At 47.3% G+C, this 57,671-nt stretch carries 58 protein-coding genes (2 of these 58 running past the window's edge); 28 read left to right on the top strand and 30 right to left on the bottom strand.

From position 1 onward, the window contains the following. The 5 genes from L0Y31_RS19875 to tamL all read right to left on the bottom strand — a co-directional run. On the bottom strand, positions 1-612 hold the 5' portion of the coding sequence (locus L0Y31_RS19875) for a hypothetical protein (protein WP_234734832.1). It extends 258 nt beyond the left edge of the window; only the first 612 of its 870 coding nucleotides appear in the window; its start codon is at positions 610-612; its stop codon lies off the left edge, out of view. 41 nt (positions 613-653) lie between these two features. Then, positions 654-1,046 carry an LPS assembly lipoprotein LptE gene (lptE, locus tag L0Y31_RS19870; RefSeq protein ID WP_234734831.1) on the bottom strand — a complete coding sequence of 131 codons (393 nt, stop codon included), beginning with the start codon at positions 1,044-1,046 and terminating at the stop codon, positions 654-656. 154 nt (positions 1,047-1,200) lie between these two features. Further along, positions 1,201-2,502, bottom strand: a complete 1,302-nt coding sequence (locus tag L0Y31_RS19865; RefSeq protein WP_234734830.1) for a sigma-54 interaction domain-containing protein — start codon at positions 2,500-2,502, stop codon at positions 1,201-1,203. Positions 2,503-2,519: 17 nt separating this feature from the next. Beyond that, the gene (miaB, locus tag L0Y31_RS19860; protein ID WP_234734829.1) at positions 2,520-3,944 is read right to left on the bottom strand and encodes a tRNA (N6-isopentenyl adenosine(37)-C2)-methylthiotransferase MiaB; all 1,425 of its coding nucleotides are present in this window, start codon (positions 3,942-3,944) and stop codon (positions 2,520-2,522) included. Positions 3,945-4,065: 121 nt separating this feature from the next. Next, on the bottom strand, positions 4,066-6,672 hold the full coding sequence (tamL, locus tag L0Y31_RS19855) for a translocation and assembly module lipoprotein TamL (protein ID WP_234734828.1): 2,607 nt from the start codon (positions 6,670-6,672) through the stop codon (positions 4,066-4,068). Here tamL and L0Y31_RS19850 point away from each other — a divergent pair. Next, positions 6,671-7,420, top strand: coding sequence for a TrmH family RNA methyltransferase (locus L0Y31_RS19850; protein WP_234734827.1), 750 nt, complete (start codon positions 6,671-6,673; stop codon positions 7,418-7,420). The two genes, tamL and L0Y31_RS19850, sit on opposite strands and share 2 nt — an antisense overlap. Here L0Y31_RS19850 and L0Y31_RS19845 read toward each other — a convergent pair. The 13 genes from L0Y31_RS19845 to L0Y31_RS19785 all read right to left on the bottom strand — a co-directional run bounded on the left by L0Y31_RS19845 (position 7,413) and on the right by L0Y31_RS19785 (position 18,700). Next, complete coding sequence (locus tag L0Y31_RS19845; protein ID WP_234734826.1) at positions 7,413-8,207, bottom strand: queuosine precursor transporter; 795 nt, start codon at positions 8,205-8,207, stop codon at positions 7,413-7,415. The two genes, L0Y31_RS19850 and L0Y31_RS19845, sit on opposite strands and share 8 nt — an antisense overlap. Positions 8,208-8,264: 57 nt before the next feature. Continuing rightward, positions 8,265-9,176 carry a ribonuclease Z gene (locus tag L0Y31_RS19840; protein WP_234734825.1) on the bottom strand — a complete coding sequence of 304 codons (912 nt, stop codon included), beginning with the start codon at positions 9,174-9,176 and terminating at the stop codon, positions 8,265-8,267. A 51-nt stretch (positions 9,177-9,227) separates the two neighbouring features. Further along, entirely contained in the window at positions 9,228-9,644 is a 417-nt protein-coding gene (locus L0Y31_RS19835) for an STAS domain-containing protein (protein ID WP_234734824.1), read from the bottom strand. Between the two features lie 86 nt (positions 9,645-9,730). Beyond that, positions 9,731-10,678 (bottom strand): phosphoribosylaminoimidazolesuccinocarboxamide synthase, encoded by a 948-nt coding sequence (locus L0Y31_RS19830; protein WP_234734823.1) that lies wholly within the window; start codon positions 10,676-10,678, stop codon positions 9,731-9,733. Between the two features lie 10 nt (positions 10,679-10,688). Continuing rightward, positions 10,689-11,864: an acetyl-CoA C-acyltransferase gene (locus L0Y31_RS19825; protein ID WP_234734822.1), complete on the bottom strand. Its 1,176-nt coding sequence runs from the start codon at positions 11,862-11,864 to the stop codon at positions 10,689-10,691. Positions 11,865-11,890: 26 nt separating this feature from the next. Then, complete coding sequence (locus L0Y31_RS19820; protein WP_234734821.1) at positions 11,891-12,604, bottom strand: tetratricopeptide repeat protein; 714 nt, start codon at positions 12,602-12,604, stop codon at positions 11,891-11,893. 17 nt (positions 12,605-12,621) lie between these two features. Further along, on the bottom strand, positions 12,622-13,584 hold the full coding sequence (locus L0Y31_RS19815) for a vWA domain-containing protein (protein WP_234734820.1): 963 nt from the start codon (positions 13,582-13,584) through the stop codon (positions 12,622-12,624). Positions 13,585-13,836: 252 nt separating this feature from the next. Beyond that, complete coding sequence (locus L0Y31_RS19810) at positions 13,837-14,427, bottom strand: hypothetical protein (RefSeq protein WP_234734819.1); 591 nt, start codon at positions 14,425-14,427, stop codon at positions 13,837-13,839. 49 nt (positions 14,428-14,476) lie between these two features. After that, complete coding sequence (locus L0Y31_RS19805) at positions 14,477-14,758, bottom strand: hypothetical protein (RefSeq protein WP_234734818.1); 282 nt, start codon at positions 14,756-14,758, stop codon at positions 14,477-14,479. 312 nt (positions 14,759-15,070) lie between these two features. After that, positions 15,071-15,820, bottom strand: coding sequence for an N-6 DNA methylase (locus L0Y31_RS19800; protein WP_234734817.1), 750 nt, complete (start codon positions 15,818-15,820; stop codon positions 15,071-15,073). Positions 15,821-15,919: 99 nt separating this feature from the next. Beyond that, entirely contained in the window at positions 15,920-16,189 is a 270-nt protein-coding gene (locus tag L0Y31_RS19795; protein WP_234734816.1) for a hypothetical protein, read from the bottom strand. Positions 16,190-16,250: 61 nt separating this feature from the next. Further along, positions 16,251-17,096 carry a DUF7192 family protein gene (locus L0Y31_RS19790; protein ID WP_234734815.1) on the bottom strand — a complete coding sequence of 282 codons (846 nt, stop codon included), beginning with the start codon at positions 17,094-17,096 and terminating at the stop codon, positions 16,251-16,253. 116 nt (positions 17,097-17,212) lie between these two features. Further along, positions 17,213-18,700 (bottom strand): AAA family ATPase, encoded by a 1,488-nt coding sequence (locus L0Y31_RS19785; RefSeq protein WP_234734814.1) that lies wholly within the window; start codon positions 18,698-18,700, stop codon positions 17,213-17,215. A 237-nt stretch (positions 18,701-18,937) separates the two neighbouring features. Between L0Y31_RS19785 and L0Y31_RS19780 the strand changes: the two genes are divergently transcribed. From L0Y31_RS19780 to L0Y31_RS19725, 12 genes are all read left to right on the top strand, one after another. Further along, entirely contained in the window at positions 18,938-19,528 is a 591-nt protein-coding gene (locus L0Y31_RS19780; protein ID WP_234734813.1) for a ParB N-terminal domain-containing protein, read from the top strand. Beyond that, on the top strand, positions 19,507-20,211 hold the full coding sequence (locus L0Y31_RS19775; protein ID WP_234734812.1) for an ATP-binding cassette domain-containing protein: 705 nt from the start codon (positions 19,507-19,509) through the stop codon (positions 20,209-20,211). The genes L0Y31_RS19780 and L0Y31_RS19775 overlap by 22 nt, the downstream gene beginning before the upstream one ends. Next, a complete protein-coding gene (locus tag L0Y31_RS19770) occupies positions 20,154-20,591 on the top strand; it encodes a GNAT family N-acetyltransferase (RefSeq protein WP_234734811.1) in 438 nt (145 codons plus the stop codon). Before L0Y31_RS19775 ends, L0Y31_RS19770 begins: the two co-directional genes overlap by 58 nt. Before the next feature lie 10 nt (positions 20,592-20,601). Then, entirely contained in the window at positions 20,602-21,042 is a 441-nt protein-coding gene (locus L0Y31_RS19765) for a hypothetical protein (RefSeq protein WP_234734810.1), read from the top strand. A 137-nt stretch (positions 21,043-21,179) separates the two neighbouring features. Beyond that, positions 21,180-22,502: a PBSX family phage terminase large subunit gene (locus L0Y31_RS19760; RefSeq protein WP_234734809.1), complete on the top strand. Its 1,323-nt coding sequence runs from the start codon at positions 21,180-21,182 to the stop codon at positions 22,500-22,502. A gap of 93 nt (positions 22,503-22,595) precedes the next feature. Further along, a complete protein-coding gene (locus tag L0Y31_RS19755) occupies positions 22,596-22,868 on the top strand; it encodes a hypothetical protein (RefSeq protein WP_234734808.1) in 273 nt (90 codons plus the stop codon). Continuing rightward, the gene (locus L0Y31_RS19750; protein ID WP_234734807.1) at positions 22,865-23,848 is read left to right on the top strand and encodes a hypothetical protein; all 984 of its coding nucleotides are present in this window, start codon (positions 22,865-22,867) and stop codon (positions 23,846-23,848) included. Before L0Y31_RS19755 ends, L0Y31_RS19750 begins: the two co-directional genes overlap by 4 nt. Positions 23,849-23,854: 6 nt before the next feature. Then, complete coding sequence (locus L0Y31_RS19745) at positions 23,855-24,328, top strand: hypothetical protein (RefSeq protein WP_234734806.1); 474 nt, start codon at positions 23,855-23,857, stop codon at positions 24,326-24,328. Beyond that, complete coding sequence (locus L0Y31_RS19740) at positions 24,328-24,846, top strand: hypothetical protein (RefSeq protein WP_234734805.1); 519 nt, start codon at positions 24,328-24,330, stop codon at positions 24,844-24,846. The genes L0Y31_RS19745 and L0Y31_RS19740 overlap by 1 nt, the downstream gene beginning before the upstream one ends. 1 nt (position 24,847) lies before the next feature. Then, positions 24,848-25,609 (top strand): hypothetical protein, encoded by a 762-nt coding sequence (locus L0Y31_RS19735; protein WP_234734804.1) that lies wholly within the window; start codon positions 24,848-24,850, stop codon positions 25,607-25,609. Between the two features lie 28 nt (positions 25,610-25,637). Then, positions 25,638-25,976: a hypothetical protein gene (locus tag L0Y31_RS19730; RefSeq protein WP_234734803.1), complete on the top strand. Its 339-nt coding sequence runs from the start codon at positions 25,638-25,640 to the stop codon at positions 25,974-25,976. An 80-nt stretch (positions 25,977-26,056) separates the two neighbouring features. Then, positions 26,057-31,150, top strand: coding sequence for a tape measure protein (locus tag L0Y31_RS19725; RefSeq protein ID WP_234734802.1), 5,094 nt, complete (start codon positions 26,057-26,059; stop codon positions 31,148-31,150). A 14-nt stretch (positions 31,151-31,164) separates the two neighbouring features. Here the strand turns inward: L0Y31_RS19725 and L0Y31_RS19720 are convergent, their stop codons facing one another. Next, positions 31,165-32,394, bottom strand: coding sequence for a restriction endonuclease (locus tag L0Y31_RS19720; protein WP_234734801.1), 1,230 nt, complete (start codon positions 32,392-32,394; stop codon positions 31,165-31,167). A 222-nt stretch (positions 32,395-32,616) separates the two neighbouring features. Here L0Y31_RS19720 and L0Y31_RS19715 point away from each other — a divergent pair, with 222 nt between their 5' ends. The 14 genes from L0Y31_RS19715 (at position 32,617) to L0Y31_RS19650 (ending at position 49,491) form a co-directional block, all read left to right on the top strand. Then, positions 32,617-34,506 carry a hypothetical protein gene (locus L0Y31_RS19715; protein ID WP_234734800.1) on the top strand — a complete coding sequence of 630 codons (1,890 nt, stop codon included), beginning with the start codon at positions 32,617-32,619 and terminating at the stop codon, positions 34,504-34,506. Continuing rightward, positions 34,503-37,253 (top strand): discoidin domain-containing protein, encoded by a 2,751-nt coding sequence (locus tag L0Y31_RS19710; RefSeq protein WP_234734799.1) that lies wholly within the window; start codon positions 34,503-34,505, stop codon positions 37,251-37,253. The genes L0Y31_RS19715 and L0Y31_RS19710 overlap by 4 nt, the downstream gene beginning before the upstream one ends. Positions 37,254-37,356: 103 nt before the next feature. Then, on the top strand, positions 37,357-40,398 hold the full coding sequence (locus tag L0Y31_RS19705) for an SGNH/GDSL hydrolase family protein (protein WP_234734798.1): 3,042 nt from the start codon (positions 37,357-37,359) through the stop codon (positions 40,396-40,398). A gap of 11 nt (positions 40,399-40,409) precedes the next feature. After that, a complete protein-coding gene (locus tag L0Y31_RS19700) occupies positions 40,410-40,607 on the top strand; it encodes a hypothetical protein (RefSeq protein WP_234734797.1) in 198 nt (65 codons plus the stop codon). 2 nt (positions 40,608-40,609) lie between these two features. Further along, the gene (locus L0Y31_RS19695; protein ID WP_234734796.1) at positions 40,610-41,539 is read left to right on the top strand and encodes a hypothetical protein; all 930 of its coding nucleotides are present in this window, start codon (positions 40,610-40,612) and stop codon (positions 41,537-41,539) included. A gap of 33 nt (positions 41,540-41,572) precedes the next feature. Then, positions 41,573-42,520, top strand: coding sequence for an Ig domain-containing protein (locus L0Y31_RS19690; RefSeq protein WP_234734795.1), 948 nt, complete (start codon positions 41,573-41,575; stop codon positions 42,518-42,520). Between the two features lie 55 nt (positions 42,521-42,575). After that, the gene (locus L0Y31_RS19685; protein ID WP_234734794.1) at positions 42,576-44,564 is read left to right on the top strand and encodes a hypothetical protein; all 1,989 of its coding nucleotides are present in this window, start codon (positions 42,576-42,578) and stop codon (positions 44,562-44,564) included. 57 nt (positions 44,565-44,621) lie between these two features. Next, positions 44,622-45,086, top strand: a complete 465-nt coding sequence (locus tag L0Y31_RS19680; RefSeq protein WP_234734793.1) for a hypothetical protein — start codon at positions 44,622-44,624, stop codon at positions 45,084-45,086. Positions 45,087-45,163: 77 nt separating this feature from the next. Then, a complete protein-coding gene (locus L0Y31_RS19675; protein WP_234734792.1) occupies positions 45,164-46,030 on the top strand; it encodes a hypothetical protein in 867 nt (288 codons plus the stop codon). A gap of 62 nt (positions 46,031-46,092) precedes the next feature. Continuing rightward, positions 46,093-47,274, top strand: a complete 1,182-nt coding sequence (locus L0Y31_RS19670; protein WP_234734791.1) for a hypothetical protein — start codon at positions 46,093-46,095, stop codon at positions 47,272-47,274. 103 nt (positions 47,275-47,377) lie between these two features. Then, positions 47,378-48,127 (top strand): hypothetical protein, encoded by a 750-nt coding sequence (locus L0Y31_RS19665; RefSeq protein WP_234734790.1) that lies wholly within the window; start codon positions 47,378-47,380, stop codon positions 48,125-48,127. A gap of 263 nt (positions 48,128-48,390) precedes the next feature. Beyond that, positions 48,391-48,600 (top strand): hypothetical protein, encoded by a 210-nt coding sequence (locus L0Y31_RS19660; RefSeq protein ID WP_234734789.1) that lies wholly within the window; start codon positions 48,391-48,393, stop codon positions 48,598-48,600. A 19-nt stretch (positions 48,601-48,619) separates the two neighbouring features. Further along, entirely contained in the window at positions 48,620-48,958 is a 339-nt protein-coding gene (locus L0Y31_RS19655) for a hypothetical protein (protein WP_234734788.1), read from the top strand. Continuing rightward, the gene (locus L0Y31_RS19650) at positions 48,958-49,491 is read left to right on the top strand and encodes a hypothetical protein (RefSeq protein ID WP_234734787.1); all 534 of its coding nucleotides are present in this window, start codon (positions 48,958-48,960) and stop codon (positions 49,489-49,491) included. The genes L0Y31_RS19655 and L0Y31_RS19650 overlap by 1 nt, the downstream gene beginning before the upstream one ends. A 262-nt stretch (positions 49,492-49,753) precedes the next feature. On the opposite strand, the gene L0Y31_RS19645 is transcribed toward L0Y31_RS19650, so the two are convergent. The 9 genes from L0Y31_RS19645 to L0Y31_RS19605 all read right to left on the bottom strand — a co-directional run bounded on the left by L0Y31_RS19645 (position 49,754) and on the right by L0Y31_RS19605 (position 56,024). Beyond that, positions 49,754-50,539, bottom strand: a complete 786-nt coding sequence (locus tag L0Y31_RS19645; RefSeq protein WP_234734786.1) for a hypothetical protein — start codon at positions 50,537-50,539, stop codon at positions 49,754-49,756. A 106-nt stretch (positions 50,540-50,645) separates the two neighbouring features. Beyond that, on the bottom strand, positions 50,646-50,975 hold the full coding sequence (locus L0Y31_RS19640) for a hypothetical protein (protein ID WP_234734785.1): 330 nt from the start codon (positions 50,973-50,975) through the stop codon (positions 50,646-50,648). 220 nt (positions 50,976-51,195) lie between these two features. Next, positions 51,196-51,444 (bottom strand): hypothetical protein, encoded by a 249-nt coding sequence (locus tag L0Y31_RS19635; protein WP_234734784.1) that lies wholly within the window; start codon positions 51,442-51,444, stop codon positions 51,196-51,198. A gap of 11 nt (positions 51,445-51,455) precedes the next feature. Beyond that, a complete protein-coding gene (locus L0Y31_RS19630) occupies positions 51,456-51,779 on the bottom strand; it encodes a hypothetical protein (protein ID WP_234734783.1) in 324 nt (107 codons plus the stop codon). A gap of 70 nt (positions 51,780-51,849) precedes the next feature. Then, on the bottom strand, positions 51,850-52,587 hold the full coding sequence (locus L0Y31_RS19625) for a DNA methyltransferase family protein (protein WP_234734782.1): 738 nt from the start codon (positions 52,585-52,587) through the stop codon (positions 51,850-51,852). A 441-nt stretch (positions 52,588-53,028) separates the two neighbouring features. Continuing rightward, positions 53,029-53,436, bottom strand: a complete 408-nt coding sequence (locus tag L0Y31_RS19620) for a hypothetical protein (RefSeq protein WP_234734781.1) — start codon at positions 53,434-53,436, stop codon at positions 53,029-53,031. Position 53,437: 1 nt separating this feature from the next. Next, positions 53,438-54,175, bottom strand: coding sequence for a hypothetical protein (locus L0Y31_RS19615; RefSeq protein WP_234734780.1), 738 nt, complete (start codon positions 54,173-54,175; stop codon positions 53,438-53,440). Continuing rightward, positions 54,132-55,340 carry a helix-turn-helix domain-containing protein gene (locus L0Y31_RS19610; protein WP_234734779.1) on the bottom strand — a complete coding sequence of 403 codons (1,209 nt, stop codon included), beginning with the start codon at positions 55,338-55,340 and terminating at the stop codon, positions 54,132-54,134. Before L0Y31_RS19610 ends, L0Y31_RS19615 begins: the two co-directional genes overlap by 44 nt. Before the next feature lie 351 nt (positions 55,341-55,691). Beyond that, positions 55,692-56,024: a hypothetical protein gene (locus L0Y31_RS19605; protein ID WP_234734778.1), complete on the bottom strand. Its 333-nt coding sequence runs from the start codon at positions 56,022-56,024 to the stop codon at positions 55,692-55,694. Between the two features lie 89 nt (positions 56,025-56,113). Here L0Y31_RS19605 and L0Y31_RS19600 point away from each other — a divergent pair, with 89 nt between their 5' ends. Next, a complete protein-coding gene (locus L0Y31_RS19600) occupies positions 56,114-56,821 on the top strand; it encodes a hypothetical protein (protein WP_234734777.1) in 708 nt (235 codons plus the stop codon). A gap of 27 nt (positions 56,822-56,848) precedes the next feature. Here L0Y31_RS19600 and L0Y31_RS19595 read toward each other — a convergent pair whose 3' ends face one another. Beyond that, positions 56,849-57,649 (bottom strand): PRTRC system ThiF family protein, encoded by an 801-nt coding sequence (locus tag L0Y31_RS19595; protein WP_234734776.1) that lies wholly within the window; start codon positions 57,647-57,649, stop codon positions 56,849-56,851. Further along, a protein-coding gene (locus tag L0Y31_RS19590; protein WP_234734775.1) for a PRTRC system protein B crosses the window boundary here: on the bottom strand, positions 57,646-57,671 show its final stretch. It continues 691 nt past the right edge of the window; 26 of the gene's 717 nt are visible here — the last part of the coding sequence; its start codon lies off the right edge, out of view; its stop codon occupies positions 57,646-57,648. Before L0Y31_RS19590 ends, L0Y31_RS19595 begins: the two co-directional genes overlap by 4 nt.

Below are 57,671 nucleotides of genomic sequence, written 5' to 3'. Positions count from 1 at the left end.
ATTTTCAATAATTTCCAGCTCTTTTTTGCGGATCGGATCGGCCTCCTGTTCCACTAATTTGGCCGGGGAGGTATCCGGAACCTGTTTTTCCAGGCCTGTTTGCAGCTTAGTTTCGGCTAGGGCACTTTCGTCAACGATCTGGATAGCTGGCTGAGCCGCTTCGGGTTCCAGCTTGTCGGGAAGGCGGTCGCTTATCGGTTTTTCGAAATCAGGTTTCGTAAAATCTAAGAACGAAAAGGCCGCAAACGTGCGGTTCTGGTCTGCTTTCTCCTTGAAGAGCGCGTAGCTTTCCTTCTGATAGTCGTCGGGAATTGGTACGTGTTTAGATGATAAATCCGTTAGGCGACCAAGCAGATTATCCGACCATTGGAACTCATTATCAATGAGTTTGCGCAGGGAATTACGGCTAATAGCGTGGGCGGCCGCTTTTCGGATCCATTCAATCGCGTGGCTCTTTTGGTGAATGGACGCTCCTTTGGCCCCCAACGTGTGCAGCGCCTGGCAATAAGGATACTGCTTTAGGGCCTGTTGCAGAACGGGAAAATCAGTTTGTAGTAACTCATCTGGATGGGTGACCCAAAACGAAAAAGTTTCTTTATCTAACTGGTCCATGGGGTACAAAATAGATCGCCGCCAAAAGGTACTCATTTATTTTACCAGTCTGCCGCCGTTTTATTAAAAATATCCAGGACTAACTGATCAAGAATGCGGGGTACGAGCCTGGCTTCATTTTGAGTCAGCGTCTGATTCTGGGGGAAATCCTGATAAAAAGAAAAAGTCTGATCGAAGTTTTTAGTTTCGTCTTTGTTATTGGCAAAGCGTACCTGCACCGCAATCGTGAGGCGGTTCTGTCCTGCCTGATCACTGGCCGTTGGCGCGATGGGGGTCACATCATAGCCGGTGATGCTACCGTCCAGCACCAGATCGCCATTTGACGGAACCACTTTCAGGTTGGTATACCGCTGGTAATATTCTTTCATTCGCTCCGTCAATTGCAGAGGCAGGTTGGCCTGCCCACCGGCCGACGAAAGTGTAAATGTATTCACAGTCACCGACTTGATATCTGGATTAAGCGTTGTGCCGGTAAAGGAATAAATTTTACAGGAGGAAATGAAAAATGAGCAGAAGGACAGCAACAGGGTACTCAGAATAGCTTGTTTGCTCCGCTGAGGCAGTTTCCCGAGCTGTATTGATAGTGAATTACTCTTTTTCATCAATCTGGTATTGCTTGATTTTCCGGTATAACGTTCGCTCAGAGATGCCCAGTGCCTGTGCGGCATATTTCCGTTTATTATGATTTCGTTGAAGGGCTTTCTCAATCATCTCCTTCTCTTTTTTTTCAAGGGACAGCGAATCGTCTTCTTCGGTTTCGTGCGTAATATCTTCGACGGTTATGGCGTTGGCATTGTCTTCATTTTCGTACTGATCGTACTCAATAATGGCCGGTGGAGGCAGCAAACGCGGTGGCTCAGCTTCGGGTCGGAGGTCCGTAGGCTGAATCGTCTCGAACAGGTTTTTATGGTTATTGAGAATATCGGGGCCGTACTGGTCATTTTTGAGTACATCCAGCACCAGTTTTTTCAACTCATTCATGTCACGGCGCATGTCAAAAAGCACCTTATACAGCAGTTCCCGTTCAGAAAGCGCGTTGCTATCAGCCGCCGTTAGCCCCGGAACCAGCATGGATGACTGGGGTTGCTTAGCCGAAACCTGCGGTAGGTATTTGGAGAGCGCATCGGCTTCAATAACCTTGTTGCCTTCCGATTCCAGAATCGAAATTTGCTCAGCCATGTTTTTCAACTGCCGAATATTACCCGGAAAAGGGTAACGCAGCAACAACTGCTTGGCCGCCTCCGACAACTGAATGGGTTTGATGCGGTAACGTTCGGCAAAATCGCTCGTGAACTTCCGAAAAAGCAGTTCGATGTCGTCGCCCCGTTCGCGCAGGGGCGGTACGTAAATCGGCACCGTATTCAGTCGGTAGTACAAATCCTCCCGAAATTTCCCATTTTCGACAGCGGCCAGCAAATTGACATTGGTAGCCGTAACTACCCGCACATCGGTTTTCAACACCTTGGATGAACCCACCCGGATGTATTCCCCGTTCTCGAGGACGCGTAGCAAACGGGCCTGGGTTCCCATCGGCATTTCCCCGATCTCATCCAGGAAGATGGTTCCGCCGCTTGTCGTTTCGAAATACCCTTTGCGTTGGTCAACGGCGCCCGTAAAGGCGCCTTTCTCGTGGCCAAACAGCTCAGAATCAATGGTTCCTTCAGGAATTGCCCCGCAGTTAATGGCAATAAACTGGCCATGTTTGCGGGAGCTTAGACTATGAATAATCTTGGAAAACGATTCTTTTCCACTACCACTTTCGCCCGTTATGAGTACAGTCAGGTCCGTTGCAGCCACCTGAAGGGCTACATTAATGGCATAATTCAGCGCCGGGGCATTGCCGATGATGCCAAAACGTAGTTTGACCGATTGGATTTCTGGTAAATTCATAAATCAGGGCAAGTTGGTCAATCAATGGCTTCACCAATCAGCGTTGCTGGTGTACAATCCGTCACCAGTACATTGGCATACTGCCCTTTTTTCAGGTTTCCTTTCGGGAAAACAACGACTTTGTTCTGATCATTACGACCACTCAGGAAGTCTTCCGAACGCTTGGATGTGTTTTCGATCAAAACACGCTGTACTTGACCGATGTGGCGTTTGTTCCGCTCGAGCGACAGCTTTTGCTGAAGCGAAATAATCTCGTTCAGGCGGCGCATTTTGACCTCGTGCGGAATATCGTCAGCGTATTTTTTGGCGGCCAAAGTACCGGGGCGCTCCGAATAGGCAAACATGTATCCATAGTCGTACTTGGCGTATTCCATCAGCGACAGCGTATCCTGGTGTTCTTCTTCCGTTTCAGAGCAGAAACCGGCAATCATGTCGTGCGAAAGCCCGCAATCTTCCCCTAAAATGGCGCGAATGCGATCAACTTTGTGGATGTACCACTCGCGGTCATACGTCCGGTTCATCAGTTTCAGAACCCGGCTGTTGCCGCTTTGGGCGGGGAGGTGAATGTAGTTGCAGATGTTGTCGTACTGCGCCATTGTGTGCAGCACTTCATCGGTAATGTCTTTAGGGTGTGAGGTCGAGAAGCGAATCCGTAAATCGGGATGAATCAGCGCAACTCGCTCCAGCAACTGCGCAAAGTTGACCGTTTCCGTGCCACTTTCGTTCGCCCATTTGTAGCTATCGACGTTCTGACCCAGCAGGGTTACTTCTTTATACCCGTTGTCGAACAAGTCCTGCGCTTCCCGAACGATGGAATGGGCGTCCCGGCTCCGTTCGCGGCCCCGCGTGAAGGGTACGACGCAAAAGCTACACATATTATCGCAGCCCCGCATGATGGAAATAAAGGCCGTGATGCCGTTTGAATTCAGACGGATCGGCGAAATATCGGCGTAGGTTTCTTCCCGCGACAAAAATACGTTCACCGCTTTTTGCCCCGATTCAGCTTCTTCTACCAGCTTGGGAATATCGCGGTAGGCATCAGGTCCGGCCACGATGTCCACAATTTTTTCTTCTTCCAGCAAATTGGTTTTGAGCCGCTCAGCCATACAGCCTAGCATACCAACCAGCAATTCCGGCTTGCGCTTTTTCAGGACGGTCAGCTGCTTGAGCCGGTTGCGCACCTTCTGCTCAGCATTTTCGCGGATAGCGCAGGTATTCAGGAAGATAACATCGGCTTCTTCGGCAGTAGACGTGGTGGCAAAGCCAGCATTACGCATGACCGCCGCTACAATCTCACTATCCGAGAAGTTCATCTGACAGCCGTAGCTTTCGATGTATAATCGTTTTTTATTGACTGCTAATTCATCCACCGACACACGTGGCAACTCACAGGCTTCTTTGTCGGTATCCGTTAGTATGGTTAATTCTGCAATCCGCTCCATAAATGCAATATTGTCTGTTTTTGGCAATCCGCTAAGCACCTAATAGCGCACAAGAAAGCCAGCCACTAATTGTTCCGCAAAGTTACAAAGATTTTTGGGATGGAGTGACACTTTGTCAGGTTTAGAATGGATAACCGATACCAAAATTAATAACCAGCGGATTGGCTCCCTTAAACATACGGTCGAAGCGGAATTTAGGCAGGAAAAAACGCTCGTCAACCAGCTCGTTAGTTATGGGGCTGATGTAACGCCGCGCCGGGTCATACGCCTTGACGGCCCCGTCGAAGCGGATAATGAAGAACGAAAAATCGAACCGCAGACCAACGCCAGTTCCAACGGCAATCTGGCTGAGGAAGTTGTTGGGCCTGAACTCCTCACCAATCCGGTTGGAGTTTTCGTCGCGTCGGGTCCAGACGTTTCCGGCATCAATAAATACGGCCCCATCGATATCGGCTCCTAAGTGCAGGAGGTGACCACGCAGCTCCGCCGAGCCTTCCAGCAAAATATCGCCCGGTTGTTCAAAGTTGTAGGCAAACTGCTCCGGCCGGCGTGGATTCATCTCAGGTTCCAGAGTATTGATCCCTTTCGTTCGGGGAAGCGCCGAACCTGGACCCAGCCGTCGGGGTAGCCAGGCCCGGATGCTGTTGCTCCCGCCTGCAAAAAAGCGTTTTTCGTAAGGGGCGGTTTGGTTAGGCCCGTAGCCATACAGAAAACCAGTATTAAGGCGGAACGCCAGCGTAGACCGGCGACGTACCGGGACGTAATGCCGAAAATCGACATTGGCTCTCAGGTATTTATATAATTGTAAGCCTGTTTTGTCCGTCCACTCAGTAATCTGCCGGTTGGACGTAAGGTTCAACGTTGTTCCCCCTGATTCGAGGGCGATGCGCAGGAAGTTGGCGCGTCGGTTCTGTCCAATGATGTTGGTGTTGTAGGTGTAAGCAAAGCCTACACTCGACGCAAACGAGTTAAGAAAGCTTTGCTTGATGGTACTCCCCAGCGAATCTTGTTCATCCAGGAAATCCTGAAAGGCGGCTCCAACTTCATTTCTTTTAATGTCGGCTCTCAGGTAGTTGATGTCCGCTATGGAAAGCGTAAATTGTTTGGTTGGTTCTTTCAACCAGCTGTAAGACATCGTTCCCCGAAACAGACGTCGTGTATAGTCAGGACGACCGGTAAAATTGTAGCCCAGTGAAAATTGCGTACGTGGATTGTACCGGTTCAGCGTAAAGCGCGTTCGACCGGGAAAGAGGATGTGCGGAAACGTCAGCGATGTGTTCAGCCCAAATTCCTGTGCAGAATAAAAAGAGGGTGAGTTAGGAGTTGGCCGGATAAAACCAGTTTGTGCTTCAATGCCGAAGCGTACGGAGGTCTCGAACGTTTCCAATCCGCCCGACATATTCCGGACGCGGAAAGTCAGGTTGCCAAAAGGGCCGGGAACCGTGCCAGACCCCTGATAAAGAACGAATAAACCGCTCTCGGCGCTGATTTCGTATTTGTCGATGGGAGCCGCCGTGATGATGGTGCGGAGGCGGTAGTTAAGCGTATCCGTGAAGTTGACATTCGTGAATTTGAACTGATTCAGCAGAAATAACTGGCGTTGGGTCTCCCGAAAATCGCTGATGCGGTAAAGGCTGTTGGGTCGCAGGAATATCCGGCTGTCGAGCAGGCGCGTCGAATAGCGGCCTTGACCTAAGTAAAAGCGAATTCCATTTAAATCAACGGTATCGACCTCAAGTGTAGTGCGGCGGCTGGTTGTCCGACCTATGCGCACCTCTACATCGCCAATCTGGTAAACTGGGTGACGTTTCTGTCCCGGTGGATTGACGATGTTGACCCACAAATCGATGGGGCGGGGGAGCGAGTCTTTCTGAACCGTGCGGCTCGTATCGGCGTCGGCATCCAGCGGAACGGGAATAAACTGCCGGGAAAAAGCGTAATAGCCCTGGTTACGGAGCAATTCTTCAATTCGGATGCGTTCGTTGGTAATGTTGTCCGCTGAATAGCGATCCCCCGATTTAAGCAGCGACTTGGAAAGCGATTGGCGAACTAGTGAATCGACAGTCGGATCAGCAATGCGGTACGTAATGTTGCGTAAGTGAAAAGGAATGTTTTCTTCAACCAGGTAATTCACCCGCACGCGCCGACCGAGCAGCGTATCTACCCGGTAAGACGTTTTTGCCAGAAAAAAACCGTGCTGAACCAGGTAACTACGCATTTTCTGGGTGTTATTCTGCACATCGGTAACCTGAAAGTAGGCCGGGGGTTCGCCCAGAACCCGCATCACCCAGTTGCCTTCTTCTACCTTTCGGCGAAGTCGCTGAATCTGGCGGGTATTTTTCTTGGTGAGTTTATTCAGCGCTTTTTCGTTATTGGCTAGCTGCTCGCTTTGTTGTTCATATTCCTTAATTTTAGCATCCAATTCGCGCTGGACGGCATCCCGGTTGTAGTTATTCGAGCCGATTTGGTAAAACCAAAGCCCAAATGTAATGGGTAATCGGAGGATGCGGCGATTTGGTTTTTGGGGAATCAGCGTTTCCAGATCGGTACTTGGAATGGCTTTGTTGCCCCGAATAGACTGATTATACAGCAGATATTCGTTGTTCTTCAGGCTGATTCGATTCAGGCAACCCGATAAGATCGACGTTAATCCAACCATTAGTAACAACCGCGCGGCGGACCGTCCTGTTGACGTATGGCGAAGTTGTAAATCATATCGTTTATTCATGCTTTCTAAATCGCTCAGTAAGTATATTCAGTCCTTGCATCAGAAAAAATTCCGGCAGGAACACGGTGCTTTTTTGGTGGAAGGAGCCAAAAGTGTACTCGAATTAATCGCCTCCAATTACGACACCGATCTGGTGCTAACAACCGAGTCATTCTACAAAGAAAACGTTCGGTTACTGGATAAACAACGCATTCGATTGGAAATGGTCAGCCAGGCGGATCTGGAACGAGTAGGCACGCTGGCCACCAATGACACTTGTCTGGCCGTAGCTAAAACGAAAGAAAATCGCTTTCTGACCGCTGAGGCCGACGAATTTGCTTTAATTCTGGACGATATTCGCGATCCGGGCAACCTGGGGACGATCATTCGTATTGCTGATTGGTACGGCATCCGAAAGCTTATTTGCTCACAAACAACGGCGGATGTGTACAATCCTAAGGTAATTTCGTCCAGCAAGGGGTCATTCACGCGGGTAGAATGGTATTTCTGCCAATTGCCTGATTATCTGGCTGGTTTAGATAAAAGTCCGGTGTACGGCGCTTTTCTGGACGGCGAAAATGTGCACACGATGAATTTTAGTCGTTCGGGCTATGTGGTTATGGGTAATGAGTCCAACGGAATCAGTCCCGCCGTCGAGCAGTTTGTCTCGCATAAAATAACGATTCCGCGCTACGGGGACGCGGAATCGCTGAATGTCGGCATTGCCACGGCGGTTATCTGCGACAACTTACGGCGAAGTATTACATAGTCACGGGCATACTCGCTTCGTTGGCCAGCTCACGGGCGCGCTCCGGCCCGAGGTAACGATCAATCAGGTAATGCGCTACATACAGCAAGGGCGTCAGCAGAATAGCCGTGGTAAATTTGTAGATGTAATTAACAATGGCCACGGCAATTACCTGCGCAAACGACCAGTTTCCGAAGATGTAAAAGGCGATGGTGAGCACCACAAAGCTGTCGATGAGCTGCGAAACCAGCGTTGATCCCGTGGCACGAAGCCAGATTTTACGATTGCCCGTTAGCTTTTTTAACGAAGCGAATATGGTAGCATCCAGTAACTGCGCCACCAGAAACGCCGTGATCGAGCCGATAATGATGCCCAAACCCTGCCGGAAAATCATTCCGAAAGCATTGTTGATGTTAATGGCCTGGCCCGAAGCATCTTTGGCGTTGACATCCAGCCAGAACTGGGCGGGTGGCAGGGCTGTTCCGATGTAAATAATCACAAAAGAATAAGCGATAAACCCGGCAGTGACGTACGAAATGCGCTTCACGCCCTGAACACCGTAATATTCGTTGATGATATCGGAGGTGATAAAGACAAAGGGCCAGATGACCGCCCCGGCGGTCAGGTTGAAATCCAGCACAAAATCACCGAATAAATGCAGTTGGGCGGGGCGAATACCTAGCAGCGTTTCGGTCGAAAAAATCTTGACGCCAATGATTTCAGCAATGAGGGCATTGGTCAGGAAAACCGCGCTCAGGAAGATATAAAGGGACGATCGCCTGTTCGTAAAGATGGTAGAAGTAGTCATGGTTAGAGGCAGCAGTAAAAGAACTAAGTTCGGTACTCTGCCTCATATTTCCAATGGCTAAAGCTCAATTGTCTGCCCTTCAATGGCCAGGTAAGTTTCGGGGAAAACGCTACGTGCTTCGGCCAGAAAACCATCCGTTTGTTTGTAGCGGGACGAGAAGTGGCCAATCAGGAGCCGACCCGCCGCCGCTTTGGCCGCAATGGTAGCCGCCTGCCGGGCGGTCGAGTGAAACACTTCGATGGCACGTTCCGTGAGGTCGTCCAGAAAAGTGGCTTCGTGGTACAAAACTTCGACCCCCGCGATTTGGTCCAGAAAACTCTCTGTATAGCGCGTATCAGAGCAGAAGGCATACGACCGGGACGGCGGCGCCGGAAGCGTGTAATCAGCCTGACTATACAGAACATTTCCTGCCTCATCGGAGATATCCTCTCCATCTTTTAAGCGCCGCAGGTAATCAATAGGCATGTCGGTCGGTAGCTTTTCTTTGATCAGTTTCCGTTTTCGGGGCTTTTCGCGGAAAATATAGCCGGTGCAGTCGATGCGGTGCTCCAGCGGAATGCTTTCGACAGCCAGATGCGGCAAATCGAGCAACAGCGTTGGCTGGGTCGGATCGGTTTCCTGAAAATGCAGCGCAAAACCCAGGCGCGTGTCGGAGTAACGAAATTGGAGCGTCAGAATGTCCACCAGTCCGCGCGGCCCAAACAGGTAAAGGTCTTCCTGCCGTCCCGCCAGATTAAGGCTGGAAAGCAGTGCAACCAGACCGAAGTAATGATCGCCGTGCAGGTGACTGATAAAAACATAGCGAAGCCGACCAGGACGTAATTTATGTTCCATGAGTCGATACTGGGTTCCTTCCCCGCAGTCCACAAGGAAATAATCACTATCAATTTCCAGTAAGTGTGCGGTAGGGTGCCGGCCCAGCATGGGGGTTGCCGAGCCACTACCCAGTATCGTCAGGTTAAAATTCATTAGCTAAACAGCTACAGGTTAGAATCAGAAACAAAGCGTAGGTGCCAGAAATCAAGGTTCGGAAGTCGTGCTGCCTTCAAACCCATCATAGCTGTCATCTTCTTCGTTGCGGAAATCGTTTTCAAGATCGTTCATAAAAACGGCGTCAATGGCCTCTTCAATGGTAGGCAGAATGGTTAAATCCTGAATCTTGAAGGAATCCAGCAAATCAACCGTGCTATCCTTATCGGTTACCAACACAAGTAAACCTAACTCGTTGGTGCATTGACGATTAATTTTCCGAATAACGCCAACACCACCCGAATCTACATCGTCAAGTGGGCTGAAGTCGACAATAAGGTTGCTGTATCCCTCGCGGAACAGGCTACGAGCCAAGGTCTCAAAATCAGCGGGCACTTCGCCCCCAAACGATGTTTCTTGTAGCTTGATGAGTGCGTACTGCTCGTTTTTCTCAACTGTGTAATTCATATAGTTAATTCGATACCAGACAGAAATAGTATTAAGGCTCGTCGCTACAAAACTAACTTTCCTGTCAAAACAGGCAAGTGTTTACGTTAAGAATAGCTAACGGCAAGAGAACGTCGAATGTTTTCTTCAACACGCGTAAGGCTGTTTTCAGTCTCACTACGCACAAATGACTGTCCTGTCACCTTTTCGTATAACTCAATATATCGGGCCGAAATCTGGCTGATCCATTCGTCGCTCATGGCGGGAACGGTCTGCCCTTCTTTCCCTTGAAAATTATTGGCGATGAGCCATTCGCGGACAAACTCTTTGGAGAGTTGCTTCTGGGCAGTTCCGGCTTGCTGGGAGGCTTCGTAGCCATCGGCGTAAAAATACCGGGAAGAGTCAGGCGTATGAACTTCATCGATCAGGTAGATCTGGCCATCCAGATTGCCAAACTCGTATTTCGTATCTACCAGAATTAAGCCCTGTTCGGCTGCCATTTCGGTGCCCCGCTGAAACAACGCCAGCGCAAACTGCTCCAACTGAACGTATTCCGCTTCGGCAACAATGCCTTGCTTTAGGATTTCCTCGCGGGAAATATCCTCGTCGTGGCCTTCGTGCGCCTTGGTGGTCGGTGTAATGATCGGCTGGGGTAGCTTGTCGGCTTCCTTCAGGCCTTCGGGTAGCGTAACGCCGCAGAGTGTGCGGTGGCCCGCCTTGTACTGCCGCCACGCATGACCCGCCAGATAGCCCCGAACGACCATTTCAACGGCGTAGGGCTGGCATTTCAGACCAACGCTCACGTTTGGATCAGGAACGGCAAGCAGCCAGTTGGGAACCAAGTCGGCGGTGGCTTTCAGGAAATGGGCTGCCGTTTGGTTCAGCACCTGGCCTTTGAACGGAATTGGACGTGGCAAAACGACATCGAAGGCCGAAATCCGGTCGGTGGCAACCATCACCAGACGGTCTTCAAACGAATACACATCCCGTACTTTACCCCGGTAAAAGCTGGTCTGGCCGTCGAACTTAAAATTAGTTTCTTGAATTGCTGTCATTTATGTAGCGTTACATTTTCTCAATCACCAGTGCTGAAGCACCGCCGCCGCCATTGCAGATGCCAACGGCACCAATACGGCCCTTATTTTGGTGTAACACGTTGGTTAGCGTAGTTACAATGCGTGCGCCCGAAGCGCCCAGGGGATGCCCCATCGAAACGGCTCCGCCAAAAACATTCAGTTTTTCTTGCGGTACATCCAGCAATTGGCTGAACACCAGTGGAACAACCGAAAACGCTTCGTTTACCTCGTAAAAATCAACCGCGTCGGGCTTGATACCTGCCCGTTTCAACGCCGCGGGAACCGCCAGAGCCGGCGTGGTTGTAAACCAGGCTGGTTCCTGTTCCGCGTCGGCATAGCCCAAAATACGGGCCAGTGGTTTCAAACCCAGCTCCTCGGCTTTTTTCAAACTCATAATCACCAGAGCCGAAGCTCCATCATTGATGGTCGAAGCGTTGGCCGCAGTAACGGTTCCGTCTTGGGTAAAAGCCGCTTTCAAAGTCGGAATTTTGTCGAAAAAGACGTTTTTGTATTCTTCATCTTCCGAGATAGTCACGCTGCCTTTGCGACCCGGCACTTCCACTGAGACGATTTCGGCTGCAAACTTACCGTTTTGTGTCGATTCTGCCGAACGCTTATACGATTGGATTGCATAAGAATCCTGTTCTGCGCGGCTAATACCGTATCGTTTGGCCGTTTGATCCGCAAAAACACCCATTGCGCATTGGTCATACGGATCAACCAACCCATCTTTGGCCAGTCCATCTATCAGCTCTCCATTGCCATATTTATAGCCAAAACGAGCCTTTGGGATGTAGTAAGGAGCATTCGACATGCTTTCCATGCCACCCGCCACAATAATATCGGCCTGTCCAAGCTGAATGGTTTGGGCAGCCATCATGATGGCTTTGGTGCCCGAAGCACAAACCTTGTTGACGGTTGTACAACGGACATTTACCGGCAAACCGGCCTTGAGAGCCGCCTGCCGAGCCGGTGCCTGCCCCAGATTAGCCGACACAACATTGCCCATAATTACTTCCTCTACCTGTTCAGGCAGAATATTAGCACGCTGTAAGGCTGCTTCAATGGCTTTTGCGCCTAGTTCAGTGGCGGATAAATTGGCAAAAACGCCGCCGAAACTACCAATAGGGGTCCGGACGGCCGATATGATAACAACTTCGTTCATGCTCGCTTTTCTGTGGTTTTGTTGAGCTACCAGCTTTTAAAGTCCCGTCGGGAGTCAGCTGATGGATTGGATGATTTGCGTTGCTGGATGTATTGAACTTCATTTTCCTGCAACGAATTAAGCAATTGGATAACCTGTTCTTCCGATAAATTTAAAGAGCGTAGCCGGCGTAAAAGCTGGGCTTTGCTATCGTTTTTCTCTACTTCATTGCCTCCGTTGGGTTGCCCTGCCGCCAGTTCTTTTTCCGAGGAGCTGGCGTTGGCCTTCATGGGCTGTTTTTGTCGGCTGTTTTTTTGAGGTGGTTTTTTACCCGAAAAAGATTTTCGAATCAATTCATAATCAAACTGTGCTTTCGTATTGCGGGGTTCAACATTAAGGGCCTGCCGAAAAAAAGACAAAGCCGTTGCCGAATCAGTCTGCTGGCAAGCAATAATGCCTAACTGGACGAGAGCCGCCGCCGATAACTCCGGTTTTTTAACCTTGGCAACCTGCTGGTAATAGCGTTTGGCTTCTTCATAACGCTCTAGCTGGTAATAAGCGTGGGCCAAATCCAGGCGCGCTGAAGGCTCGACAAACATGGACGAACGGATCAACAACTCGTACTGCTCAACAGCTTCGCGAAAACGGCCTTTTTCGTAAGCACTTTGGGCTTTTTGCCGCGCTACGTTTTTCTGTGATATTTGTTCGAAAGACCGATTGTCCCAAATCCAGAGTAAAATGGATAAAATCAAGTAGGTCATACTAAAATAAACAGCGCTTATAGTTTAAACGTTCGAACGCTGACCATCAGATCAACGCTGATGAACAGCAGGGCTATTGCCAGAAAATAATAGTATTTATTAGAGGTTACCGTTATTTTCCGCTGATCAATCAGGCGATTTTCGAGGCGCTCGATGGCCGAAGCGAGGGCGGTAAGATCGCCGGAAGAAGAGTTAATTTCCAGGTAAGAGCCCCGGGCTTCCTGCGCCAGTTGGCGGAGATAATCCCGGTTCAGGCGCGTGCGAACCACCTTCCCTTCTTTATCCCGGATGACCCCGTTCCCCGCTGGAATTGTGCTGCCGCCTTCATTGCCCACGCCCACAATATACAGCGGGATCCCGTAAGAACGTAATCGACGCAACTCTGGACTCTCACAGGTACCGAAATCTTCGCCATCGGTAAGAACAACGATTACTTTGGTTTGCGTGTCGGCGTTGGGACCTTTCAAGAGTTTCTGAACGGCTAGATCAATGGCCGAGCAAAGATTTGTCCCTGATTTAGGAACAAGTCGGGTAGAAAGCGAAGCGATAAACGTGGTCAGTGCTGTTTGATCGGACGTCAGGGGGGCATGGACATACGCTTCCGTTGAAAAAACCAGTAACCCAAAGCGGCTTCCCGACAAGGTTTTTACCAATTTATTCAATTCAAATTTGACTTTTTCGAGACGGGAGGGAGCCACGTCATTAGCATCCATCGATTTTGAGACGTCGACGGCCAGGTAAATATCTTTCCCTTCGGCCACCAATTCGCGCTGGGCTTCCCCAAACGAAGGACCCAGAAGTGCCGCCAGAAGGAGTGCTAGTGCACCGGTGCGCAGAAAAAATTTAGGAATTACGGCCCATGCGGTTGTGCGTAACTGACGGGCTAACCAAAAAATTCGGAAGAAGTAAAGGGCATACAGCACAAAAAAAATGGCAATGATAAAAAAATCTGTGCTGGTCAGGCTATAATTCCAAGTCATTTAAAAAAGAGCTACCAAGCTGAAAACGAACCTTTTCGGGGCTATTCGCTTAGGGTGAAAGTGCGAAATTAGAAGAAGAATTCAGACAATCCCTCTACTCCTCTATAAATTAGCTAGTTACATGGTGTACTGCTACTGCTGCTGAAACAGTGCTGAAACATTCTGTAAAATCACTTCTAAATATAAGAAGAAACCCCGACCGCAAAGCAGCCGAGGTTGTCCAGGTTATACTCAAAAATCTAACTAAGGTTTTTATTCGGTGCTCGTTTCCTGCTCCGGTTCTTCTGCTGCTTTTAACATTGGGACCTGAACATCCAGCCAGTTCAAACGCTTTGCCGTTTCGAACATCGCAAGAAGCGAAATGGTATTGGACATATGCATTACTGTTACTTCTACTTGCTCATAGCCGCTATAGGTCATTAACTGCTGCCGAACGATTTTCCGAAGAATGCCCGCCCAGTGAACTTCAATCTGTCGCATAGCTTGGAGGGTTCCGGTTTCAGCATTGATTAAAGCAACCGTGATTGTTTTTTTGTCATGGTCACGGAGCCAGGGGCCGCGGTCGTCTCCGCTCATTCGGTATACGTTCAGACTATGGCTGAATGCTGCATCCTGATCGGGAAAGGTTAGGAGTAAAAAAGGAACCTGCTCAACATTGCTATATAAACCTACTGCCATTGAATTTGAAGGCCAGTAAGCCATATCCTGTTCAATCGATTCGGAAAAGAAAGCCAGTGTCAGGAATTCCGTATTGGTGATAAGCATTAGTTGTTCCTTGCCAGGATTTATATTGGCGATCGGGAATTGCTCACCGATAATATAGGTTACTTCGTGATAATACATAGTTAGTAGTAATATTAACAGAGTGATTATTTGTCAATCAAACGGAGGATTAATTTACTGGGTTGTTATTCATCTCTTCCTTTAGTTGCTTATTCAGCGTTTCGAGGAAAAAAACTGCATCCTTAAGCATCTCCACAGTAATAGAGTCCTCAAGACCATCTGGATCGTAGATGTATAGTTCATGTTCGGAATGCCAGTATATAAGCCCCCAATGCTCTTCAAGGGCTGCACATGACTCATCGTCCCGAAACATTAGAAGGTACTTTCCTATAGCGTCGTTGAAGTTTGCGCGAAGTATCTCGCCAATCAGAAAAAGAGGTGGATTATTCATTTTGTCAAAATTTGGAGGTTTGATTTATCAGTCTTACAATTTATTAAGGCAAAAACTATCGCCTTTTGCAAATAGGTTGGTGAACGTTGTAGAGTAAAAAAGAACTCGAATTGTGGGGTATTCCCCTGGAACGCTATCAACAGGCTCAGAGCAATCCATGATCTTTTCGTCTGTATAAATCTTGTCGCAATCCGTATTGATTTCGCAGGCATAGGTACCAGACGGAATTGTTATCGTATGCGTGTAGGGGTTATTCTCTTCCATCTTGTGACGATTATTTAATGATTATTAATACTATTATTAACAATTGATTTAATAAAAATCCATTTGTTTACTTAGGTGGAGGGCAATTCGTTGGCTCACTTCTGACAGTTGTTCCAAAGGTTGTGGATCTGCAACTGCTGGAGTTCTGTTTTCTCGTAGTCGGTAGTGCCAGCCGCCTAAAATGTGAGCTGGTGTGTACCAGGCTTCGTGAATTTCCATCGTGAGGGTATTGCCCAGATAAACAACCGCTGGAATGTTCAGTAAGGTAAATTGCAGGTAAGCCATGTGTACGCAGCGCCTGTCTATGTCGATAGCGGACACATGCAGGCATTGCTGATAATTGATACCTTTTCTCAGCATTACATTGGCAAAGGCTATCACCATTGCTCCAGCTCCGACGGCGGGCTCCTGTAAAGTGATAAAGCCTTGGCCGTCAATTTTGCGGATAACTTCGTCCGGATTAAAAGCCATTTCCGAAATCATCCGGCATAAATCGTAGGGAGTAAAGAACTGGCCAGCATGTTCGTTGTGGATTTCCAGTTCGTGAAAGAGTTCCCCCATTACATCGCGCGGCGCCCGTTCTAATTCCTCTGTAAGCATACCCAAAAGCGTCGGAAACTGCTTTCGTTCTTCGAGGCTATCATACTTCTTAATTGTGTTGAGGTAGCGCTCCTCCCGTTGCTGGTAGTTGTGCCGGTCAACAGCGTTGGAGTAAGCGCAGGCACCTAGTTCGCAGAAGTCAGAAAATATATTGTATACCCCGTATTTGGGTGCTAATCCGCGAATGATTTTAGCCATTTCAAGCATGTCGGAAACGATTTGTAGATTTACAAATGAGATTTAGAAAATGCCGATTCTGAGCCAGAAAGGGCGTTTTTATATTTGTAATTTTACAAATCACTTTCCTCCATAAATCTCTTTTAGCTTTTCAATCGAGCTAAGGATATATTTTCTAGTATAGCCCTCTTTGGGGTCCAGCATATGTTTTATGTGTTCCTCTGTATTACAGAAGGGGCAGGGGTCTTCGCCGCCTTGCGTCAGGCCGCCGTCTTCGTAGCTATCCAAATCCCAGAGGAATCCGTTTATGCAGGTTGCATCGGGATAGCTTGCGTTGAAAAAGGGAAATTCAGGGCATGTGTTCACTTTTGGAGTTTGAGATTGTTCCATGGGTAGTTAAATTGTTTTGAGTTGAGGAAGCCCCGGCACCGATACCGGGGCAGTACTGGAATTAATTCTGGAGAAGCTCAGGTAAGCCGATTTCGGGGAGGAACGTTTCGGTTTTGAAGAGGCGTATGTCAAACCTCCGACTTTCATAGTGGCGTACCGAAGGAAATAAAAGCTTATTATCCCAGGTGTTTTGTTCGTTCGCTATCTCTGTATAGCCATCAACACCAAAGAAGTTACTACCTGAAAGCTTCGTATAAGAAGGTAAGAAGCCCTGAAAGGCTATCATAACGTAGAAATATTGATTTAGGAACACAGCGGCAAAAACTCCTAGGTTAAGTGGCTCCTGATAGTCTTTAAAGAGAATGTCAACGCCAAACCGTTTGCCTTTTTTGTGAGGAGTAATTAAGTCTACCCGTGCAAGAATACGGCATCTAATATTTTGACTTTCGAGCTGATCCAGAATATCTAGGATCATTGAGTAATAAGCAAAAATATGTACCATGCTAACAACCTTAGGGCGGCTAAGGCGTATGCGAACATCACAAAAACGTACTTGGCTATTATGTGAATATTCAATCATATTCTCTGGGTCTCCCATAAGGAATCGGCCTACATCAACGTGATCGCCAGCATAATCATACTGATAGTTTAATTCAACATTCTTTGATTGAACAGGGAGAGATTGGCGGTATTTTAAGAAAGCTTCAAGCGTATCGTGGTCGCCGTCTGTTACCAGCTCCTTAAATTTTTCGCAATAAAGCTTGATGTGTAGAGGGTCACCATCCTTTTGCTCCAGCTTCTCTGTTGCTTCAATAAATTCTAATGGACTGTTAAATGAACCAATCTCGGTAACCTCTAATTTGGTAAGCTCTCTTAGCAGTTCAATGGTGATTTTTGATTTCTTCATGGCAGTAAGTTGTTTTGAGTATATACACAAAGTTAATATTAATATTAACAATGAAAATAAATAACAACAAAAATCCCGATAAAAAAGGCCGGCAGTTATCTACCGGCCTGTCTGTATTAGGCTGCTGCCTGATTCGGTATTTCTAATCCTTTAGCGGATCGTTCGTTATAGAATTGTCCGAAAACCTTTACTACTCGTTCTGCCATTTGTGTAGGCATTCCTTTAAGGATTCGGGTTTTTAGTGCGTATTCAGGAGTAAATCCGGCTTCGATCAATTTGCCGCCTAAGATCGTAGCGCGAGGACTGATAACTACACGTTCGTTGGCTAGGTCTTTGCGCAATTTCTGGGTAAAGTTGCAGAACCATTTGTTAGGTGCCAGATTGCGCTCCAACGTTTCATCATAGCCAAATTCAATCACACTAAAGCGGTCGAGGGTTGCGGCATCCAGTTGATTCCGTCCGACGTATTGACGATCTGGGCCGGTTCCAAATGTATTGGCACAAGCGATTAGAATAAAATCGGCATGCTTGCGTACCATTTGATCTGCAAAGGCACATACTGAATTAGAAAGGGCCGAGTTCAAAACCGCGATTACATTTGGGTTGCCGGCATCTACTTCGTCCAGGACAAACACGCCTCCGTTTTCGTAAGCTTTGCGGAACTCAGTTGTTACATAATTTCCGTTTGCATCGCAGTAGCCTAATAGTTCGGCTTTGCTAGTCTGGGCGCAGACGGATTTGCAATAGAAATCTAAGCTTAATGCTTCGGCAACTTGTTCGCAGACAGTTGTTTTGCCTGAACCAGCTGGGCCAACCAGTAGCACGTTGTCACGAATTGCCGCGTGGCGTAGGATGTTCTCAAATTCTTTATGAACCTGACCGGTTACGGCTTTCGGTTCTGCATTATTTAATGTTACCTCAATTCGGGTTACACCTAATTGATCCATTCGCCCGTTAACCAATTTCTCAACCGCTACAAGAAGGGCTTTCTCTGTATCTTCTGATTTTTTTATCAGTTGATCATTCAACTTGCCGAACTCTTCCTTTACCAGTTTTGAAATTTGGTCAGGATCAACATTGGCATTCATTGCTGCAAGGGCTTTGCTCAACATCATTGCCGCTTCCTGAACGCTTGGGGCAACTTCATTCTTAGGCTCTACTACTGCTGTTTCAACTTCAACAACAACTGGCGCGGCTTCAGCTGGCTTCTCTTCAATAGCTGGTTGTTCGGCTGGTTTTACTTCCTCTGTTGCAACCGGTGCGGCTTCAACTGGTTTTACTTCTTCGGTTACCGTCGGTGCAGGAGCTTCAACTGGTTTTACTTTCTGTTTTGGCTGAGGAACGTCAACAACTGGAACTTTTACTGCTACTGACTTAGGTGCTGGGGCTGCATCTTTATTCAGAGCTTTGAATGCATTGTACAAAGTACGACGTCCGCCTTTTGGGTCTAACGTTAGATTCAAAGCGTTACAGATTTCTACCCAACCAGTTTCTTTCGAGTAGCCCATCGCTACAGCGTACTCCTCTTTCGTGCTGTAGTTTTTAGGATTCAGAATAACAACGTTTGAAGCGTTAGCGATTGCGGAGGTAGTTTGAGCTGTCATGTTAGTTAGATTGTTTTGAGTTGTGTTATTGTTCTGTTTTGTTATCACAAAGTTAATATCAATATTAATAATGTCAAGGGTAGTGTTAATATTTATTTTTCGATGAAGATTTAATTCTGCTGGTAAAGTTGCCAGAAATCCGCAGAATAGCGGGTTTTAAGCTATTTAATTAGGTTCTTGGGCTTTTTCGATTGTTAATATTATTATTGTCTGAAATTTTCGACAAACCCAAGGCGTATGAAATTAGAAGTATCAACCGCATTACATGATCTACCTTTCATCAATACGGCGGATTTGTATGATCTACAAGGCAACCTAAAAGACTTGACGGAGAAGAATTATAAGCTCCTTAAAAAGTCGATTGAAAAGGAGGGCTTTATTATTCCTCTGTTTGTATGGTTCGAACCGGAATCAGGAGTGCCGTACACGTTGGACGGAAATCAACGCTGCCGGGTAATCAGAACTGAGTTTCCCGACGGCGTGGAGCTGCCTTATATAGAAGTTCACGCGACCGACAAAGCCGACGCTAAGAAGAAAATCCTGCTGATTTCATCGCAGTATGGGGAAACCACAAAGGAGGGCTTTGATGAGTTCGTGGCTGAAATCCCAGATACAAGCTTTATCAAGGATTTGACCACGTTCACTGATTTTCTGGACAAAGAAATCAAGAATGCCCCGAGCGGCGGTGGTGACGACTCGGGCGGCGGTGCTGCTGACTACGAAACCAAGTTTGTCCTAGAAATCACGGCCAAAGACGAGGCAACCCAGCAAGAAATGTATAACGAAATGATTGAAAGGGGATTCACATGCCGAGTTTTGACATTGTAAAAGTCTCCGACCCTGGCCAGTCGTTTCGCGTTGCGTCGGTCATGGGTACGTTTGATCTGCAAGCCTCCAAGATTGAAGAGCGTTTCACTGGGCAGATAGAGCCGCCTGCGGGTTGGCAAGTTGGTTTGATCGTTGGAGCGTCTGGTACCGGCAAGACTACGATAGCAAAGCACTTGTTCCCGGACTCTTACGTGACTGCATTTGAATACAAAGCGGGTTGCATTCTGGACGACATGCCGGCCAATTGTTCGGTGCAGGATATTACAACGATGTTTTCCGCCGTGGGGTTTTCGTCGCCACCGTCGTGGCTGAAGCCGTATTCTGTACTCAGCAACGGGGAAAAGATGCGGGTAGACCTTGCCCGGTCACTGCTGCTTTCTGATAAGCTGATTGTATTCGATGAGTTCACCAGCGTAGTGGATCGGGTAGTTGCCCAGGTTGGGAGTCATGCTGTACAGAAAGCAATCCGGCGCACCGACAAGCAGTTTATTGCTGTCACTTGCCACTACGATGTTGAGGACTACCTGCAACCGGATTGGGTATTCGATACCAACACAATGACATTCAGAGTCCCGGAGGTGACGGACCGAAAAAAGTCCGGTTTGTCGTCGATTTCTACGAAGTCGTGCGACCCGACCGAAAACGCGAACTATGGAAGGCATTTGCTAAGTATCACTACCTAAGCGATTCTTTCAACGTGGCGGCCCAGGTGTTTGTCGTAACCGTGAACGGGCAACTGGCTGGGTTTACCGCCGTGCTGAACTTTCCCCATGCGATAGTTAAGAACGCGCTAAGGATTCACCGAACGGTAGTGCTGCCGGCCTTTCAAGGAATCGGCTTGGGTATCACGCTGCGGAATATGATTGCGGCTCGGGTAACGAGTCAAGGCAAGCAGCTACTCACAACTACAACGCACCCGGCATTGATTCGGCAAATGCACAATGACCCGCGCTGGGTATGCACCTTCAAAGGGCGCCATTCAAAGCCGGGCAAGAAATCCAAGTTACAAGTCTCTTCCTGCAACCGATTAACAACTAGCTGGAAGTACGTGCCACCTAAATAATAGCTGAGAAATGGGACGCAAACAGGCGGAAATAGATTGGGCTAAAGTGGATTCCATGCTTCGTGTCATGGAGACCGGTACCGCTATTGCCTGCGCCTTGGGAATACACGAAGAAACTCTATACCGAGCTGTCAAGCGGGAAAAGAAAATGGACTTTCAGAAGTACGCCCAGAGCATGAAGGCCCAAACTTTATTCAGCTTGAAGGCTATGCAATTCAAAGTGGCGTACGGGTACAACACCACATTGACGGACGAAAAGGCATTGATTGACCCCAAGACCAGAGAGCGTAAGGTTACAGAGATGCGAACCAAGACCGTCGAACATGAGCCTTCTGTCACCATGCTAATTCACCTGGGGAAACACTATCTGGGGCAAACCGAGGATAAGGATAAAGATACTATTCCAGGCTGGGATATTGTCGGTGATGAGGAAGAAGAACTCACAGAATAGCCGGTGTAAAACTTGCATCTTTTTTGTACATCCGTTTCTGGGGATTCTCAAAAAGTGGTTCTGTTGTGCTTTAAACGCGGTTTTTGACAAAAGCAGTTCACCTAAAAAGGTGATGCAAACTTACATCTTTTTTGTACATGGCAAAGGTAGTGCCGTTGAATCGGGAGGCTGTTCGCCCGATTATTGACATTTCGAAGCGAAAGGCAAACTTACTCCGTAACTATCACGATCTGGATAAGCGGGCCAATACGCCTTACGTGGCTAACATGGGCGGCGGCGGTTCGGGTAAGTCTCATTCAACGGCTCAATACCTCGTGAAACGCTTGATGCAGAAAAAGCATAAGCTACTTGTCATTCGTAAGTTTGCTACTACGCTTAACGATTCAGTAGTTGACCTGTTCCTTAGTAAAGCACTACCATTCTGGGGTCGAGTCGAGGATCGAGATTATACCTTCAATAAGAGTTCACGTAAGATAACGTTCCGCAACGGTTCAGTGATCATCTTCCGGGGTTTGGATAACCCGGAGAAAATGAAGTCAATCACGGGCATTACACTCGTCTGGGTCGAAGAAGCCAGTGAACTATCGCAGAATGAATTTAAAATCATGTCGGACCGGATTCGGGGTGAGCCTCAAATCTATTTGACATATAATCCAATCTCTGAGCGTCACTGGCTCAAAGCCCGGTTCCACGATTCGGACGATCCGCGGATTACGTGTCTATTCAGCACGTATCTGGATAACCCGTTCGTCGGTCAGAAGTACGTTGAGGACATGGAGTGGTACAAGGAGCACGATGAGGAGCATTACCGCATCTATGCCCTTGGCGAATGGGGACTGATTCGACCAGAGAACCCGTACTTTACGACCTTCAAGGCATTCATGAAGGGCGTAACGAAGTACAATCCTCACTACCCAGTTCACGTAACCTTTGACTTTAACGTTAAGAATACTGCGTTAATCAGTCAGCACTTCGACGGGGAGCGAGTAGAGTACCAGCGCTTAATTCAGGGCGGCGGTGACTTGGAAGACATTTGCCGACAGATTGCATTCGACTACCGACACAATCAGATTTACTTTACTGGTGACGGTTCGGGCAACAACGGTTCAGCTTACACATCCGGCAACCAGTCCGGTTGGGAGTTGATAAAAATGTACATGGATAAGTACGGGCATGACTACTGCGATTACAGCCGCGTTCCACGGTCTAACCCGTCAACGGCATCGGGCCGCCAAATCACGAACGCACTGCTTGCCCACTTCGGAAAGCGTCTGATAATCGATCGGGAATTGTGCGGAATTTTGCTTGATGACGTTGAACGGATGCGCGCCCTGAGCAATGGGTCACTTGACAAGAAAGATTGCGAAAAATACAACTATGGGCACGCTGGAGACTGTTTCCGATATAGTTTATACCATTTTGAATACGATACTTATAAAAGCTTGGGTATTGCTGCCTAGGAGTTAATACAGAATTAATTTTTTCTTTCCATTTGTTAATATTAATATTACCCATGAAAACTAAATCATCTTCGATGTATTCATTTTCAGACAATGAGTTTTGATAAGGCCCAACACGATAAAATGACCCAAACGCTAATTGCTGCGGGTGATTTGCTGGTAAGCCAGTCAAAAGAGTTAGCCTCCCCTGAGCGTATGGCGGCACTCCGACTTATCAATGACGCTCTGGTACAACTTATTTCATACAGTGACCGCCAACAGAGTACGGGTATGACTGCTCTGGAGGAAAGGTTGAGAGCGCACCATTCGCGCAAAGCAGCCATTGAGTTTAGCCGATTTGAGAACCTGAAAATGAATGCGAAATGAGCGAATTACTGTTTTCTAAATTCGTTGGTTTACAGGGTGTTAGTGCTGACGGGATGAAGGTTCACGTTAACGAACTGCCGGGCATTAGTGCAGAACTAGCCGATGCCGTTGCCGAAGGTGATGACGATGCTGCCGAAGTTTGGGAAGGAACTCAGAAACTAGCCCAGGAAAAACTACTGACTAGCCTTGAAACTGAACTGGCTAAGTATGCCAACTTTCGACATGTTGCTGCAACGTTGGACCAACCCCGGCCAATACTGCCCGCACTGATACAAAATTCCGCTGCGTGTTATCTTGGGCTTTCTATCTTCGTTCCCTACGCAGGTCGCCATGCTGCTATGAAGCTGGAAAATATCGTGTTTATCAGCACAACCAGCGCAACAACAATCTTAAAGGTGTTCGACCTGATGTTGGGTACAGAACTGCACTCGCAGGAACTGACTGTTATCTCAGGTTTGAATAAAATCCCGATTGAGATTGATAAGGTTATCCCCGTTGAATTTCAAGGTGTTGACGTATTTGTAGGCGTTGACATTACAAACCTGACATTGCGGGAGTTGGAACTTGCCCCATGTCCTGAACTGATATATGTATCAGCTTGTGATTTGGCGCTTGATGGGCCTTATGATCGTTCTGATTTGCAAGAGGCTGTCTGCTGCTTTCATGTTGATGCTTCGCTAATCTGTGATATTGCCAGCGTAGCCAGACAGTTTTCACAACGTCTGTGGTGGGCTTATGCCTATCGATGCGGAATTGTCCTGCTGGAAAAGAAACTGGCTTCGTCGAATGTCAACCTGTTTACCAACACGAACCGGATGAATACAGAGGACAACATTGCGCACTACAAAGAGGAAGCCCGAAACCGGACCAGCCAAGCTGCAAAGCTGATCTTTCAGCAATTGCAGGACTCAATCTGTTTGTATCAGGCTCCAGAGGACCAGCCTGGAGTGTACATGGGCAGTTTTGTAAACGGCCAATAAGATGCTATGCTGACAGACATTTATTCCAATCTGCTTGAAGTGCTGTATCGCGAGCAGGAAAGATTGGAGGCTATCAAATCTGGTACACCTCGCAATCTGAGGAATACGGCTGAGGTAGCGGCTGAATTGGTTCGTAGACGTATTCAGGAGAGCGGGAGGAATGTGGCAGGGGTGCAGATGACCACGCAGGCCCGCGAACGGCTAGGTAAGTATTCGAAATACCACGGTCGGACGCGTCAACGGCTTAATTTACAGGTTGCTCAAATTGACTTCACGATGAATGGTAATTTAATGAGTGCCTGGGGCGTATTGAGTTCGGATGCAGACGGTTCCAGCGTTGGATTTGACAATGATGAAGCTGCCGAAATTGCGAACCATCTGGAGGGTTATTTTGGGGAGGCTTTTGGAATGACCAATGACGAGCGTAACCGTGCCGTGAACGGCTTTTTAGATCAAGTACACGAAACCTTCAATCGCTAATGGTAGTCGATTCACTAACCAAAATTAATCAACGTATTGCTAAGGCTTTATCGGGTAAACGAATTGAGGCTAATGGTCTGGCCACACTAATTCATTTGCAAAGTGAGAACGGGGTAAGACCCGTCATTGCTGCCGAAAAGAACAGGCCGTTTGTTCTCGATACGAAAAACTTCGATGTTCAGTTGCTTCACATCTTTACAGGGGGAGGAGCGCCAATTAAACAGCCTTACGGTGCATTCACGAAGCATGTCTACAATCTGAGCTTTACCCTCGTCTGTGTATCAAAAAGCCACTTATTACCAGCCTGTTTGAATGGGTTGGATTCTACCCGAAGTATTCAGGTTGATCGTTTCAGCGTAGACACAAACGCGATAATTGGCGGTGTTCTGCGCGTTCCAATTAATCAGGATAAGAGTTACCCGCCTGAGTTGTTCGCCTGTTCTGTCAACTATACGTTGGCCGGGGTCTCTCAACAGGATATTGAATTGTTGTACAGCGTCATCGAATTAGAAGCCTAATATGCATCCAGAGTTTAAGAAATCGCTCGAAAGGGGAGAGATCGAGCCAGCAATTTTACCCGATGGGACGCCTTTTGTTCGGGATGAAATTACCTATTACCAAGCTACCCAGGGAGGTATCAATATGTACATGGGGCGTTTTCACTCATTCTCGGATGTTCTGCGCAAACATGATGCGTTGAAGATTTCCAGCGAATTGATGGATACGGCTCAGGCTACGAAAGCGGATCTGTTAAAGCAGGCTTTGCTGGTCATGCAAACTAATCCCGGACAGGCCCAGGATTGCATTCGTGAAGTGCTGACCATTGAGGATCGCATTAACCAGCGTCGGGAGTTTGGGCTTGATGTGAATCAAGTTTATGAAATCAGTTCAATCTGGTATTTTTCGGAAGAGGAAGACCCCGCAGTAATTGACAAAAAGACGAACAAACGGAAAATCGAAAGCTGGATGGAGTTTCCGGAGCTGTACGGTTTTTTTTTACGCACACTTGTCGGCAGCTTCGTACCCTTGTCGGCGCTTGTAGACAAAGACATCCTGGAATATATCCAGAATCTCAATCTACTGGAACAGTTGGACTTGAGCAGAATAGCCTTGCAGTACAGGACGGCTGGGTTAAAGAGCGGTACGAACTTGCTTATCGCGTCGCGTCTGGAGACATTGAACGCATACGAAAATTTGATCGACTTACTGTCGAGGAATACCACATCTATTTTGACACATGGCTCAGAAACAGAGCCAAAGAAGGAAGTAACGACACCGTAACCAATTAACTTAGTAACTTAGTACCAGTATGTTGAAAGTTTTTACTCGCCAGCAACAGGACGTTGCATTGTTAGAAAATTATCTGTTCAATGTCCGTTATGCTAACCCTTTGTCCGTTATCCAAATTGAACCCGAAGAATTGGCTCTGGATTGCTTCCTTCAATGCCATATCTTTTTAGCCGACTCCCATGCTGATACAGCGTGGTACAACGAATTTAAAACTCTTCTTTATCGCCTGTTCGATATTCGACAGCAATCGAAACGTCAGGCTAATTGCGTTATTGAAACGCTGTCATTCGTAATGAAAGCCCAGAGCATTCTTAGTGAGATTCCCAGTCAGCCGAAAAGAAATTCTGAGCTTTGCTAATACTTTTGTTAAGAATAGATTTTCTATAGAAAATTAATTATTAACAATTCTTACCTTCGCGGGTAGTCAACCCCCTTATTATGACTACCCGCGAAGAAAACGTTCGGTTTAAATTTGATGCTGTTTCCAACCTTCCCACGATTGAGGAGCAGCTTAAGTCTCTGATTGAATTAACTCAGAGACAAGAACAGGTTGTCAAGCAACAAGCTACTGGCTTACAACAATCGGTTGCCCAGCAGGAAGCCGCTTTGGAGCGATTGAACAAAGCGTGGAAAGAGCAAGGCGGGGCCATTACTACTGTCAAAGATGCATCGGCCCAACAGACTGCCAAGCTGAAAGCCGACCTTGACCAACAGACTGCACAAGTCAAATCCTCAGAAGCCCAGAAAACAGCCACTGTCAAGGCCGAAGCCGCTGAACGCACGGCGGCCGCCAAAGCTGAAGCCGACCAGCAAACTCTTGTGTTAAAAACTGCGGCTGAAGAACAGTTGCTTGCTGCCAAAGCTGCGGCTGAGGAGCAATTGATTATTGCCAAAGGGATTGCCAACCAGACAACGGCTCAGCTCAAAGCAGAACTAGACCAGCAAACTTTAGCGGTTAAAGCCAATCAGGACCAGCAAACAGCCATTGTTCGAAATGAGCAAAACCGGCAGACAATGATACTCAAGGCCGAACTGCAACAGCAGACGATGGCCTTGAAAGATCAAAACGACATGATTCGGGATTTTCGTACCCTTGTCGCGTCTGCGTTTGGGGCGTATGAAATCTACGATTTTACGAAGGCGGTCATTGATGCTAAATCCAAACTGGATGTTTTCAAGACCGGTATTACCCAAATGATCGGTTCCAAGCGGGAAGCCAACGAGCTGTATAACGATGTTATTCGCCTGGCTAAAGAAACCCCGTTTGAAATCGAGGCATTGATGGACACGACGTTTACCCTGAAGGGTATGGGCGTTGCCACGGCTGAACTGGTACCGACACTTGAAGCGCTGGGCAACATGGCCGCCGTTGTTGGTCAGGATCGTCTGCCCCGGATTGCCAAAGCCTTTACGGATGTGCAAAGTAAGGGCAAGCTGATGAAGCAGGAGCTAAACCAGTTTGCCGAGAATGGGGTGCCTCTCTATGATCTGTTGGCTGACTCAATGGATAAAACGCGCAGTGAAGTCATTAAGATGGCAGAAGCGCACGAAATCAGCTTTGCGCAGGTCAAGAAAGCCATTTTCGATGCTAGTTCAGAAGGTGGACGCTATTACAACCTGATGGCATTGCAGGCGCAGACACTAGGCGGTCGAATGTCTAACCTGGCTGATACCTTCTTTGTGGCAAAAGGACGGATCGGGGATTTCTTCGAAAACGGATTGTCGAGGGGCATTTCAGCCATGTCCGACTTCATTGATGTAACGGTTGGAAGTGAAAGCGCCATCAAGCGAACCATGAACGCGCTGGCTACGGCGGCAACCGGTTGGATTACCTATCGAACAGCCGTTACGCTTTCCAACGCGCAAACGCTTATTGCTACGGGTCGAGCAGCAGATTTGTCCGTTGCTCAAATCTTACTAACTAGAAACACCGCTGGCGTAACCGCAATTATGGCCGGGGCGACAAATGGCCTCCGGGCGATGTGGGCCGCTATGGTTGCTAACCCGATTGGTGCAGTTGTTACCTTGCTTTCCCTGGCTACAACTGCCTTCTTCGCCTTCAAAACTGTCAATGAAGAAGTCGGGGAGGTTGTCGGTCAACAGGAGATGGAATTGCAGAAAGAAATGTCTACCCTGCAAGCTCTGACCAAGATTGCCACGAGTGCTAAAGAAGGCACAAAAGAACGGGCGGCGGCTATTCAGGCATTGATCAACAAATACCCGGATTACTTCGCCGGACTTGATTCTGAGAAAGTCAGTAACAATCAGCTTAAAGGTATTCTGGATCGGGTCAATGCATCCTACGACAAACGCATTGAATTGGCCCGGGAAGCCTACAAAGTTGACCAGTTGCAGAAGCGCCAGCAGGAATTGTTGCAGCAAGAGGCTGAACTCATGGAGCGCGTTGCCAAGCGGCTACCGGAAGAACTAGTGAATCGCATCGGTGGGGATAGCAAGAAGCTGCTCACCGAGATTAACAAAAGCGTAGAAGTCTACAAACAGGTGCAGGGAGGGCTTGGCAGTACGTTCGATAACCTGATCAACGGGGATATAATCAAAGCTACGCTCAGGTTACAGGACGGCTTTAAAGAGGTGCAGCAGGGGTACGACCGGCATGAACGTCGGATGGACACCGCCCGTCAGTCTTCAATAGAAGCGTCAACTGCCGCCGAAAACAAACGGCATGAGGAAGTAATCAAAAACCTCAAAAAAGGCACCCAGGCTTACGAGAAAGAAGATAAGCTGCACAGAGATACCCTGGCCAAAATTGCCGGTACCTTTCACGAAGAAGAGTTGAAAGGGATGGATGACCAGGGCAAGAAGAAGAAAGCCAAAGCGGTGCTCAATGCATCCGAGCTGGCGGTGATCGAAACGGGCCTGAATCAGAAAACCCTCGAAGATCGGCTTAAACACCTGGACGCTTTGGAAAAGGCAGAAGTTGACAAAATGAATCACAAAAAGATTTCTGTCGAGAAAGCCGAGTCCGAGATCAAAGCCATTCATCAGAAGTACAATGACCTGCGGACTAAGGAAGAATTCGACTACTGGCAGAAGTTGTCGGCCAAGATTGATGAAGTCGGTCTGTTGGAAGCCCGTGGGTTTAATGAGCGTGAGCGTTCGCTAAAAAAACACATCAAAGATGCGAATGAGGCGGCTAAGGAGCTGGAAAACTACGAGAAGATCATTCAGGAGTCTCGCAAGGAGACAGCCAGAGTTACCCAGGAGACGACCGAAATGGAAAAGAACCTGCGGGTTGAGGCGGCCCGTATGGTGCTGTCTGAAATGGGCAAAATGGAAGGTGTCTTCGGTCAGCTTGCCCGACTAGCAGGTAAAGCCTTTGATGATCTGGACTCCCTGACGGGCAAAACCGAAGCTATTGCGGCCTCCAAAGTCCTGGCGGCGAAACAGCACCTGATTGTTTTGGATGGCATGTACGCCGAAGATGACAAGAAAGGGCAGGCGTTGATTGAAAAGCAGAAAGGTGTCATTGCTGAAGCCGAGAAAAATCTGGTCGAGGCGAAGGCCAAAGGGCAGGTTGCGTTTACCGCCGTGGCGATGATGGCTGTTGAAATTATCAGCTCCATTGAAGGAGTCTTGTTTCAAATGGCAGTTTCCAGCGCCCGAGCCGTTGCGGAATCAATCACTTTCCTACGTGATGCACTGGTTGATTTTTACAATTCGGCTCTAAAACTCAATGAAAGCACCTTGAGCCTGGAACTGGAGAACTTCAAGGGCAGCTACGCCGATCGGGAAAAAATCATTCAAGACTTTTACGCCAAGCAGGTTGAGTTGACCAAAAGCCGGGATTTAGTCGATGCCCAGTTATCTTATTCATCCAGCGTTTTAGAAATTAACGCCAATACGACCGAGCGTTTGGGGGAAATCTGGGATTTCAAGAAAGGGGCTTTTGGCGCAGGTTTCTCCCTGGCTATGATCAAGACGTTGATCCTCTGGAAAGAAAGCAAAGCTGAAATGGAGGCGGCTGAGATACGGCATCAGGCCAATTTGGAGCAAATGAAAATTGCCCAGTTGGAACTGGATATGCAACGTTTGAAGGATGAGCGTGATCTGAATATTCAGAAATTGCAAGAGGAACTGGACGCGTTCACTCTAACGAAAGAGGCTGAAATTGACGCGGCAGAGGCTTCCCGTGATGCCAAGAAAGCGGCTCTGGAGGAAGAACTTCGGGCCTACAAAGAAACCAAAGATGCCGAGATTGCCAAGCTGAATGAAACCTTAGCCCTGGAGAAAGCGGCTGCTGAGCAGTTCTATTCCGATAAGCAGTTGCGGCTTCAGGAAGACGACCGGTACCGGAAACAATTGTTGGCGGAAGGGGAGGCCAGGGAGGTTGCGGCGTTACAGGCGGCCCGCGATCGGGAACTAGCCCGGGCGCAATCGGCTCAGGAACGTACTGAAATTCTCAATGCGTTTGAAAAGCTGATTATGGATAAGCACGCCGAATACCAAACGGCGGTTGGGGATAAAACGAAGGAAATTTCGCTGGCTAATAAAGAGGCCAAACAGCAGGAAGCCGATGCGATTCGTAAGCTCGAGGAGGAGACCAAAAATCAGGTTGATGCCTTGAAGGATGAGATGGCCAAAAAGGATAAGGAAACGCAGGATCTGATTAAAAAGAATAACGAAGAAACGGCGGCTGAGATCAAACGCCTAAAGGATGAGATTGCGGCGAAGGATGCTTCGATTATGGCCCAGATGACTTCGACCAATAATGCGTATAAGGAGGAAGTCAAGAATGCGCAGCGTGCCATCTTCGAGGCTACCAAAGCGATGAAAATAGCCGAATTAGAAGCAGAGATCGCCATTCTACGCGGGAAGTTTCACCTGTTTGGTATTGGTAAGGGAAAAACCAACGCGGCGATTGATCAGCTATACGAGGCCATTGCGGTGATTCAATCGCTGCACTTTGCCAAGGGTACCGAATATGTAGATTCAGATAAACATCCTGACGGAATTGATACGGTTCCGGCGATGCTGACCAAAGGGGAGCGGGTGCTTACGGTCGAGCAAAATCGGGCGCTGGGTGAAATCAGCAATGATGAATTGGTTAAAATCGTGAACGGTGCTCGCTCTTTCTTCTTTCAAGGAACGCCATCGGTGTTGGGCCTGGGGCATCCTGACGGTGTTGATACGGTTCCGGCCATGCTGACCAAAGGTGAACGGGTAATTTCAGCCGATCAGAACAACCAGATTGGCGGTGCTGGTCTATCCAATGAGGTATTGGTGAGAAAAATCAGCCTGCATGATCAGTTAGCGGCTCAGTTCCCCCAACTGCTTGACCCGACACGCTGGTCGAGCATGGCACACTCCATTAGTCTACCTGCGAATATTGATTCAGGAAGTACACCACCTGTAGTCAATTTAGGCGAAATGGTTGGCGCCATTCAGGACATGCAACGTACACTGGAGAACAAGAAACTGGTAAACGTCAGCATTGATCGAAATGGCTTTGGTATTTCCGTCGCTGGCACCCAATCAAAAGAGAATTACTACGGCAACCTTTTTCAACGCTAAAGCCGGGGGCGGCTTTAGGAGCCAGTGCTTAATCCGTTCTCGCGTTCTGCGCGAATCTTTTCAGCTTGTTCTTTTACATTATGGAACCAGCTTATTCGGTTCTCTGGGAGCGCTTCAACGTGAAAATTATCCCAACTGTTATCTAGCTCAACATAAGACCGTGTACCGTCTTTAAAAGGTCCATTTAAAGACTCATAAGGTAAGATATATAAATGCGGGCCTTCAAAATACTGGTCACCTCTTTCATCAATGTCAATGATGTTTTCATAGGGTATTATACCAAATTCTAGATATGTAGCTTTGCTTTTGTCCGGTAGTTCTGACCAAACCTCCATGTAATTCAAATGATCTTTATGCAAAGATGGAGAAAAAAGGTCTGTGTCCTGAGTTGTCCAATAATTCTCGGAAGGGAGTGCTAGAGCCATATCTAAACTGTCAATGTACATATAGTCCCAAGACTTTTGATCGTCTGCAAGGTACGCAGGTATATCTTTGAGTTTAAATAAAACACCTTGTGCATATACAGCTTCGAATTTGAGCAACCACCAACGACCACGTAAGCGTTGTCCAGGAAGTTTATTGCCATCAGCATGAGGATATCGCTCGTCACTAGCATCTCTTACTAACACAAATCTGTCTTTGTAGTTCTCCTCTAAAACTCTAACAACCTTACGCTTGGCGGCTAATTTTGCTCTAACGGATGTGGTGATGCCTCTTTTCCTTGTCTGGAGTGAGATACCAAAATAGGCAAATAGCAAGTGGTCATTTTTGGGTTGAAAGAGCTGATCTTCAATTTCACCCTTGCCCCATAAGTAAGCTTCTGCATATCCTTTTTCTCTTGCTGCGTCCCTAAAGGCTTCTCTTGCTGCAAAAGAAAAATCGCAGGCTGCTACGAAAACAACACCGTAAAGGCCGTGCTGCTGAGTATCTGGAAGATCAGCCATATAAGAAGCTAATTTACTTGGACCAATACTTTTCTCACGTTTGCATTGAACGACCCAAACCCTATCAGGTGCAGTCGGAACTTGTTCGGACGTATTTGATTCATCATCATAATTGGCCTCCTGATCAAAGTTCAGAATGGAAGCTTCTCGCGCCCTTGCATCAAAACCATGATCTGAACCAGATCGTCCAACAGCTTCTATCTCTGCCCAGTTTCGGAAATCATAAAGAAGTTGACGTACTAGATCCTCGAAGCGATGTGGCTCTAGATCTTCTAGGTGCAATGGGCCAATGGTTTTCATCTTTATATTCTTTGTGACTGCATCCAAAGTTAAATTAATATTTGAGTAGAGCTAAAGATTCTACGTCAAAGGATAATCATAGAAGCAAGCGGTATTGATAATATAAATGGTGTTAATAATAAGTTTTCCATAGAAAACTTATTATTAACACCATTTATATTTGTGGGCTATCATTTCTAGTCGATTCATCAGATTAGAGTCTACCAATCAACAAGAAGCGCTATGAAATACCTGCTAGACGAACTGGAAATTGAAAGCCCACTCCAATCGGATGGGCTTAAGTTCCGAAAAGAGCGAAACCGCCGCTATTGGGGGTTTCTCTATCGCAGTATTGGCTACGTCGAAGGCTTAGGAAGTGTTACATTTTCGGAGGCAAAAGCCGTTCGGTTGCTCCGGGACCGCTACAAGAAAAGCAGTGTTCAGGCTCAAACTCGCTTTCGGATTATGGACGGAATCGAAACGGCTTATGATGGGGCAATTGATTATAGCCAGTATTCCGACGATGGGGAGCGCATTTCTGTTGCGCTTCGTGACCCGAAAGGGATTGCAGAATTTGAAGCCAATCTGACAACGCGTTACAGCATCGATGCTGATACCAGTGTCTACCTGCACGCCCGGCGTTTATCTGGGGCCGCAACCTATACGCTCAATCCTGACATTTCAACCGTACGTGGCTCAGCTCCTTTCGGTGCACCGTTAACGCTAACGCACAGCGTCCCAATGCGGAAGAAAGACGAACGGGAACAGCCAGTGCCGGGAACGTTACTGAGCGTTGACCGCCCTGAGAAAAATACGGAGTTGTACCAGAATACGACGGATCATCCGCAAAGCCTGATTATTACGGGAATGATCAAGTTGGATGCTTCGGCCAGTACCAGCCTGACACCGATGCTGCGCGTTCGCGTCGGAGGCCTGGAACCTATACCCGTGGGTACATTCTCCGTGACAAATTCGCCTGAATTAATTGCGGCGGTAGTGAGCATCACGGCCGTTGTGCCGCCGAACGAAAAGCTTTGGTTGGAATGGTACAGTACCAATCAGATCAGCAGCTACACGTTTGCCTACCATTCCGACACGGCAATAACCGTCCGGGAGTCGATCAATGTCCCGGATTCTTTCGCTGGTTGCCTGACCGCTGGTTCATTACTTGCTCACCTGGTTAACCGAGCGTCGGGCGGCTCACTGACATTGAAATCGGATTTCTTCGCGACCGGCCCGGGGAGTAGCCTGCTTGTGACCAACGGGGCAAACCTGCGGGGAGTTGTCAAGCCTGTCGTTACCAATTATCAGGACTTGTTCGAATCGCTAGACCGGATTTTCAACCTCAAAACGGACGTCGTTGGTGATCGGGTTGTCGTCGAGAAAAAGCAGTTTCAAGGCGTTTCGCGCATCAAAGAGCTGAATAGTTTTCGGGAGGTACCAAACCTTGAAATGCTGTTTTCTGAGGTGCTGGTCGGCTACGAAACGTGGCAGGGTGAATCATTGGCCTCCGGGAACGAAGTAAACTCCTTGCGACAATACCGGACTGGCATTACAACCGTGCGCAAATCGCTGGATCTGCGTTCGAAGCTGATTGCGTCTGGTACATTGATTGAGGAACAGCGCCGGAAACAATATCAGGCTGATACGGCATCAAGCACCAAAGCCGACACTTACGACGAATCGCTTTTCCTGATTTGTGCGCACAAAAAGCCTACTGGCTGGCATAATGAGCGTTTAGAGGCTGTTGACTTCATCACAGGAATTTTAGAGCCAGAAAACGCCTTAAATCTGCGTATTACGCCCCGGCGCAATCTTTCGCGGTGGGCCTCCTTGCTGATCGGATGCGGCCAACTGGTTATGGAATCGGCAACGGGCAATGCCAGCGCTCAAATCAGCTATGATTCTGACTTGCTTAGTGAATCGGCTGCTATGCTTCCAAGTACTGCTTTAATCGGCTCTAACCTGACAACGCTGGAAGCACCTCTGTCCATGGTACGCTATCGACAGCTAGGAGATCACATTGAATTTTTTAGCCCTGTTACCGGAGCCTGGAAAACCGGCCTGCTCATGGATGCCTCATGGCGACGAAGCCAAGAAGGTGATACTGTAACTCTTGTCCTGTACACATGAATAAATTCATTCATTTCCTGCGTTTTTTCTCCCTCGTAAACTGCGAGAAGAATTACAATCAGCCTGCGCTGAATCATTACGAATTGCCTGCGGTGCCAGGTGATCTCCTGCGTTTTCTGGTACCGCGCTCAGACCTCGGAGGCGTGGACTACGACCGGCTTCAGATTCGATTACTTCCCTGCAATGCAGAAGAAGTTTTGCCCCAAGCGATCGGAACACTTCGGCCCCAGCTAGGCGAGACAAGCAGTCTGATTCGGTTGCGCGTGAATTCGGCCCCACAAGGCGAACACCGGCAATTTGCTTTGGAATGTGATGTGCCAACACCCCAGGAAGTTAAACGCATCCTGTCGATTGGTAAGCCTGTACTTTCCAGTAGTGAAGCGGGTGAGTTTTGGGCGGCGGCCAATCTAACAGATGGTCTTTTAACTTCTCAGATCGGGAAATTTGGCTGGTCTTCGGACACCTTTTTAACTAACCCCAATCATACGGAATACGTGGTTGTCGATTTGGGGAAAGTAGCTGAGATTGACCAGGTAATTCTGGTGCCAGTGACCACGCAGGGTTATCCAATCGACTTTACGATTGATGTGTCGGATGATTATGCGACCTGGCAAACTGTCGTAACGAGAACTAACGCGGTTGAAGTGTCAACGCCCCAGGAATTTAGTATCAATACTCGTGGCCGCTACGTGCGTGTGCAGGCGACCAAGTTACGGTACATTTCGGCCGGTGATCCGTATTACCGCTTTCAACTGGTGGAGGTGCAGGTAATTGGTGTATTTGCCGATACTCCCAAGATTACTACGCGCACGCTTGGCGGTACCTTCAAAGGACAGCAGACAAGCCTTCCTGACTACGTCCGCGCAATCCGGAATTTCTTTATCAATAATCCCTACACGCCGGTTTCGGTTGTCGATGACGGGAACGAACTGGAAATTCGATTCCATCATTCGGAGCGCTTCAAGCTCGGTTACGCGCCGGTGCGCGTTGGCCTGGGTTCGGTTATTGAATACAACACCAACCAACCAGCACTAAACGCCCGAAAGCTGGAGACAATTACCGTGGCCAGCATGGATACTTTTCAGGTTATTGTTGGGGATGACATTGAAAGCGGCAATGTTTACAAACTTGGCTCAATATCCTACACCGCCGTTGGCAATGAACTTCCCATTGCAATTTTAAAAGCACTTGGCGTATCAGATGGTAAACTGACTGTTGTGAGTGGAACGCCGGTGCCGTATGCGGTTACCAGAGGAAGTTATGTGCTGGACAATACGAACCGGCCCCGCTTGGAGTTAGCTTACACGGGAAACAACGGAGGCGGTTTTGATACGTACCAGGGCAAAGTAGCGGCTGATGTGCAGCCGGGGAATCTCTACCAGATTTCGGCACCCGGCATGACGACCATTACCAAAGTTGCTTCAGATAACGATACAAAGGCAACGATTGACGCTTTCTTTAACCTGGTTGCCGTACCACAGGGTCAGACTCCCACAATAACCATTTTGCCCGGCGTGCGCACCTATCAGAACACGAACAATCCAGTTCTTACTCTGACTGGAAAGACAACCGTAGCCAGTCACAAACGAGATCGATACAGCATCATTATCGGTTCGTCCATTCGCCGCAACAATGAGTTTCGTTTGCAGGATGCTCGTGTTGTCGCTCAGGAAACCGATACAGTAAAGGATATTGCCCGAAAACTCGGCTATGCAACGCACCCGTTCACGTTCGACGTTCCGGAAAATCAGCCGGTGACGGCCTACGCCATACCAGGGCTGCTATACGATGAAACCAACATTGCGGATATCGATGTGATTGAAGGCGCAACCTGGGCCGGCCAACACGCGCAGGTAATTGCTGAGGTATTGATTCCTGATGATCTGGAGCCAGGCCAATATTCGCTTGTGCTTTGGGACTCAAAAGCAAAGAAGGTTGTCGCCCAGTCGAACCGGCTGGATGTGATGGACGAAGACGACGAAGAAACTGCCTTAATTCGGTACCGGGATGATTCTTCGGTTTTTGGCTACGATTACCACGAGCCGGGCTTTTTCCAGCAACTTCGTCTGCCAGTCTACATTGGTGAAGGCCGGATTCGTCAGGAGGAAAACTTGTGGTCAACCTTAAATCACGAAATGGTACGCGACCGAACAAGCGGTGCTCTGACTCGGAATCTGACAACCCGTGCCATGCCGGAAAGTTTTCACCTGGCACTCTGGGCCGCCCTCAAACACCGAAACCTGCTCATTGATCATTATTCGGTGCGTTGTGAAGGCGACTATCAGCAAAGTGCGCCAATTGGTATACAACGATTGATGAACGGAAATGCTATACTGGTCGAAACGGATTTCTGGTCGAACAAAGTTGCAGCAACCAACGGCGGCTACGTATACATTGAGTCGGTTTGCGCTGAATTGACTTGCTGGTTAGAAAACGATGGTACACTGTCCCGGATCAAAACAAATCAGGTGGTAGTGGCGAATGCCTACCGGCTCATGGTTGAAAGCGTTACTGAGCAGTTGGAGGTAATTGTGTACGTAAATGAAGTGGATCGTGGTCGACTGCTTACCAACCCACATTCATTAAACCGATTGGATAAAACCTTAATGCTTGATGCTGGTAGCAAAGTACGTATTGAAGTTAAACTAGTGACGGTAGATAGTAGTGTATCAAAATGGCATAATCATCCGGTTGATCTTGGGGAAGGAGCATTCGGGCCAGAATTTAATCCTGATCAATTCAATTAGGCAACTGGGTAACAAATAGAATGAAAATTTTTAATAAATTTCGACTGTTAATAGTAATATTAACTATTGAAGCTAATATTGCTCTGTCATCCAAATTAACTCCATGACTCCGCTCGAAGAATACTACAAAGTCGTTGATGACTTACTTCCCGACAATGTAACGCGTTCAATTACGCCCTCCGATTTACGCACAATTCTAAAGCAAGCTGGTGATCGGATATATACCAAAGCAGCAGAAACTCATTCAGGGTGGACGCCCAGACACGCAATTGTTGAAGATGGGGATCGGCTTGTCTTAAAGGTAACAGACTGGTATGGTGGGGAAGTAAATAAACCAGCAGCTCCGGTCTATGTTGGAGCATCGGGGTTTGTGGTTAAAGTAGAAGATGCAATCGACATTCGCGGAGGGCAGGGTTTGCCTGGTGATAAAGGGGCGCCGGGTTTTAAAGGCTGGACGCCTTGGTATACTACAGAATTCGATGGTGAGCGAAGAGTTTTAAAGTTATCTGGTTATATCGGCGGTGAAGGTACAGCTCCGACTGCTGATGTGGGCAAATATCTCGGCTTATCGGAGTATGTCGTTAACAAAGCGAATGCCATAGATTTTCGTGGGCCAACGGGCGGCATGACCCCTGAACTTCAGCAATTGGCGCAAAACACCCAAGCGGCGGCCGTAACGGCAACCCAGTCTAAAGACCTTGCCGTATCTGCGGCGCTGAACCTAACGCTTTCGGTCGAGCAAATGACGGCTTCCAAGACCCAGACACTCGCCAATTTCAGCGCTTTTCAATTCGCGGGTACTGAGACGGTCGAAGTGCGCCTTATTGGCACCAGCATTCTCAATAATTCGAATTCGGCACCGAAACACTTTTTTGCTTCTGCTACCAAGATACTTGGCGATTCGGGAAACCAAACCAGACATCTAGGATCTACAGGTGGCTCGCTCGCTTCGTTAGGCTGGGATTATCAGGTTTTTGGCGGCCACGTTTTCTCGCGTCTTGTGAGCAAAGCTGGCTCCCAAACCCTAAAATTCCAACACAACATGAAGCGGTATGTGCTTCGCTATTCAAAAGAAATAGGGGGCGGCACCTTCGAAGTGTGGGCGGACGGTGTGCTGAAACAGACAGTAAGTTGCGCGGGCGCACAGGCATACGGACAAGAGGTTACGCTTACGTGGCCTAGCGCGGGAATGCACACGGTTGAGATCAAGAACATGGTGGGAACGGTCTATATTGAGAGCCACGACGTTTGTCTGGATCGGCCTGGTTTGTATATCGTTGATGGTAGTTACGGAGGTAGTGCGATTAACAACTACCTAACCCTGAAGGGGAAAGAGTATAACCAAATCGATGGGATTGCCATTCAGGGCTGGAATGGCATCGACGCAGCCTTTGGTTTTAATGCCACTATTAAGCCAAAGGTAATTTTCCTCCACCATCTGGTGAACGATGCGGGCCGACCAGCTAGCCTTTTTGATGATTACTACAAGCCGGGCATCGAATACATTGTTCGAAGATGCAACGAGCTTGGTATACAATTAATCGCGGTCGTGGAAATGGGCGGGCATATGTCCATGCCCGCCAGTGGTAGCTACCAAAACTTCCTGAAGCACCGGCAACTCCTATTGGATCAGCGCGGAAAACCGAACGTGACGGTGCTGGACTGGCACGCAAAAAGCGGCCTGATGACTACGGACCTGGTTGAACTGGATCGGCTGGCGAAACGCTACTACAGCGTTACCAACCTAAACGTTGCGGCGGGAACCTATGCGGGTGATTTCATCCACCCCAATAACGTGGGTTACGCGCCTGAATTGGATATGCTCCACGCGGCTACGGGGCTGAATTTTGACGGAAAACAAGGCGAAGCATTCGACGTGGCGTTGCTGAACAACCGACCGCGAACCGCGCTTTCAACCAGCGCCAAGCTATACGCCGAATCGTATGTAGGGCTAATTGGCACACAGCGAACGCTTAAAAACGCCTACGGTGCCTTGAACACGTACCGAAACGTGGGCATTTCGACACACGTCGCTTCGGGGGATAACGAGGCGGTTTGGGCCTGTGCTGAAGAGATCAATTACCTGCCTGAAGTGAACAACCTGATCGCGACCGGCTTAACTGATGGAAACGGAACGTATGGAACGTTCACCTTCAACAACTTCGGATTCAGTATCAGTAACGCGGCCAGCAATCCAGTTATTTTCACGATTACACTCATTATCGGCAAGGGGACGGCTTCGGTTCGACTGAACAACAACTCGAACACGGTGGTGCTGAATCAATACAGTAAGGGGGTATTGTTTACACCAGCCCACGCACTGACGACTGGTTTTTCCATCAAGAATGAGTCAGACACAACGATGGTCTGCCACTATACAGTCGAAGCCATCGGGGGCGCTTTTCCGTTAATCACGCTATCCGCCAGCAAGATTTATGGGTTCTACCTAACGCCCACCGATCACGCTTGTATTCCTGGGCGTCAGCTGGATAAATTGCGCGACCTGATCCCCAGCGCCTATGTGGCGGGGGAAATTCCCGTCGAGAAAATCAACCTCTTACAGCGTTACGTGGAGAATATTAATGGTAAGTTGATCAAATCGATCGCGATCGGAAAAGAAATCTACAAGCCATTCCAGGCGGGCTACTACGGGCTGTATCGGCTGCAAAACACAACGGAGATAGATATACGCGAATTCACCATCGTGGGCAACGTTGTGAACAACAACTACTCCGAAAAGTACGGTTCGAACCTAACGACAGTTGATTCCAACCAGGCTTATGCGCAGGCATCAGGCAATTTCGATAGTACCTACGCGGGCAAGACCTATACGCTGGTGGGTGCGATTCCAGGTGAGGCGACCGGCATATCCGTACAGTTATTTGGCAATGCTACCTATCTGGGATTGCGCGCGGATGGAAGTTGGGCGAATGACGGTGGCAACCACGGCACCGCACCGGACGTATTGGCCAACACGCGTCACTACCGGGGTAAAACCTTTGCCATTACGTTTCAGATGCCTCCTAGTGAGCTATTTGCGGGGGCAAACAGAGTCTTCCGGATTTACTATAAAACGGGGGGTGGAAATCATGCGTGGTTAGATGGTTGGGCGTTGTGCGAAGGGTCAAAAGCGACAGTTTACTAAACTCATTGACGGTGAAAAAAACCTACAAGCCTAAACTGCTCAGTGTCGATCAAACTGCTGGTACAGTTGTCTTAACCACCAGAGCGCCGGATGGCACCCGGATTCCGATTAGTATCGACAATAAACAATATTTCGGAACTGCCAAAGATGGTCAGGTCTGGATCAAAACCGTTAGGCCAATTATCGACACATTTTCTCTTAATTACTAACCATGTCGGCACTGGCAGAAATCATTAGCGGTGCAACCGCAGGCAGTACGCAGGTGAAAGTTACTCGTACGGTAGCCAACACAACGACAATTCTAGTCTACAGAGGCGGATTGTTACTCGGTCAGGCTGGTGTTGTTGGAGGTGTGGCCACCGTCACACTTTCGACTGCACTGGCAACGGCTGACATTATTCAGGCATCCGTTGCCAGTAAGGGCAATGAGTGCGGAAATCCGGTTTTGGTCGTGGCTAATCCTGTGAAAGTAACCGGTTGGAAAACACCCACTGAGGTTGAAGTCGTAAGGGCTGATGGTATGCAGCTCACAATGCCGGTGGATGTGTTCGTCCAAAACTACGGCTTTCAACCAGCTTCGGTCTATGATCCGATCGGGACAAAGGCAATTCTACAGCCCGAATATGTGCAGCCGGACGTTTGCCCGATTGGGTTCGACCTGGTTACTGAAAAGCAAGCTGGTCAGACAGTCGTAACGGTAACCAATATTCGTCACACGAAAGGCAGCATGCTGGTACGCTGGAATGAAGGTGGCTGGGGTAATACCCTGGCTCAGACGTATACCGACCCTCAAACAATCAAGATTGATGTTCGGGGAGCTGACGACGAAACCTTCCTGCGCCGTACGGTTACGATTGCCATTCTGGAGGCTACGCCGGAGAACTCAGCTATTACCGGGCTTAGCTGGAAGTTTGATTCTGTTTCGAGAGGCTTCAATGGCATAGCCCATTGCACGAATCAGCTTCAATTCCGGCTTGAAGGGTACGATAATGATTGGAAGGATGCCTATTTCTATCCGACCAGTCAGAATGAGGTAGTGTACGTTCCGGTACCGAACGGCAGCTACACGCTTTGGGCGCGTCAGAAGAACGATGCGAATGACCTGAACTGGGCTTCGCTCACATTTAATCTAAGTATGTAATTTCTTATTTTTCACTAATAATCAATTTGTTAAATGGGTGCTTTAGAAGATTTCCTTGAGTGTGCAGAAGAAAAAACGCCTGTGCTTAGCCACTCGACCAGTAAACACGCCAAAAGCAATTACATTGCCTTAGCGATGGTACTCAGTGGAACATTACCTGAATTTGGGGAGAATTTCACCCCTCCTGGTGGTGGCGCTCCTGCCGCTTTGACGGCGGCCAATCTTGTTTCATCGTTAAAGGCGCTGGCGTTTGTCAGCAAGTGCTGGTTCTTCGGTAACGAAACCATCAACGGCAAAAAAGGAAAGCCAGGTGAATTAGCAGAAAGCGCGACTTACGGTAGCCGCACCGTAGCGCGGCCAACTGGCGAAGTAACCGAAATGGTAGAATTTACTTTCGACCGATTCTACGGGAACGTTGAGTTCTTCAACCAGCTTCGTTTCAACAAGAAGAAGTATGATTTGTATATGTTTACAGATCGTACGGTTGTCTGCGTTCGTGCGAAAGAATGTAAGCCGACGTTCCATTCAATTGGTCACGAGGTTACGGGCAACTACGCTGAACAGATTGCCGGTTCGTTCTCAGTGAGCTACCGTGGCAAAAAGGGAGAATTAGTGCCTGTATTCGGTATCAGTGAGGCCGAACTAGATGCCGAAGACCTGCGCTACACATTTGCCGCTCCGGGTGTGCCATCGGGCATTTCGCTGGTTGTTGGCACAACAGACCGGTATACCATGGTTACAGGTACGGGTGGAAACTTTACCCGCGCGGTTGTTGAAGGTGGTGCACCGATCTACCAGCTTTTCAAGGACTGCAATAAACCAGTTCCCGTTGCTGAATTGATCACCATCGACAGCAACACCGGCAAAATCACCGTGGCCAACGGAATGCCAAACGGAAACTACAGCTACACCGTCCGGGCGGTCAACTCGATTGGGGTTTCTGGCGTGTATACGTTCACGTTGCGCGTAGGAGCCGCTTAATTTTTAACGTGTTTGTTAATAGTAATATTAATAATAAGACAGAGCCACATCGGATATGCTTGATTACAGACGCGACATTTTACCATATCTTGAACAGGGGGCGGCTGGTACCGCCCCCGGCTCTGGCTTATTACATGCTTTTTACGGCCAGAGCGTTGCCCATAAAAATGAGATAAAAGAGGTCTTTGGCAAAACCTTTCCTACATACCTGGATGTTACCCGGCCCAATGAGCGCAAGGTTCATAAGGAATACCGCAAAACATTATTTGAGAAGCAGGGAAACCCGTTCCGGGGCATCAAATCGCGCGTTATTGACGTTCTGGATTACATTCGCCAGGCTGACGATTTTGCGGTTAAATTCCCGACCACTGAAATTCGGGAGGAGATTAACCTGCAAACATATTCATCACGTTCTACTTTTTCGGTGGACGGAGATGCGGTTAGGTGGTTCTTTCAGCGTATTGCTCCGGATTACGTCAACGATCCGAATGCGGTTTTCCTAACGTTACCTGAAAGAGCGCCAATTTCAGAATTGGAATATCCAGAGCCTAAGTTCTGGCTAATACCTTGTGAAAACGTCTGGGCGCATCGCAAGGGAAAATTTGCTGCACTGCTTAGTCCGGAAAAAAACTGGATTGCTACCCCAGAAGGTTTAAAGCTGGAGGGAATCACTATTTATTTTGTCGACCACGATAGCTATTCAATAGCCCGCCAGGTAAAACGATTCACCAATGATCAGGGTAATAAGCAGTCTCAGTGGGAAGTTCTCGGCTTGGAACCTGTCTTTAATGATGAGGGTGCTGAAGTAGGGAAAGCCTTTTTCCCCCCATTACACTACTGCGAAACGATGCCGGCCGTACGGATCGGGAAGAAGGTTGCCGAACGAAACGATAAAGGGGAAGAGCTTTACGAAAGCATTTTAGCGGATGCCTTGCCTTATATTCGGAAATCTCACCAGAGAGACAGTGACATTGAAATCGAAACGAATTTCCATATTTCCAGTCAGGAATGGCGTAAGGCACAGCGCAAGTGCCAGAATGCTAAGTGTAAGGATGGGCTGATTATTGAGCGCACCCCAGCAACTGAAGATGAGCCGGGTGGGCACATCAAAAATGTTACAGCGTGTCCAACTTGTAAAGGCACTCATTTTGATATTTCTGGATCAGGAATGGATATTTACTGGGTGGCAGGCGCTGAACAGGAAGGCTTCAACAATCCAAATGGCGGAAAAGTCTCTCCTGGGGCTCCGGGAGGTTTTATACCGCGCAATATCGAACCGTTGACAAAGTTGGTCGAGGAGTTGAAGCGGGATACCGAAGAGGCTTACGCCTGCTTAAACATGCAGTTTATCCGCAATACACCTTATGATCAGTCCGGTTTATCAAAACGCTATGATCGGGAGGAATTGTATCGAGAACTAAATACGCAGGCCGGTCACTTACTGGAGCTTTTAGAAGAAGGTTACCGTTGGCTAGATTCAATTCGCTTCGGCCCTAGCGGTCGGGCGGGGGAGCAGGTGCCAGAAGTATTGGTTCCTGTCCGTTTCAATTTGGAGAATGCCGAATTGACCCGGGAAGAACTCAATGATGCCAAGGTGAAAAAGTATGACAGCGCCTTAGTGGAGTCCTACGAGTTGAAAATGCTGCAATACACCGTTGGGGAGCAAAGCGATGCATACCGGCGCTATGTGCTACGGATGCAACTGGACCCGTTCAAGAATATGAACTATCAGGAAAAGCTACTGCAAACCAATGAAATCTTTGTAAAGACTTCTCCGGGTGAGGCGCGAACATTGGCCATGGAGCGGCTTTATTTTTCCATCAACTTTGACGGTTTAGTAACGGAGGCCTTGATTGATGATCCTGATTTCTGGCTTAAAGAAATCAAAGAACAGCGTGCTATCCTGATGGGAGCCAATAAAAAGCTGGTAGGTGAGATTCGCGAAGAGCAGTTGGCAAAAGAGCAGTTACCCCAATCAAATCAGATCGTAGCTCAACCAGGTGTTGATTTACAAAATGCAAATCAAACAGTTGGTATGGATTAAAAAAATTTACATAACTTTCGACTGTTAATATTAGTATTAATTTAACTTTCGATTGTTATGGATAATCCAAATGAAAATGAGGGCGCATCAACCCCGGAAGATGCTTTAGCAACGGTGGAAGCCAGTGCTGAACCTACACCGACTTATGAGGAACTGCTCCCTCACGAAGAGATTGTAGTGAAGATTGGCCCACGGATGCAGCAGGTTGGCCGCAAATCGGTCGAGGTTGAGCCTGAAAAGGAAATCGTCATGACCAAAGCTGGCTTTGAGTCTTTGGAGCGGGATGATGATGGAGAACTTGTACACGTAGATGCTGTACCCGTTGGAATTCCTGTTTACTCCAGGGTAAAAGATCGTAGAAGCCCTAGCGGTTACCGCACGGAACTAAAGACTGCCTTATTTGAGGAAGTAGAAGTTGCTACCACAAAGGAAGCCGCTAAGTCAACGTCCGAAGACAAAGATTCCGCTCCAAAACCCAACACGCGTAGCCGGTCAGCAAAACCAGCTACGGAGAACAAGTAACCAGCTCACTGCCTATGCGTAGGCTCTGAGCTTTTTTTGTGTCACCTGGGGGTATCTGCCCCGAAACCAACTACCAAATGAAACGGAGAATTTTTCTCGAAAAACTTGCAGTGAAAGCCGGTCTGACTGACCAGGAATTTGCAGACTTTATGAAAGACCCAGATGCAGACTTTGCCGATGAACAGGCAAACAAAGCGCTGGAACTGGTAATGACTGCGGATGAAGCGGTTGGAAACGACGTAGTATTTGGTCGGGCTAAAGGCAAAGCGAAAGCAGAAGCCTTAGATCCAATTGACGGCATGCTGAAAAAGTATGAACCGAAATTGAGCGCCACCCAAAAAACCGCTTACACAAAACTCGGTACTGATTCTTACAAGAAGTACCAATTTATTCTGGACGCATTTTCGGAAGCCGATACGAAAACCGGAGATAAAAACTTCGATGATCTACAGGCTGATTTCAATGCGTTGAAAAAGAAAATTGACGATGGCGATTACGTGGATAAGTCGGAGATCGCAACGCACCAAACCGCGGCTCAGGCAGCTCGTCAGGACGCGGCTCACGTAAGCTTACTAAATAGAGCCATCCGAAGTGGTAAACTCCGTGACGTATCAACTGACCGTCACTTTGAGCGCAATTTCGTTGCTGATGCCCAGGACTTGTTGAGCAATAAAGGCATTGGCGATAAAAAGGTTAAAGGAGTCATTGATTACAGCACCGGAAAAATTATGCGGGCTGACAGCCCAGATCAACCGCTTATGATCGGTAGTAACGCGGCAACTCTGGCTGACTTGGCCGAACTCACAATCACAAGTTACGACTGGGCTAAAAAGTCTGATTCTGTCAACGCAGATACGACGATCACCAATGACTCTACTTCTACACAGGGGATGAGTCCGGCTCAGAAACGGATGAGAGAACAAGACAACGCTGATAAAGCATAAGCACCGCTTGCGGTGACTTGTTAGACAGCGAATCTAATCACTTTACAAGCATCATTTGTCAAATGGCAAACAACGTCAATTATGGGGCGGCTCGCGTCATGCGGGCCGCAATCATGCATACGACTGGCAACGGTCGTAAATTTACAAATATCGGTACGCTTCAGGCTCTGCGCTCACCACAGAACTCCACACTAACTACGGCGATGAGTCCGGAAGTAGCTACAGGAGAAAAGCGTTTATCTCTTATACAGGGAGCCGGGGGTGAAGAGGATATTTTTGCTCGGATTCAGCTCAACTACTCGAAGCAGTACACCCCTTCTACGGTTAAAAATACTCGGACAGTATCACAAACGGGCGAAACTCCTAAAGCCCCAACAGTTCTGGACGTAGATTACAAGCTGCACAAGGAGTATGATCTGCATTTCAGAACGGTCGATTTTGCAACCCTGGAAGACGAGGCCGAGAAATACTTCACCCAGACGAATCAAGGAGGGCTTAATACGACCATCGGTGAATTTAAGACGCTTGGCTTAATCGGGAAAGAGTTTATGGATTCGGTCGAGGGAGGCTTGCTGATTCCAATGAACAAGTCGCTCGTTGCGCCGTTGATCACTGGCATTGGTAACAACCTGATCACTGGCACTACGACTGCAACGGATATCGCTTTGTATAACACGGAAGGGCATAAGTTGGAGGACTTCTTCGACTTCCTGAACAATATCAAAACGGTGCACAGTATTACCGGTAATCTGATCGTCATTGGTGGCCTTAAACTGGTTACCTACATGCGCAAAGCGAAGATTGCGAGTCCTAACGATTTGGGTACTGATACGCAGAAAATGTTCGCTGAATTGCCGGTTGAATGGTATTATGACCCTGAAATCGATGTTCAACTTGGTCAGGATAAAGTACTGATCATCGACCCGAACTCTGCCTGTTTCCAAACAATTCTGGAACACGTTCACGTCGTTAAGCAGAAAAAAGTAGCGCAAACTAGCTTCGGCACTGCCGCAGTTCAGGTTTCGCAAATGGAAGCTGAGACGGTTGTACTGGATATTGATATTCGTGTTCGGGAATACGATGACAGCAAGTATCCGAAATGGATTGTCACACCATCGGCTCGCTATGGAATGTTCGTGCGTCCAGCCGGATTCTTCAAAAACTACGGGGGCTGGAATACCGTTACGGGTATCTTCCAAGCCAAGCTGCACAACACGGCGACCACGTTCCCAACAACGCCATAAGCTTTCTGATTTACTCACACCATGAAGCCGGGTCAACGTGACCCGGCTTTGCACTTACCAGTTTTCTCACTCTAATTCTCTGATACTTATGTATGAATGGCCCATGCTTTTGTTAATAGCGGGTTTAATCTGTCTGGTTGTTTTCCTAATTTTTAAAATACGGCTCATCAAGGAGGAGGCCAATTCTCCTCACCGGCCAATAGAGGAAAAACACCCGGAGCAACGCTACAGCGAGCGTATAGCTGCTCAGAAAGCAGCCGCTACAAATCCTGCCCCAGCTCCCTACCTTGACTGGATGCAGAACATCAGCACTGAAGTGCCAACTGTCCCTCCAATATTGGTGCATTCGGTTGATGCAACTGAATTGCCGATCGGTGAAGCTACTGAACCGGTTGAATTGAAAGAAGAGCAGGAGCCGAAACAGGAAACCTACATTGGAGGCTACCGACTGCGAGTGTTACCCCACCTGAAGCCAGCTCTGTACATCGTTTGTGGGGCTATCATCTGGATTCTGATTACTGCCTGGTACAATAACCTGAGCCGGTACATGCCACCCAGCGCCAACGCTCTGGGAGACTTCCGGATTCTTTTTCTGAAAAAAGCGGTCGGTGCACTGACTCCGTGTCTGTCAGCCGTATTCGCGTCAATACTCATGTTCTTTAGCTTTTTCCCCAAAATCTACAACTACCTGAACGGATGGACTTCCAAAGGATTCGACCTGTACACCGATCTCCAAAACATCGAGCAGACTGGCCCAGCACGTCGCGTTATGTTTTTCTGCTTTTTGTTTACGCTCTTTTTCTTGGCGTTCCTGCACTTCTTTCCGCTCAGCCTGGCAGACCTGACCCTGTAGCCATTTTAAAGCAGGAAAATTACGTCCGGGAGAAAAACAACCGAAATGACCACCCGCGCATTACGGTCTTCAACCGGACACACCACAAGATACCGGAGAATTCGGCTTACTGTGGAACCTCCTGTGAATGGGCAATTCGGGAATCTGGTTGGCGTCTGGACGTAGATTATCCGCCAATTGCGGCAAACTGGGCCAAGAAAAAGAAATACATCGTCTGGTCCCGTTCGGGATCTATCCCGGGCCAAACCCCAAAACGAAACGATGTGGTCGTCTTTTACTATCAGGGGCGCTGGCACGTTGGCCTGCTTGAAGATTGGCAAGAAGGCTCTCTCTACTGCAAAACTGTCGAAGGCAATACCTCTGACCGGGGCGTTGCTACCATCAAAAAACCTACCGGCCGTGAAGGCGTCTACGATGAAAAATTACGCTCTAAAAAGGACATTTACTGCATTGTGCGTCCTTACATTCTGTAGTCTATTTTCCTGCGTTCAGGTGATCGATGATCCCCAGGATGCCAGATGGACAGATACCACGTCAGCCGCTATCGTTAGAACGGTTGAAATCGATAGCACGGCAATCTATCGTTGCGATTCCTGCGCGTTTGCGAAGAAATACAACCAGGGCGCACCGAAAATGTACGTTCGGAATTGTCGCTCCTGCGATTGGAGAATGATGAACAAAGCCAAGCCGCACAACGTCGGAGATTTACCCCAGCCGGACAATCCACCGGCTAATGCGATTCTGGAAAAGCACAATGACATTGAGCGATTCCAGGAAGAGGTAGCTGAAGAAATTGCCCAATCCAAACAACCTCAAGACGACGGTTTCTAATGAAAACTAAAATCCTCTCTTTTTTAACCAGATTCATCCCGGGCCAAGCCACACTGCGTATCATCGGGAAATGGATTATTGACAATTTCGTGAAGCTCTGGAATTGGTTCTGGTCACCGGTACCGTTTTCCATTGGGCCCTTATTATTCGTTGGGTGGATTGGCCTACGGTCCTGCGATACGATGAATACCAGCTTCACCGATTACGTGAATACGTTACAAGATACCATTTCTGTACTGCAAGGGCAGAACTACTTCCTGAAAGTCGATACTGCTATCCTGAATGGCGAAATCAGTGACCTCAAAGCCAAAATCGAAACCGATTCAATTACGTATGCGAGCCTTACTTATTTTCAGTATTTGCGTGGCCTGTCTCAGCCCGATCTGCAAAGCGAAATCGACAGAGAGTTTAACTATCTGCTGCCATCTGGACAGCCTGCCGAGTTTCCAGCCGTTGACCCCGCATCCGGTGCAGTATACATTAACCCGGGAGGGAGCGCTGGAGGCCTTGTACGCAAAAAGAAGAGCCAGTGATTGTGAAGCGAAAAGCGTCATTCTGAAAAGCCAGATTGCGAGTCGGGACCAAACGATTAACAGCCTCAGGAACACCATTGCGGAACTGGCAAAAAAACCGCTAATCATTCAACCACCAGCGCCAGTGCCGAAACAAATTAACTGGGCAAAAGTGGAAAACTGGGGTTGGCGGGGTGCATTTTCAGCACTGGCTATTCTGGCAATAAAGACAGTAGTAGCGAAATGAGAAAGCCCCGGCATAGGTCGGGGCTTTCTCATTTCGCTATGATTCTGATTCATCATTAGCAAGAAAAAACCTTTTGAAGTCGTCAGGATTATCATGGAACATTCGGTCATAACTTCTAGCCCATGAATTATTTCTAATACATTTAGTTGTTACTCCTAGACTATCAAATGATGGTTTTAGATATTTGGATACTACTTTTCTAACTGGCAAATTTTCATTTTTATACATCATTGTAATTGTATCGCTAGGTAAATATGCAGTAAGCATTTTTAGGTGTTCAGTTATATCAATACGACCTTCACTTGTTTCTAGCATAAGCATAATTCCACCAACTGTTTCGCCGTCATTGGATGAATAATTCTTTTCAAACTCTTCTAGCGAAGTATAGCAATGTCTATGAACATATTCGTTGTTTTGCCAATGACAAGGATTACATCTTGTTATTCTTATGCTTTTGATTTCATCAGATAGCAGAATTTCAGTGTCAAATTGAAACAGTATTGGGCCGTAGTAGTTTGGCCTTCTAAATCTTTGAGAGAGATCTTTGCCATCTAAAAAGATAAGATCCCATATTTTGAATTTTTTGTCTAGGTCATCCGTATGTTGAGCTGTCTGGAAAAGCCCTCTGTCTTCTACGTATTTGCGTGATAATAAGCCCTTTTGATCTAAAAATGTCTTTGTAGTGGCTACAGTATTAGCATGAAATAATGAATTCCATCCATTGCGTTTAAATATCTCATAAACCTCTATTGGAGAAAAACCTTCTGCCAATTCATACTCTTTTTCTTTCGGCAAATACTTTAGTATGTCTATTTTTTTCATATTATCATATTAGTTTGACACGAAAACTAATATGAATATTAAAAAGTTCAATAGCTAAAAGCGGCTCCTATTTTAAAAGGGAGCCGCTTTGTTAATTAATAATGCACTACAAACCGCGTAAATCTTCCCGCTTTTCAGAAACTACTCCAACAAAGGATTTCGATTTGGTGACCACGTGGACCGTGTAGTATTCGAAGGTTACCGCTTCGCCGTCAGCATCAACGTAAAAATAGGTCGGTTGATCATAATGCGGTTTTTCAACCCCGTCAACCTTAGCAGTACCTATCTGCTTTGCTTTGGGAAGCTTCACCGACGCTTTGTGTATCTCCTTGCCTTCTGCATCTTTCAGGACGATTCGAACAACCAGGTTCTTTAAATCCCTGCGATCCCGCCAATTGAAGAAATGTCGGCAAAATTCCTTACTATTCTCAGTCAAAAGTTTAACTGTTACCGAATCTAAATTTACGGATGGACTATTCATACTAGAATGGAGATAAAGAAAAGTAGCAGTGCAAGCCAGATGCCCAGAAACACAAATGAGAGCGCAAAAAACCAAATCCAATTATGGCCACGATTTCGGGCTTTCCGAAAGAGTAAGTATGCTGCTCCAAGCAAAGATATTGTATAGAGCAGCATAACTACCAAGTTATCGTTCGTCATTGCTCGGACGGAGGATAGGAAAATGGAGGGATAGTCGTGGCGAAAATTGGCGGCTGGGTTTTACCCGATACTACGCCAATGTAGATACGTCGGGTAACCAAGAGCAACTCAACTTCTTCGTCCGTAAGCTGCCAACACGAAACACAATTTGTACCGTCACGGAAAACCGGCAACGGCAAACAATTGTCCATTCCCTGCGGTGCCCCTAATGTATAATTTGCTTCTGGAAAATCTACAGGTAACATGCTAGTAGGGGTTAAACGGTTTCACTTACCATAAACGGGTCACTCTGGAACGAGTGTGCAAATTCGATTTTAACGGCGCCCACACTCAATAGAAATTGCCCAGCCTTGGACTGCTCAACCTGAATTGATGTTTCATCGGCTCGCAAAGCCAGCTGGCCAATGGTATAATTTCGCTCATCAACCAGGTCAAATTTTAAATCGCTGGGTGGCTGGGGAGCTTTTAGTATAATGTTCTCCATGTAGCTCATCATACCTCCTTCGAACTCGGCTTTGACTGTGCATTGGGCCTTTTCGCGAATGGCAACAGTCAGAATGGCAATAAGAATCTTTTTCATCTTGGTTTGATTGTTAAGTCAGGCGGCGTTGTACCGCCTGAAAGTTTATAGTACTATTAACTATGAAATGCTAATTATCGATAATGATGACGCATGACTGAACGCCGGTATTACTGTCTTTGAATGAGCCTCCGGGTAGATCGAAGTAATTACCGTCTACGTCCTCCATCCATTTCCGGAACTCCTTACTGATTTTATCGCTGCCAAATTTCCAGTGGGCAGACACAACTGATACCAAGCGCCCTTCGTCCGCTAATAGCTCATACATCTTGCGTACATGCAGCATGTCCTGACCTTTGGTAAACGGTGGGTTGGCAATGATTCGATCATACAACTTTCGCTCGTCAGCTAACCGAAAGTCATAACCCCAAAAGTTTACATTCCCCATTTGGCGTAAAATGTCAGCATTTCGCCCCCAGAGTTCATAAACATCAATTTGCATTGATGGAAAAACACGCCAGATGGCTTTCAAGATATTTCCAGTCCCTGCTGAGGGCTCCAGTACTGTGTGGTGTTCTTCTAGTTCTAACCTTATCACTAGCTCATCGGCAACATTATCTGGAGTGGGAAAATACTGGTATTCCGCAGCCAGGTTACGAACCCCTTGTTCTAGCAAATCCGCAATTGAAGCACTGGGATCATGTTCGAATACAAACGCCTTGGTTTTGCCGCCTTTCCAGTCTCCACCAATACCAGCGAGAATCTTCTTCAGCTCGGTGTAAAGTTTACGATCCAATTCGGCATCTGGCAGATAAAGTAAGTTGCCGTCTAAGCGAGATTGGGAAAGAACGTCGTGTACTGTTGTCATAGATTAGTTAATTGTTTTGAGTTGTATAAAAGTTAAAAAGGTAAATCATTGGGAATGCGGCCCGGAAAGATTGCGTTCAAAACCTTATTTTTCAGGTGTAAGCTGTAGTTGAAAAACTTGTAAGGGCCCCAATCCTGCGGCCTCGTTCGGTACCAGTAGTCGATTAATGCGTTCGACGGATATTGTTCATTGAATCTATGCTTCATTGCTACAGGGGGGGCGTTCAGTTATTTCTTGCTGACCAGGCATTTTGTAGGTTTCGATGTATTCGGGCTTGCGTCGGTGTTTAACGCAGCCACACTTTACGCAGGTCGCCTTCTCACCCCAACCCGGTTTTGAGTCCCATCGGTGGCGTTCGTTCCCCGGTACTACTCGTGGTGGTTTTATCTCATTGAGATGTACCAAGCCAATACCTTCAATGTGTCTAAAGCTCATCTTTTGTTAGTATTTAAAATCGGTCCAATGGATGAGCTTGCAATTGTATACGCCTCCGTTTTCGCTAATGAGTGGAATGAACCATTCATTGAAAGCCTGCTCCGAATCAAAACCGTCATTTTTGATAAAAGCCAATCGTTCAGAATCTGCCAGTATGCGACGATCTACCTCAATAAGCAACATTCCTTCGACAAGCATTAAAGCAACCGCCTGCGTGGCCTTACAGGTGCCAGAATGGAATTGATTGTAGTAGATGGTTCTGGTACCAGTTGCAAACTGGATCGTATTGCCGGGCTTCCAACGGTTTTTTTTATCAGCTCGTAGCGTATGAATTTTCTGGCTGCCGAGAATCTTTTCGACAAAATTGGTGGGCCGGTTCGTGCCCCGCCACTTGATTGTGAATCCGAGTTGCATATTATTCTTGGTCTAAAAATTCATCCGTTTCTATTCCCATCTCGATCAGTTCACGCATGAGTGTAGCAAAGGCAATCTGCTTAGCCCGGGATTTAATCAGGCTTTGAATTTCGCCAGGCTGCTCATTAAGCGCCGTTGGTTCATTGAGTAGATTCGCAATGCGTTGAGCTTCCTTGTGGCGGTCGGTATTCCCGGATTGAGCTAATTTGGAATTTTCCTGTTCAATTTCCTTTTGAGCCTGTTGCAACATTTCCATTTTACGCTCATAGTTGAATGGGATCTTCTTGATACTGAAAAGCGAATTGTAGAGCAGATTCCCATGGTCACGATATTGACGGCCTTGCTTGAAAGTCTGATAGGCTAGTCGTAGGAGTTCCCGACCTTTTTTGTCTAATTCTTCCTCACTAGGCAGTGGTTCCTTTGGCTCCTCTAATTGCGGCACCTTCCGGGTAGTGATAGTTGCTTTCCGAAACTCCCAGTAAGCCTTCATTACCTTACCGAATGAACGGGCATTTATTTCGGCAAACATTTCGATACCCAGCTCATATTTGCAGCCAAGATGGTAGGCTAGTCGTACATCACTAAGCCGAACAGTGGGGTAAGCATTCTGCAAATACAATGCGAACTCATATATCCGTTTGTCGTGAGCGTCCCTTTCTCTATCGGAAACTTTTATGTCGAGTAGGCCAATGATTTCATTCAATAACTTCTGCATCTCCGTCGTCGATGCTTCTTTCATCGTTAGCGGCTTCTTCGCTGTTGCCAGTAGCGAATCGGCTAAAGTCAACGTGGCCGGTGCTGCGTTCTTTGCTGTTGGTAGATTGTTGTTTGTTGGGTGCATTTCGTTCCTGTTTTAATTTCATCGGCTTGAAAAATCTCTCATAACTGCTTTTGAGTCGTTGGCCAAGTTCAAAATACTTTTCACCTTCAAATCGCAGAATGGTATTGTTCAGGTTTGTCTCAAGCCAGTACTTGAGGAATAGCTCAAAAAATTCGTCTGTGTAATAGGCCGGTACCGAGTGCTTTTGCCGATAATCTTTAATGCGATTTTCAAAAGCTGCCTTACGTTCCTCCAGAGTTGCTTTCGGTGCCTTAGGCTTTTGCTTCAGGTACCAAGCGCGAACCAAGTTGCGCAACTCGTCCAGATCGTTGTAGCTCCGGTTATTATTTTCCCCGACAAACGGAGCAATTTTGTCGTAAGCGATTCCTCTGATTTTAAGATATGGCCCTAATTCATCCGGGGTAATTCGTGTTAGACCGACATGGATGCTAGGAATCAGTGTTTCTTTCGGCGGCTCACTTTCGCGATTTTCAGGCAAAGAAGAAATAGTACTTACAGTATTATCTAAAGAATCTTTAATATCACTATTAATATTTAATTCATTTAATAAACTATTACTATTATATACCGAGTCTTGCGAAACTTCGCCTAAGTTGACGCAAGATTCTGCGTCAGGTATATTTTTGCTCTGATTATCAGTGTTTTGTGTTTCATTAGTTGACGCAAGAATTTGCGACAACATGACGCGAAACTTTGCGTCAGGTATAGTTGACGCAATAATCTGCGCGAACTTGACGCAAAATTCTGCGTCAACTGTTAAGTATTTCTGTGCTAGAATAGGAGATGGCGCAAAAACTTGCGTCAACTCTTTTAGCTTAATTGTGCGCTGGTTTGCCTTCTTCTTACGATCAATGTCCAGGTCTATCAATTCGGCCCGGTGCAGGTTCGTTATGAACGCACTGGCAGTACGTTCTGAAATTTTCAAGTACTCGGCCAACTGCGGATTATCCGCATTCGTAGTCCCTGACTCACCGCAGAAAACCACCAGCTGAGGGTACAGTAATTTCTCACTGCTGGTTAGCGACTCATGGTTAAGTATTATGTCAGGAACAATAATCGTCATTGAGTGTAATGTGTGAAAATGCCCCTTGCTGGTGAATCCGGTTGGCGACCGGGCGTGCAGACGAGGATGCACTTATTCACCAGCAAGGGGCTGTTTAGATACCTTGCTGTTAACTCTCGTCTATGTCTTAATTCGCTGCCAACGAACCTTTGTGCGTAAAAATAGAAATGCCGTTGTTAATAAAAAGGCTTTCCGTCGAAAAAATTTACTTAACAATCTAAGAACCTACTTTCATAGCTTTTTTTCAGTCTGAAATTAGTTTTATAGCTTTGTAGACTGATTGTAAGCTTTTAGCGGTTTTACTTTCAGAATAATGGCACGCACGGCTGGCAGGCTGTGCGTGCTTCTTTTTTATGCTGACAGTAATTGCTTCCAGGTTACTAGATTTTCCGGCTTATCGATCCAGTCAAGCAACGCATCCGCCTGTGACTGGCTATGCTGCATAAACGCTTCTGATTGCTCGCTGGTGACCTTTTCCTGATTCGGATTGTAGTTGATGAGAACCAGCTCGGTTTGCTGGTAGGAAAAGCCTAATTCACCGGCTTTTCTAAGCAGTAGTGCAAACTCACTGGTTAGAGCTTCAACCTGATCTGGCTTCAGGTTAAAATACGTGTCGCGGTTAACGCGGTTGAGTTGAAGGCGTACGCCGTCTGGACTAATGCGGTTTGCAATAGCGATTTTCATAATTGTAATTGATTAGCGGTTTTACTTAATTCACTTTCACTTTGAGCTGGCAGGCTCAATGTTTTTTTATTTGTCACTAGATAATCTCAATGGAGACCACTAAAAATACATTGAAGTACAGAGAGTTAAATGTTACACTTTTTGTTAATATTTTATTTTTGGTGATAATAATTTGGTCTTACAGTTGGTACATAATTAATTATTATGATTATGTCAACAGAGGACTTAAGAGCTTTATTCATAAACTAGCTACACCTGAGTTACGTCTTCTAGGAACATTTGCTATTTTCCTTATTGGATGTTTCCTTTATTTACTAAAAAAGAAAAGGCAACTTTTCTATGGCATGCTTGAAACAGGATTTGCTATGACAAGCTGTTACATATCTTTCACTGTAATACAAAAAGACTTCTTATTAGGGACAAATAATACTGGAATTGGCCCATGGATCGCAATCTTATCATCAATATACCTTGTTGTTAGAGGAGTAAACAATGTTGATGATGGTTTAAAAAAGGTGCTGGCACCTTTTCGAGTAAAACAAATATTAATTGATTTGGACAAACAAGAAAAAGTGCAAACAGGCCTTCTTCTCGTTCTTGTTGTTTTATTTGTATGTTTTGCAATTTATTACACTGAACGGATGCTCTTTATTGAGTCTCGAGCATCGATATATTCAGATCGCAAACTACTGGAAAGTGAATCCTATTTTCGCGTCCTTATGGCTTTAACCGGAGTGTTCTTTTTTTATTGGCTGATATCTTACACACTTCAAAAAATTCGTTCTTTCAAGCGTTAAGTGAATAAATAAACGATTGGTAAAACATTAATTAGAACCAACTTTCAACGGCATTGTCCTAAAATCAGCCAGGTTCAAAAAGAATCCACGGTTGGCCGTCATTCCGCTCCTGAACAAATTCCAAAGTAAGGCACTGCCTAGATTAGCCAACGTCGAATTGATAAACAATTCCTGTTTGGTCAATGCTTCTGCCAGTGAGCAGCTTGGAGTGTTACCTTCCTGCCCTGATTGTTTCAGGATGTCTCCAAATTCATCGGTTACAAATGGGAGTTGGCCAACGGGTAGGTATGTTTTCGACTCTGGCTGAGCAATGGCGCCCACGGTCGACAGAATTACTTGTCCTGAATCTTTTCCGTTACCGAAATCAAGCCAGTAGTACGGCTTATCTCGGTGTAACCCGCCTTCTTTTAAGCCTTGCAAAATACTGCTCACTTCAAATCGAGCTTGTACCGTATCCACGCAGGTTATAATTAGATTGGCTGCACCATTCGTTTTTAACCTATCTAAATTGTCCTTAGCAAACAGGTGTGGCTTTGCTTTCCAGTTCGTGCCAAAGAACCGGTTTGTGCGATTGATAAGAGCAACAGACTTCGGTAGGCCAAGTTCAGCACTGGCAAAAAGTTGGCGGCCAAGATTAGCCTCTGTTACTTCATCATTATCCCAAACAGTTACGTGTAGCCCGGGATGATTTAACTGCATGAAGGCATGATTCATTCGAGCCAGTGCAGTAAGAACCTGAGAGCCGGTGCCACCCGCGCCAATGAGATTTACTGTAACCGGATTGGTTGGATTGATTAGGTAATTAGCCGTGAAATGGACAGAAGTCATTTGATTAAGGATTGAAGGGTGA

Origin of the sequence: Tellurirhabdus bombi (genome assembly GCF_021484805.1) — a bacterium.
In the GTDB taxonomy this organism is placed as follows: Bacteria; Bacteroidota; Bacteroidia; order Cytophagales; family Spirosomataceae; genus Tellurirhabdus; species Tellurirhabdus bombi.
This window is presented reverse-complemented; position numbering and strand designations above follow the sequence as displayed.

Coding starts and splice junctions, on each gene's coding strand:
- L0Y31_RS19695 (WP_234734796.1), top strand. CDS start 40,610: ATGTCGGCACTGGCAGAAATCATTAGCGGTGCAACCGCAGGCAGTACG.
- L0Y31_RS19735 (WP_234734804.1), top strand. CDS start 24,848: ATGCATCCAGAGTTTAAGAAATCGCTCGAAAGGGGAGAGATCGAGCCA.
- L0Y31_RS19615 (WP_234734780.1), bottom strand. CDS start 54,175: ATGAAAGAAGCATCGACGACGGAGATGCAGAAGTTATTGAATGAAATC.
- L0Y31_RS19825 (WP_234734822.1), bottom strand. CDS start 11,864: ATGAACGAAGTTGTTATCATATCGGCCGTCCGGACCCCTATTGGTAGT.
- tamL (WP_234734828.1), bottom strand. CDS start 6,672: ATGAATAAACGATATGATTTACAACTTCGCCATACGTCAACAGGACGG.
- L0Y31_RS19730 (WP_234734803.1), top strand. CDS start 25,638: ATGTTGAAAGTTTTTACTCGCCAGCAACAGGACGTTGCATTGTTAGAA.
- L0Y31_RS19685 (WP_234734794.1), top strand. CDS start 42,576: ATGCTTGATTACAGACGCGACATTTTACCATATCTTGAACAGGGGGCG.
- L0Y31_RS19785 (WP_234734814.1), bottom strand. CDS start 18,700: ATGACAGCTCAAACTACCTCCGCAATCGCTAACGCTTCAAACGTTGTT.
- L0Y31_RS19740 (WP_234734805.1), top strand. CDS start 24,328: ATGGTAGTCGATTCACTAACCAAAATTAATCAACGTATTGCTAAGGCT.
- L0Y31_RS19630 (WP_234734783.1), bottom strand. CDS start 51,779: ATGAAAAAGATTCTTATTGCCATTCTGACTGTTGCCATTCGCGAAAAG.
- L0Y31_RS19775 (WP_234734812.1), top strand. CDS start 19,507: ATGCCGAGTTTTGACATTGTAAAAGTCTCCGACCCTGGCCAGTCGTTT.
- L0Y31_RS19840 (WP_234734825.1), bottom strand. CDS start 9,176: ATGAATTTTAACCTGACGATACTGGGTAGTGGCTCGGCAACCCCCATG.
- L0Y31_RS19780 (WP_234734813.1), top strand. CDS start 18,938: ATGAAATTAGAAGTATCAACCGCATTACATGATCTACCTTTCATCAAT.
- L0Y31_RS19635 (WP_234734784.1), bottom strand. CDS start 51,444: ATGTTACCTGTAGATTTTCCAGAAGCAAATTATACATTAGGGGCACCG.
- L0Y31_RS19705 (WP_234734798.1), top strand. CDS start 37,357: ATGACTCCGCTCGAAGAATACTACAAAGTCGTTGATGACTTACTTCCC.
- L0Y31_RS19610 (WP_234734779.1), bottom strand. CDS start 55,340: ATGACGATTATTGTTCCTGACATAATACTTAACCATGAGTCGCTAACC.
- L0Y31_RS19680 (WP_234734793.1), top strand. CDS start 44,622: ATGGATAATCCAAATGAAAATGAGGGCGCATCAACCCCGGAAGATGCT.
- L0Y31_RS19715 (WP_234734800.1), top strand. CDS start 32,617: ATGAAATACCTGCTAGACGAACTGGAAATTGAAAGCCCACTCCAATCG.
- L0Y31_RS19720 (WP_234734801.1), bottom strand. CDS start 32,394: ATGAAAACCATTGGCCCATTGCACCTAGAAGATCTAGAGCCACATCGC.
- L0Y31_RS19795 (WP_234734816.1), bottom strand. CDS start 16,189: ATGGAACAATCTCAAACTCCAAAAGTGAACACATGCCCTGAATTTCCC.
- miaB (WP_234734829.1), bottom strand. CDS start 3,944: ATGGAGCGGATTGCAGAATTAACCATACTAACGGATACCGACAAAGAA.
- L0Y31_RS19650 (WP_234734787.1), top strand. CDS start 48,958: ATGAAAACTAAAATCCTCTCTTTTTTAACCAGATTCATCCCGGGCCAA.
- L0Y31_RS19845 (WP_234734826.1), bottom strand. CDS start 8,207: ATGACTACTTCTACCATCTTTACGAACAGGCGATCGTCCCTTTATATC.
- L0Y31_RS19665 (WP_234734790.1), top strand. CDS start 47,378: ATGCTTTTGTTAATAGCGGGTTTAATCTGTCTGGTTGTTTTCCTAATT.
- L0Y31_RS19790 (WP_234734815.1), bottom strand. CDS start 17,096: ATGAAGAAATCAAAAATCACCATTGAACTGCTAAGAGAGCTTACCAAA.
- L0Y31_RS19690 (WP_234734795.1), top strand. CDS start 41,573: ATGGGTGCTTTAGAAGATTTCCTTGAGTGTGCAGAAGAAAAAACGCCT.
- L0Y31_RS19595 (WP_234734776.1), bottom strand. CDS start 57,649: ATGACTTCTGTCCATTTCACGGCTAATTACCTAATCAATCCAACCAAT.
- L0Y31_RS19835 (WP_234734824.1), bottom strand. CDS start 9,644: ATGAATTACACAGTTGAGAAAAACGAGCAGTACGCACTCATCAAGCTA.
- L0Y31_RS19605 (WP_234734778.1), bottom strand. CDS start 56,024: ATGAAAATCGCTATTGCAAACCGCATTAGTCCAGACGGCGTACGCCTT.
- L0Y31_RS19625 (WP_234734782.1), bottom strand. CDS start 52,587: ATGACAACAGTACACGACGTTCTTTCCCAATCTCGCTTAGACGGCAAC.
- L0Y31_RS19750 (WP_234734807.1), top strand. CDS start 22,865: ATGAGCGAATTACTGTTTTCTAAATTCGTTGGTTTACAGGGTGTTAGT.
- L0Y31_RS19820 (WP_234734821.1), bottom strand. CDS start 12,604: ATGACCTACTTGATTTTATCCATTTTACTCTGGATTTGGGACAATCGG.
- L0Y31_RS19765 (WP_234734810.1), top strand. CDS start 20,602: ATGGGACGCAAACAGGCGGAAATAGATTGGGCTAAAGTGGATTCCATG.
- L0Y31_RS19710 (WP_234734799.1), top strand. CDS start 34,503: ATGAATAAATTCATTCATTTCCTGCGTTTTTTCTCCCTCGTAAACTGC.
- L0Y31_RS19815 (WP_234734820.1), bottom strand. CDS start 13,584: ATGACTTGGAATTATAGCCTGACCAGCACAGATTTTTTTATCATTGCC.
- L0Y31_RS19745 (WP_234734806.1), top strand. CDS start 23,855: ATGCTGACAGACATTTATTCCAATCTGCTTGAAGTGCTGTATCGCGAG.
- L0Y31_RS19645 (WP_234734786.1), bottom strand. CDS start 50,539: ATGAAAAAAATAGACATACTAAAGTATTTGCCGAAAGAAAAAGAGTAT.
- L0Y31_RS19755 (WP_234734808.1), top strand. CDS start 22,596: ATGAGTTTTGATAAGGCCCAACACGATAAAATGACCCAAACGCTAATT.
- L0Y31_RS19830 (WP_234734823.1), bottom strand. CDS start 10,678: ATGACAGCAATTCAAGAAACTAATTTTAAGTTCGACGGCCAGACCAGC.
- L0Y31_RS19725 (WP_234734802.1), top strand. CDS start 26,057: ATGACTACCCGCGAAGAAAACGTTCGGTTTAAATTTGATGCTGTTTCC.
- L0Y31_RS19850 (WP_234734827.1), top strand. CDS start 6,671: ATGCTTTCTAAATCGCTCAGTAAGTATATTCAGTCCTTGCATCAGAAA.
- L0Y31_RS19670 (WP_234734791.1), top strand. CDS start 46,093: ATGGCAAACAACGTCAATTATGGGGCGGCTCGCGTCATGCGGGCCGCA.
- L0Y31_RS19810 (WP_234734819.1), bottom strand. CDS start 14,427: ATGTATTATCACGAAGTAACCTATATTATCGGTGAGCAATTCCCGATC.
- L0Y31_RS19675 (WP_234734792.1), top strand. CDS start 45,164: ATGAAACGGAGAATTTTTCTCGAAAAACTTGCAGTGAAAGCCGGTCTG.
- L0Y31_RS19800 (WP_234734817.1), bottom strand. CDS start 15,820: ATGGCTAAAATCATTCGCGGATTAGCACCCAAATACGGGGTATACAAT.
- L0Y31_RS19805 (WP_234734818.1), bottom strand. CDS start 14,758: ATGAATAATCCACCTCTTTTTCTGATTGGCGAGATACTTCGCGCAAAC.
- L0Y31_RS19760 (WP_234734809.1), top strand. CDS start 21,180: ATGGCAAAGGTAGTGCCGTTGAATCGGGAGGCTGTTCGCCCGATTATT.
- L0Y31_RS19865 (WP_234734830.1), bottom strand. CDS start 2,502: ATGAATTTACCAGAAATCCAATCGGTCAAACTACGTTTTGGCATCATC.
- L0Y31_RS19600 (WP_234734777.1), top strand. CDS start 56,114: ATGGAGACCACTAAAAATACATTGAAGTACAGAGAGTTAAATGTTACA.
- L0Y31_RS19620 (WP_234734781.1), bottom strand. CDS start 53,436: ATGCAACTCGGATTCACAATCAAGTGGCGGGGCACGAACCGGCCCACC.